The organism is Pseudoxanthomonas japonensis (assembly GCF_010093445.1).
GTDB lineage: Bacteria > Pseudomonadota > Gammaproteobacteria > Xanthomonadales > Xanthomonadaceae > Pseudoxanthomonas_A > Pseudoxanthomonas_A japonensis.
On record NZ_PDWW01000011.1, the window covers coordinates 57045 to 108688 of the forward strand.

Below are 51644 nucleotides of genomic sequence, written 5' to 3' on the forward strand. Positions count from 1 at the left end.
TACCTGCTGAAGATGCAGCAGCGCGTGTACCGGCAGCACAAGATCGTCACGCTGATCAAGTTTTCGGTGCTGGGCGCGCTGTACTTCATGATGCTGCTGACGGCGCTGATCTTCCTGACGCTGACGACCTGGGTAAACGCCTAGCGACGTAGCGTGCGCCATGCGCACGCGGTGACTTATGTGGTCCTGCGAATGGCGCACGCCACGGTGGAGCGCGGCTAACGGTCCCGTCGCTGCCGCAGCCACGCGCGGCGCTGGCCCTCGGGCACGGCCAGCAACGCACGACGGAACCCCTCGCGATCCTGCGGCGGAAGACGCTGTGCCAGCGCAGCAAGGTCGTCGCGCTGTTCCGCATCCAGGCGCCGCAGCAATGCGAGCAGTCCATCGCGCTCTTCCGGCGGAACGTACGCGAACAGCGGCTGCAGTCGCGGCCAGTCCGCACCGAGTTCCGGTCCCAGCCGCCAGCCCTGCCGCTGCATGCCGTCCAGCACGCTGAACTGCGTGCGCAGCGCGGCCTGGTGCTCCGGCGGCAGCGCCGCGATCTCGCTGGCGGCGGCACGCAGGCGTGCACGCTGCACCTCGTCCAGGGCACGCCAGGCGGCATAGCGCGCGCGCCGGTCCTCACGCTCGTGCCTCGGCAAGGCATCCCACGCCGACCGGCGCTGCTGCCAGTCGGCCTGCGCGGCCGGCGACATCGCGGCCCAGCGGGTGGCATTCGCGGCATCCTGCGCGGACGACGCGGCAATGCCCACCACGACGGCAAGGCCTGCCATCACGCAGGCTGCGGCACGGCGCCTGCGGTCAACGCGCATCTGCCCCTCCTGCATCCGCATCGGGCGAAGGCGCCGCGGTGGCACCGGCACCCGCGACATACCAGGCCAGGAAATCCGCCTCGCGCGCGCGCGCTTCATCGTCGGCGTCCGTGAGGAGCTGGAAATCCGGGTGCGAGGCAGGCGCGACCGCTTCGGCCGGGGCTGGCAGCGGCGTGTTGTCGGCGGGAAGCGCGGTCGATGTGATCACCGGATCGGGCGGCAGTGGCGATACGCCGTCTTCGTCGGTCGGAATCGCCTGTGGCAACGCGGACGACGTCGACAATCCGGAACCGCGCCACCACCACAGGCCGCCCACCAGCGCAGCCAGCAGGACAAGGGCCGACAGGATCCACGGCCAGCGCCGGGGCGTCCGCGCAACGACCGGCGCGGGCGCCTTGGCCTCGACAGGCGGCAACCGCGTGCCGGCGAGTGCGTCCTCGCGCAGGCGCGTGAGCGTGGCCAGCCGATCATCGGGCAGTTCGCGAAGATGCTGCTGGATGGCGTCGGCCAAGGCGCGCCAGGCACCGGCATCGGGGTGGCCCAGGCTGTCCCGCGGACAGGCGCGGGCCAGCGCGTCGCGGTAGGCCGCGCCATCGAGGCCCAGGGCGTCGGCCGCCTCCGCCTCCTGCAGCCCCCCGGCGAGGCGCAGCAGCAAGGCCGCGCGGTCCGCGGTGGCGGGACGGGCCAGGGCGGCGAACGCGTCGGGCCACTGGGCGGCAGGACCGTCGGCGCGCAATTGCGGCGTCGCCGCCAGCAGCGCCCAGAAGCGCACCGGCCAGTCCGCCATCGGCAGGGCGGCGGCCTTGCCGCGGAACGCACGCAGGGCCGCGGCAAGGGCCACGTCGCCGCGATCGGCATTGCCGCATTGGAGTTCGGCGAACACGGCCCCCCGGCGTTCGCAGCCGCGGAGGAAGGCGGCAAGCGCGGCGGGCGCGGGAGAAGACGAGGCGGGGGAAGAGACCATCTTGGAACCGGTTGCGGACGTGCCGATCATAGTCACCCGGGGCGCCCGTACGGATGCTTGACAGGGCGTCGAAATCTGCTCTCCCCGGCGGCACAAGGGTTTCGGCGAAAAACGTTGTGCACAGCAGTCACCGATCTGTCATCCACTGCCCCCGTGAATCGGACCGATGCCATATGTCAATCGCGTTTCACGCCCAAGTGTCTGATTACATTGAATAAAGCCGTGCTGGCACTTTTTTGGCCAACCCGGTCCGGAGGCTTATGGAAGCGCCGTCGCGCCGTGAAGCATTCCCGCCATGCACAGATTTATCCACAGCAGGTGTGGATAAACCGGAATCTCCTTCAGGGATCAGCACTTGCGTGAATTTCGTCAAGATTCTGACAGGACATGGACGCAACTGCGTGAGATGTGACCCGCGCCCGGACGGGCCGATACACTGCCCGGAATGCCGCCCGTTTCCGTCCTCCAGGTCGCCCTGCCCGTGCCGCTGCCACGGCTGTTCGACTATCTGCCACCGCCCGGTCTCGTCACCTCGCTCGGGGACGTCGGCAAGCGGGTGAAGGTGATGTTCGGCAACCGGTCACTGACCGGTCTCGTCGCCCAGGTCGGCCCGCCAGCCGACCCTACCCTCGAGCTGCGCCCGGCCGATGCCCTGCTGGACGATGCGCCCTTGCTGCGGGGCGAGTTGCTCGACTCGCTGCACTGGCTGGCCCGCTACACCCACGCCCCGCTGGGCGAGGTGGTCGCGACCGCGCTGCCCACCGCGCTGCGCCAGGGCGATCCGTTGCCCGACACCCATGCCTGGCACTGGCGCCTGACCGAAGCCGGCCAGTTGCAGCGCGACCGCCTGCGCACCGGCAGCCGGCCGCGCCGCCTGGCCGACCTGCTGGCGGAGCACTCTTCGCTCGACGAAGACGTGCTGGACCTGCACCTGGACAGCGGCCGCGCCACCGCCCGCGATCTGGGCAAGCGCGGCCTCGCCGAACGCTACCCCGCAGCCGCCGCGCAGATGGCGCCCGCGCCTCGACCCGGGCCAGCGCTCAACGAGGAACAACAGGCCGCCGCCGAGGCGATCGTCGGCACGACCGGTTTCGGCGCCCTGCTGCTCGACGGCGTGACCGGCAGCGGCAAGACCGAGGTCTACCTGCATGCCATCACCGACTGCCTGCGTCGCGGGCGGCAGGCGCTGGTGCTGGTGCCGGAGATCGGCCTGACCCCGCAGACGCTGTCGCGCTTCCGCGAGCGCCTGGGTGTGCCGGTGCACGCGCTGCATTCCGGCCTCAACGACGGCGAGCGCGCCCGCACGTGGGCGGCCTGCCTGCGCGGCGAGGCGCGCGTCATCGTCGGAACACGCTCGGCGGTGTTCACGCCGTTGCCGGAGGCCGGACTGATCGTGATCGACGAAGAGCACGACGGCAGCTACAAGCAGCAGGACGGCATCCGCTACCACGCGCGCGATTTCGCGCTGGTGCGCGGCAAGGCGCTCGACGTGCCCGTGGTGCTGGGCAGTGCGACGCCGTCGCTGGAAACGCTGCACAACGCGCGCACGGGCCGCTACGTGCACCTGCGCCTGTCGCGCCGCGCGGGCGAGGCGCAGCCGCCGACCGTCCGCGTGCTCGACGTCCGCAAGCGCCTGCAACAGGCGGGCCTGCTGGCCGACACGCTGCAGGCGATCCGCCAGGCGCTGGACGCCGGCGGCCAGGTGCTGGTGTTCAAGAACCGCCGCGGCTACGCGCCCGTGCTGCTGTGCCACGACTGCGGCTGGAGCGCGCACTGCAAACGCTGCGACAGCCCGATGACCGTGCATGCCGGTGGCAAGCGTCTGCAATGCCATCACTGCGGCGCGCGCCAGGCGGCGCCGCCCGCGTGTCCCGACTGCGGTGGACTGGCCTTGCAGCCGCAGGGCATCGGCACGGAACGGCTGGAGGAACTGCTGACCGAACAGTTCACCGACGTGCCCGTGCTGCGCGTCGATCGCGGCACCACCCAGAAGCGCGACGGTCTGGCGCAGCAGCTGGCGAAGCTGGGCGATGCGCCCGGCATCCTCGTCGGCACGCAGATCCTGGCCAAGGGCCACGACCTGCCGCACCTGACGCGCGTGGCGGTCGTCGGCGTGGACGAAGGCCTGTTCTCCACCGATTTCCGTGCCGGCGAGAAGCTGGCGCAACAGCTGATCCAGGTGGCCGGTCGCGCAGGGCGCGCGGGCAAGCGCGGCGACGTGTGGCTGCAGACGCACCATCCCGACCATCCGCTTTTGAACACGCTGATCAGCGGCGGCTACCACGCGTTCGCCGAGGCGGAGCTCGAGCAGCGGCGCATGGCCGGCTTCCCGCCGTTCGCGCACCTCGCCCTGTTGCGCGCCGAAGCCCAGCATGTCGACGCCGCGCAGCAGTTCCTGCAGGCAGCGAAGCAGGCGCTGCGCCGGCACGACGAGACGCTCGAAATGCACGGTCCGCTGCTGGCGCCGATGCCACGCCGCGCCGGCCTGCACCGCGTGCAGCTGTTGCTGACCTCGCCCGAGCGCCGCACGCTGCATCGCACGCTCGCTCTCGCCCTGCCGGACATCCACGCCCTGCCGGAAGCGCGCCGCACGCGCTGGTCGCTCGATGTCGATCCCATGGACCTCTATTGATGACGCAGACGCCACGTACCGCCCTGACCCCCACCCAGCGGCTGCGCAGCATCTTCAGCGGTTCGGTCGGCAATCTGGTGGAGTGGTACGACTGGTACGTGTACGCGGCGTTCTCGCTGTACTTCGCCGAGGTGTTCTTCCCCGGCGGGGATCGCACCAGCCAGTTGCTGAAGACGGCGGTGATCTTCGCGGTGGGTTTCCTGATGCGTCCGCTCGGGGGCTGGCTGCTCGGACGCTATGCCGACCGCCACGGCCGCAAGCGCGCCCTGATGCTGTCGGTGGTGATGATGTGCGGCGGCTCGCTGATCATCGCCTGCACGCCGGGCTACGCGAGCATCGGTATCGCCGCGCCGATCCTGCTGGTGCTGGCACGGCTGCTGCAGGGCCTGTCGGTCGGCGGCGAGTACGGCACGTCGGCGACCTATCTCAGCGAGATGGCCACGCGCGAGCACCGCGGCTTCTGGTCGAGCTTCCAGTACGTCACCCTGGTAATGGGCCACCTGATCGCGCTGGGTGTGCTGATCGCCTTGCAGCGCGTGTTCCTCACCGACGACCAGCTGCGCGAGTGGGGCTGGCGCATTCCGTTCGCGATCGGCGCGGTCGCGGCGCTGGTGGCGCTGTGGCTGCGCCGGAACATGGTGGAAACCGAGTCGTTCCAGCGCAACGATGCGGCGACGACGGGACAGCAGCGCACCGAGGGCACGCTGCGTGCACTGATGCGGCACCCGCGCGCCGTGTTCGCGGTGGTCGGCCTGACCATGGGCGGCACGCTGGCGTTCTATACGTACACCACCTACGTGCACAAGTTCCTGGTCAACAGCGCCGGCATGGCGGCCGAGACGGCCAGCCTGATCAATGCGTCCACGCTGTTCTTCTACATGCTGCTGCAACCGGTGGTGGGCGCGCTGTCGGACAAGATCGGGCGGCGGCGCATCCTGATCGCGTTCGGCGTGCTTGGCACGTTGTGCACCGTGCCCATCCTCAGCCAGCTGCAGGACGTGCAGAGCGCCACGCAGGCCTTCTGGCTGGTGATGGCGGCGCTGGTGATCGTCAGCGGCTACACCGCGATCAATGCGGTGGTGAAGGCCGAACTGTTCCCGGTCGAGATCCGCGCGCTCGGCGTCGGCCTGCCGTATGCGCTGACCGTGGCGATCTTCGGCGGCACCGCCGATGCGGTGGCGCTGTGGTTCAAGCGCATCGGTCACGAAACCGGCTTCTACTGGTACGTCACCGCCTGCATCGCCTGCTCGCTGCTGGTGTACCTGTGGATGCCGGACACGCGCGAGACGTCGCTGATCGATCGCGACCCGGCCTGAGCCACGCGCGACGCATGCGACAATCGCATGCGGTGACAGGAGAATGAGCATGCAGGCAGCACGTCCCCACGTCGTCATCATCGGCGGCGGCTTCGGTGGTCTCTGGACGACGCGCGCGCTGGCGAACGCGCCGGTCCGCATAACCCTCATCGACCGGCACAACCACCACCTGTTCCAGCCGCTGCTGTACCAGGTGGCCACCGCCGGCCTGTCCGCCCCCGATATCGCCGCGCCGCTGCGCCACATCCTGCGCAAGCAGAAGAACGTGGAGGTGCGGCTGGCCGAGGTTGCCTCGATCGCACCGCAGGACAAGCAGGTCGTGCTCGCCGACGGCACGACGCTCGCGTTCGACCATCTGCTGCTGGCGACCGGCGCGACGCATGCCTACTTCGGCCACGACGAGTGGGCGCAGCATGCGCCGGGACTGAAGACACTGGACGATGCGCTGCAGCTGCGCCGCCACCTGCTGCTCGCCTTCGAACGCGCCGAGGCCGAAACCGATCCGGCGAAACGCGCCGCATGGCTGAGCTTCGCCATCGTCGGCGGTGGTCCGACCGGCGTGGAGCTGGCGGGCACGCTGGCCGAGATCGCACGGCATACGCTGAAGAACGAGTTCCGCCACATCGACCCCTCGCAGGCGCGCGTGCGCCTGGTGGAAGCCGGACCCCGCGTGCTGGCCTCGTTCCCCGAAGCGCTGTCCGAAAAAGCCCGCCGCCAGTTGGAGAAACTGGGTGTGGAGGTCGTCACCGGCACGCCGGTCAGCGACATCACCGGCGACGGTTATCGGTTGGGCGACACGTTCGTGCCGGCGAAGACGGTGGTGTGGGCCGCCGGCGTCGCGGCGTCGCCGTTGGCGCGCTCGCTGGGCGTGCCGCTGGATCGCGCCGGACGGGTGCTGGTGCAGCCCGACCTCAGCGTGCCGGGGCATCCCGACATCTTCGTCGCTGGCGACCTCGCCGCGGTGACGTCGGACGGTCGAGCGGTTCCCGGCGTTGCGCCGGCGGCCAAGCAGATGGGCCGGCACGTGGCACAGGTGCTCCGTGCACGACTGTCAGGCGGCACGTCGCCCGGTGCATTCCGCTACCAGGACTACGGCAACCTCGCGACCATCGGCCGCATGGCGGCGGTAGTGGACTTCGGCCGGCTGAAGTTCTCCGGCCTGCTGGCGTGGTGGTTCTGGCTGACCGCGCACGTGTTCTTCCTGATCGGCTTCCGCAATCGCCTGGTCGTGCTTCTGAACTGGTGCTGGGCGTACTGGAGCTACCAGCGTGGCGCGCGGATCATCCTGGGCAAGGACGAGGATCAGGCCGGGTCGACGCGGCAGGCGTAGCAGCCGGGACGTGCGTTGTGCACGTGAAGGTACGCGACGCCCGGCTGGTCAAGCAGGCGTTGCAGGTACGGCATCGCTTCAACCCCCTCCACGACCTCGGCGTCGCGCATCAGGCCATCGGCATCGTAGGCGCGCAGCGACAATAGCCGGCGGGGAAACGAGGGCGGCAGTTGATCGTGGAATTCGGCGGTCCCACCCTGCATGGCGGCTTCGCGCACGTAGATCGGACCGCTCGCCCGATACGGCCCCGCGACATCGTGGTGCAGATTGGGCAGCAGCAACAACGTTTCGCCCTGTCGCGCGTCCTGCAGCGTGACGCGGCAGGGAAATCCTCGATCGCTGTCCGCGATGACGCGACGGATGTTGCGTGCCGCCAGCGCGGCATCGTCGAGGGCGAACAGGGGGCGGAACGGTTCGGGCGAGAGCCCGCGGATCACGAACGACATGGCATCACTCCGAAGCAGTGATGCCATGCTCGCGCCGCCTCACCGGCGGCGCTATCCGGATCTTGCGCGACCTACTTGCCGTCCAGCGGGTAACGCTTGCCGTCGGCCATGACCAGCTCGCCGTCGCCGATCCGCTCGCTGTCGGCATCGACGGTGATGAATTCGGCCTCCAGGCGTCCCTGGCCCTTGCTGCCCTTCAAGTCGAAGATGTAGCGCTCGCCGTCCGCCTTCCACGACGCGTCGCGGTCGAAGGCGGCTTCGCGGATATCGCCGATATGGCGCTGCACGACCGGGTGCGCCTGCATGGCCGCGTTGGCCTGCAGCACGAAGATCCCGTCCTGGCGCGCGAACGTGTCGGGGGCCTCGCCACGATCCGAATCGATGCGCGGCGCGGCGAGTTCGCCTTCCATCGGCGCCTCGCCCTCGAAGGCGATCTCGCGGCCATCCGCCAAGGTCAGCACGCCCTTGCCTAGGCGTTCGGTGTCGGCATCGACCGTGATGAACTCGGCGAGGATGCGTCCGCGCCCCTTGTCGCCGGTGAGCGCGAACACGAACTCTTCCGCGCCTTCCGCCTCGCCGGTGGCAGCGAGATCGAGCTCGAACGATGCGAGCGTACCGATGTGCTGTTGCACCAGCGGATAGCGCTGCACCGCCACACGCGCCTGGCGGGTGAAGATGTTGTCGCCGCCGAACAGGTCAGCGGCGCTGACGCCGTCCTCCGGCTCGTCCTCACCGCGGGGCTCACCTTCGAACGGCAGCTTGCGACCGCCTGCCAGCGTCAGCACGCCCTTGCCGAGGCGCTCGGTGTCCGCGCTGACCGTGATGAAGTCGGCTTCGAGCCGCCCACGTCCCTTGTCGCCGGCGACGTCGAACACGAAGGTGTTCATGCCCGGTGCGGCACCGCTGGCATCGGTGTCGATCTCGAAGCTGGCGATCTGGCCGATGTGCTGACGGATCAGGGGATAACGCTGCGCCGCCTCCTGAGCCTGGCGGATGAAGGCATTCGCGCCGGCTTCGACGTCTTCGTCATGCGCGTGGTCGTGCAAAGGAGGGCCATCCTCCGCGGCCAGCGCGTCGGCGTCGCCTTCGATCTCGTGCCGGGTGCCGTCGGCCATGACCAGCATGCCGGGACCCAGGGCCTCCTGCGTGGCGCTGACGGTGATGAAGCGCGCGGTGACACGTCCCTTGCCGCGGCTGCCCTCGACATCGAACACCAGCACGTCGGGACCCGGCTCGTCCATGCTCGCGGCGTCATCAAGCGCAACCGTGCGGATCGCGCCGAGATGCGCAGCGACCACGGGATCCACCTGCATCGCAGCGCGTGCCTGCGCGTCGTACTCTTCGCGATCGATGGAGAACCGGACGCCGCCCTGTGCTTCCGACGATTTCGTGTTGCCATCGTCGGCCGCATGCGGCGCCGCGACACCCGACGCAGCCGCGAGACCGCTCGCCACTGCCAACACCCACACGAACAGCCCCCGTCGCTTGTTGCCCCACCCCATGTCCTGCTCCTTCCGGTTATAGCGCTACCCATGTCGGGCCGCGGCGTAGTGGACCACATCCCCCGATGCGCACGCCACAAAAGAGAAGAGGCCCCGGTGGGGCCTCTTCGATATCACGTCACAACCAGGAAGGTCAGGCGGCGAACAGCGCCTTCATCTTCTTCAGCGCATTGGCCTCGACCTGACGGACACGTTCGGCGGAAATGCCGTATTCGTCCGCCAGCTCCTGCAGCGTGACCTTGCTCTCACCGTCCAGCCAGCGGCGCTTGATGATGTCGCGCGAGCGCTCGTCGAGATTCGCCAGGCCTTCGCGCAGCAGTTCCATCTGGTTGTCTTCGCTGTCGGCACGCTCGTACGCCTGCGACGGATCCTCGTCGCGCGCGACCAGGTAGCTGGCCGGCGAGGGCGGCGCGTGGTCTTCGTCCTCGTCCGAAGGCGCATCGAAGCCGATGTCGCGGCCGGACAGGCGCGACTCCATCTCCATCACTTCCCGCTCGGAGACATTCAGATCCTTCGCGATGGCGCTGACTTCTTCGGCATTCATCCAGCCCAGGCGCGTCTTCGACTTGCGCAGGTTGAAGAACAGCTTGCGCTGCGCCTTGGTCGTGGCGACCTTGACGATGCGCCAGTTCTTCAGGATGAACTCGTGCATTTCCGCGCGGATCCAGTGCACCGCGAAGCTCACCAGGCGCACGCCCATGTCGGGGTCGAAACGCTTCACCGCCTTCATCAGGCCGATGTTGCCTTCCTGGATCAGGTCGCCGAGCGGCAAGCCATAGCCGTTGTAGCCGCGCGCCACGTGCACCACGAAGCGCAGGTGCGAATGCACCAGTTCGCGGGCGGCGTCGAGGTCTTCATCCTCGCGGTAACGGTTGGCGAGCGCGCGCTCATCTTCCACCGTCAGCACCGGAATCTGGTGCACGGCGCTGATGTAGGCGTCGAGCGAACCCAGGGCGGTGGGGATCGGCAGGTTGTTGGTGACCAGGGCGGTAGTGGGGGTGTTCTGGCTCATGGGCATGGATGTTAGCAGTCGGGGAGTTCGACTGCTAACCGTGCCGGAAGTTCCGTATTGTTCCAGTGGTGCAACGAACAGCCGCCGATCCAGTTCGCACCAACCTGCCTTTGTAATCAGAGACTTGCAGGTACTGTCCTCGACCCTCGTCATTCCCTGAGGCGGACGAAAGGCTTTCGTTCAGGTCCGCGGCGGCGGCATCGGCATGACGGAAGGCGGCACGGCAGTCGCCTGCCGCCGCAGCACCGTCGCGGCCATGGCATCGGCGTCCGCCGCCAGCCGGGAAGGATGGAAGCCGGGGCGCAGGTACTCCGTCAGATGCCGCAGCGTCCGGCGGCCCATGCCATGCCCTGCGCCGACGTGGTGCGTCAGTTGGCGCCACGTGGCCAACCGCAACAGCCGGCGATCCTGCACGAGCAGCGACGCAGCCAGCCCCACGAGCAGCAGATAGAAGAGCGAGGTGGTCATCACCGCACCCAGCACCCGTACGGCATAGCGGGGCGAGACCGCCTGCAGCAGGTCGAACGCCACCGCCCGGTGCTCGATCTCCTCGGCGAAGTGCCACTCCATCAGGTCGCGCACGCGCGGATCGGCATCCGCAAGGATGGATTGCGTCAGGAATTCGTAGCCGAGGAAGGCGTTGATGTGTTCGACGCAACTCACCAGCGACACGCGCAACCACAACGGCGCGACACGATCCATCACACGGAAGATGCCCCGATCCACCGCGCGCTCGATGCCCCGGTATGCGTAGCCCTGCGCATCCAGATTGCCCCAGTAGCGCTTGTGCGCAACGCCATGCTGCGCCTCCTGCCGGATGAATGCCTGGCAGCGCTGGCGCAGGGCGTCGTCATACACCTTCGGCAGGCATGCATTGAGCGTGCGGATATAGAACGCCTCATTGGCCGGCACCAGGATGGTGTAAGCGTTGAGCAGCGACGAAACGACTTCATTGTCCGGCAACCAGTGCCGCGGAATGTCACGGGGAAGCGCGGCAGTGAATCGCCTGGCGGTGATCGACTCTTCCATGATGCCTCCCTCTTGGGGCCACGCGTCCGAACCACTTTCCCGCGCGCCGCATTACGCCAAGACGAAACCGGCTTCAGCCCTCTGATGACGCGATCGCCTGCGCCTCCCGGATCACGCGCAGCAGATTGCCACTCCATATCTTCCGCACATCCTGCTCCGTGTAGCCGGCCGCCAGCAGCGCTTCGGTAATCTTCGGCAACGCGCTGACGTCTTCCAGCCCTGCCACGCCGCCGCCACCGTCCCAATCGGCACCGATGCCGACATGATCCACGCCGGCCACCTTCAGGATGTGAAGCACGTGCGCCATGTAGTCGTCGAAGGTCGCCCGCCTGGCGGGGTAGTGCGCTTCGATCGCCCTTCGTTCCGCCAGATAAGCGGGCACGCGATCTACCGCGAGTTCGCTCTCGGGTCCGTACTTCTCACTCAGCGCGCCCATGGCTGTCTCGCGCTCGGGAATCTTCGGGATATCGATCAGATAGCCACCGTATGCATTCACGTGGATGACGCCGCCTTTCACCGCCAACTGGCGGAGCCGGCCGTCATCGATGTTCCGCGGATGGTCATACAGGGCATCCGCACTGGTATGCGACAGGACAATCGGGGCCTGCGACAACGCAAGCAGCTGATCGAAGACCGCGTCGCTGGCATGAGAAGCATCCAGCACGATGCCGAGCCGGTTGGCTTCCTGTACCAATGCCTTGCCGGCAGGACTCAGACCATTCCACTCTGCACCTGCCGGGTCCGTCGACGAATCACCGAAATCGTTGTTCCGTACATGCGTGATGCCGAGCATCCTCAGCCCGAGGCGATGGTAGGCGGTCAGCAGACTGGGATCGCTGGCGAGCGGCGCTGCGTTCTCCATGCTGATGAAGGAGACACGCTTTCCGGCTTTCGCGATGCGTTCCGCATCGTCCGCGGTAAGCGCGAGCTCCATCTCTCCTGCATTCGCCGCCAGCATTTCATGGATGCTCACAAGACGATCCAGACCGTGGTCGCGCGCGGCGCGCTTCCCGGCTTCGTCACGGGCGCCCTGTGCGGTGTAGATGACCCAGAACCCCCCATCCAGGCCACCCGCCTTCATGCGCGGAAGATCCACTTGCGAGAGATCGCCTTCGTGCGCATGGTTGTCGGCGATGCTCCAGCCGGGACGACGGAAGTTGGCCGGCGTATCCAGATGGGTATCCAGCACGATCGCGTCCTCGTGCACGCGGCTCACCTCTGCAGACACGCCTTCGGCCGCCGCCCCATCGATACAGATCATTGTCAGCGCACTGGCCAACGCTATCCGACACAACCTCATGCTTCGCCCCCTCGGATGAGATGAAATCCGATTGTTGGCGAAAGCCGCGCAAGAAAAAACCCCCAGCCTTACGGCTGGGGGTTTTTGGGTAAAGCCCCTGGCGATGACCTACTCTTGCATGGCTTAAGCCACACTACCATCGGCGCGGCTGCGTTTCACTTCCGTGTTCGGGATGGGAACGGGTGGGACCACAGCGCTAATTTCACCAGGGAGAGGGTTGGAGCGTCGCCATCCAGTTAACGGATTAAGGCGCCAATCTCTCATAGGGTCTTGTGACGTAGCGGGCATTGGATTTTCTCTGACGATATCGTCGAGTCCAAGGCCACTTGAGGTTATATGGTCAAGCCGCACGGATCATTAGTATCAGTTAGCTCAATGGGTTGCCCCACTTACACACCTGACCTATCAACCACCTAGTCTTGATGGTTCCTTCAGGGGGCTTGTGCCCCGGGAGATCTCATCTTGAGGCGCGCTTCCCGCTTAGATGCTTTCAGCGGTTATCGCTTCCGAACATAGCTACCCGGCAATGCCACTGGCGTGACAACCGGAACACCAGAGGTTCGTCCACTCCGGTCCTCTCGTACTAGGAGCAGCCCCTCTCAAATCTCCAACGCCCATGGCAGATAGGGACCGAACTGTCTCACGACGTTCTGAACCCAGCTCGCGTACCACTTTAAATGGCGAACAGCCATACCCTTGGGACCGACTACAGCCCCAGGATGTGATGAGCCGACATCGAGGTGCCAAACACCGCCGTCGATATGAACTCTTGGGCGGTATCAGCCTGTTATCCCCGGAGTACCTTTTATCCGTTGAGCGATGGCCCTTCCATACAGAACCACCGGATCACTAAGTCCTACTTTCGTACCTGCTTGATCCGTCGATCTCGCAGTCAAGCACGCTTATGCCTTTGCACACAGTGCGCGATGTCCGACCGCGCTGAGCGTACCTTCGAGCTCCTCCGTTACTCTTTGGGAGGAGACCGCCCCAGTCAAACTACCCACCATACATGGTCCCCGATCCGGATTACGGACCTAGGTTAGAACGTCAAGCACATCAGGGTGGTATTTCAAGGTTGGCTCCACCGAAGCTAGCGCCTCGGTTTCATAGCCTCCCACCTATCCTACACAGACGAACTCAACGTTCAATGTAAAGCTATAGTAAAGGTTCACGGGGTCTTTCCGTCTTGCCACGGGAACGCTGCATCTTCACAGCGATTTCAATTTCACTGAGTCTCGGGTGGAGACAGCGCCGCTGTCGTTACGCCATTCGTGCAGGTCGGAACTTACCCGACAAGGAATTTCGCTACCTTAGGACCGTTATAGTTACGGCCGCCGTTTACTGGGGCTTCGATCAAGAGCTTCGCCTTGCGGCTGACCCCATCAATTAACCTTCCAGCACCGGGCAGGCGTCACACCCTATACGTCCACTTTCGTGTTTGCAGAGTGCTGTGTTTTTGATAAACAGTCGCAGCGGCCTGGTTTCTGCGACCCCCCTCAGCTATAGCCCGCATGGGCCACCAAAGGGGGTGCACCTTCTCCCGAAGTTACGGTGCCATGTTGCCTAGTTCCTTCACCCGAGTTCTCTCAAGCGCCTGAGAATTCTCATCCTACCCACCTGTGTCGGTTTACGGTACGGTCTGCGTGAGCTGAAGCTTAGGAGCTTTTCCTGGAAGCGTGGTATCAGTGACTTCGTCCTAAAGGACTCGTCTCGGTGCTCGGTCTTAAAGGATCCCGGATTTGCCAAAGATCCAAACCTACCGCCTTTCCCCGGGACAACCAACGCCCGGTACACCTAACCTTCTCCGTCCCTCCATCGCACTCACGCGAGGTGCAGGAATATTAACCTGCTTCCCATCGACTACGGCTTTCGCCCTCGCCTTAGGGACCGACTAACCCTGCGTCGATTAACGTTGCGCAAGGAAACCTTGGGCTTTCGGCGTGCGGGCTTTTCACCCGCATTATCGTTACTCATGTCAGCATTCGCACTTCCGATACCTCCAGCAGCCTTCTCAAGCCACCTTCGCAGGCTTACGGAACGCTCCTCTACCGCGCATAACAAAGTTATGCACCCCAAGCTTCGGTTTCGTGCTTAGCCCCGTTAAATCTTCCGCGCAGACCGACTCGACCAGTGAGCTATTACGCTTTCTTTAAAGGGTGGCTGCTTCTAAGCCAACCTCCTGGCTGTCTGTGCCTTTCCACATCGTTTTCCACTTAGCACGAAATTTGGGACCTTAGCTGTGGGTCTGGGTTGTTTCCCTTTTCACGACGGACGTTAGCACCCGCCGTGTGTCTCCCGTACATTCTGTCTTGGTATTCGGAGTTTGCCATGGTTTGCTAAGACGCGATGTCCCGCTAGCCATAACAGTGCTCTACCCCCAAGAAGATTCATACGAGGCGCTACCTAAATAGCTTTCGAGGAGAACCAGCTATCTCCGGGTTCGATTAGCTTTTCACTCCTAATCACACCTCATCCCCTACCTTTGCAACGGGAGTGGGTTCGGGCCTCCAGTACCTGTTACGGCACCTTCACCCTGGGCATGACTAGATCACCCGGTTTCGGGTCTACTGCCCGCGACTATGCGCCCTTATCAGACTCGGTTTCCCTTCGCCTCCCCTATACGGTTAAGCTTGCCACGAACAGTAAGTCGCTGACCCATTATACAAAAGGTACGCAGTCACCCTTGCGGGCTCCTACTGCTTGTACGCACACGGTTTCAGGATCTATTTCACTCCCCTCTCCGGGGTTCTTTTCGCCTTTCCCTCACGGTACTGGTTCACTATCGGTCGGTCAGGAGTATTTAGCCTTGGAGGATGGTCCCCCCATGTTCAGACAGGGTTTCTCGTGCCCCGCCTTACTCGTCTTCACTGAAAAGGTCTTTTCGAATACCGGGCTGTCACCGTCTATGGCCAGTCTTTCCAGACTGTTCTTCTAAAACCAATCCAGCTTAAGGGCTGGTCCCCGTTCGCTCGTCACTACTCAGGGAATCTCGGTTGATTTCTTTTCCTCCGGTTACTTAGATATTTCAGTTCACCGGGTTTGCTTCCAGCAGCTATGTATTCACTGCAGGATACTGCCGAAGCAGTGGGTTTCCCCATTCGGACATTGCGGGATCAATGCTTGTTGCCAGCTCCCCCGCACTTTTCGCAGGCTGCCACGTCCTTCATCGCCTCTGACCGCCAAGGCATCCACCGTGTGCGCTTATTCGCTTGACCATATAACCCCAAGTCGCCTCGGAGTTACATGCCGTGTTGATGGGGTACAAAGCCACCAACGCGAACATACGACTCAATTTATTAGGGACTCGAAGTCCCCGCCTTAGCCTCAACGACACGTCTAGATGAAAATCTAAAACGCTCGCTACGTCACAAGTTGTTAAAGAACACGAAGCCGGCTTCAGCGCCGATCCGTTTCAAAATAATCTTTTAGTGTGCGATTGCAGGTTTCAGAAGTAATAGCCAGCCTGGTTTTGGTGGGTCTGGGAGGACTCGAACCACCGACCTCACCCTTATCAGGGGTGCGCTCTAACCACCTGAGCTACAGACCCAAAAGTCGTTCTCAGTGGTGGAGCCTGTCGGGATCGAACCGACGACCCCCTGCTTGCAAAGCAGGTGCTCTCCCAGCTGAGCTAAGGCCCCGTTGTACGGGCTTACTCTGAAAAATGCAGGTGTCTTGTGTGGGCGCCTGACAAGAAGCGCTTGTCATGCTCAAAAGGAGGTGATCCAGCCGCACCTTCCGATACGGCTACCTTGTTACGACTTCACCCCAGTCATCGGCCACACCGTGGCAAGCGCCCTCCCGAAGGTTAAGCTACCTGCTTCTGGTGCAACAAACTCCCATGGTGTGACGGGCGGTGTGTACAAGGCCCGGGAACGTATTCACCGCAGCAATGCTGATCTGCGATTACTAGCGATTCCGACTTCATGGAGTCGAGTTGCAGACTCCAATCCGGACTGAGATAGGGTTTCTGGGATTGGCTCACCCTCGCGGGTTTGCAGCCCTCTGTCCCTACCATTGTAGTACGTGTGTAGCCCTGGTCGTAAGGGCCATGATGACTTGACGTCATCCCCACCTTCCTCCGGTTTGTCACCGGCGGTCTCCTTAGAGTTCCCACCATTACGTGCTGGCAACTAAGGACAAGGGTTGCGCTCGTTGCGGGACTTAACCCAACATCTCACGACACGAGCTGACGACAGCCATGCAGCACCTGTCTCACGGTTCCCGAAGGCACCAATCCATCTCTGGAAAGTTCCGTGGATGTCAAGACCAGGTAAGGTTCTTCGCGTTGCATCGAATTAAACCACATACTCCACCGCTTGTGCGGGCCCCCGTCAATTCCTTTGAGTTTCAGTCTTGCGACCGTACTCCCCAGGCGGCGAACTTAACGCGTTAGCTTCGATACTGGGTGCCAAGTTGCACCCAACATCCAGTTCGCATCGTTTAGGGCGTGGACTACCAGGGTATCTAATCCTGTTTGCTCCCCACGCTTTCGTGCCTCAGTGTCAGTGTTGGCCCAGGATGCCGCCTTCGCCACGGATGTTCCTTCTGATCTCTACGCATTTCACTGCTACACCAGAAATTCCGCATCCCTCTACCACACTCTAGTGATCCAGTATCCACTGCAATTCCCAGGTTGAGCCCAGGGCTTTCACAGCAGACTTAAACCACCACCTACGCACGCTTTACGCCCAGTAATTCCGAGTAACGCTTGCACCCTTCGTATTACCGCGGCTGCTGGCACGAAGTTAGCCGGTGCTTATTCTTTGGGTACCGTCATCCCCACCGGTTATTAACCGACAGGATTTCTTTCCCAACAAAAGGGCTTTACAACCCGAAGGCCTTCTTCACCCACGCGGTATGGCTGGATCAGGCTTGCGCCCATTGTCCAATATTCCCCACTGCTGCCTCCCGTAGGAGTCTGGACCGTGTCTCAGTTCCAGTGTGGCTGATCATCCTCTCAGACCAGCTACCGATCGTCGCCTTGGTGGGCCATTACCCCGCCAACTAGCTAATCGGACATCGGCTCATCTAATCGCGTGAGGCCTTGCGGTCCCCCACTTTCACCCGTAGGTCGTATGCGGTATTAGCGTAAGTTTCCCTACGTTATCCCCCACGAAAAGGTAGATTCCGATGTATTCCTCACCCGTCCGCCACTCGCCACCCAGAGAGCAAGCTCTCCTGTGCTGCCGTTCGACTTGCATGTGTTAGGCCTACCGCCAGCGTTCACTCTGAGCCAGGATCAAACTCTTCACTTAAAACTACTTAGCCCGAAGGCCAATGCTTTGAATGCAGATCGTCTGATCACAAGCTTTACGTATCGCTTGCATTTCTACAATTGACAAGATGCTCATGAATCGAACGTCTGCAAGATGGACAGCTAGTCCTTCCTGCAGGCGCCCACACAAGTCACCTGCGCACACTGTCAAAGAGCCTCGAAGTCGGCCTCAGCGCCTTCCTTCGTAACCGCAGCGTTTCCGCCGTGGTGAGCCGCCTATTATGGCGTACTTTTTCGTTTCGTCAACATCTTTTTTCGAAGTTGTTGGCGATTCGTTTCCCTTTCTCTTGGCGCCCTGCCGGTCCGGCAAGGCCCCGTGCGTCGGGGGAGGGAAAGTATGGCTGGTTCCATGACCTTTGTGAAGGGGTTCAGGCGAAAATTTTCACGCCCCGTCCACCACCCTTCCGACAACGGCGCGCTGCGGTCAGTTCGTCACAAGGCGGACGCGCGCGAAGTTGCGCTTGCCCACCTGCAGGACCCCCTCGAAACCCGCGGTCAGCTGCAGAGCCGGGTCTTCGACCACCTCGCCTTCGAGCCTGACCGCGCGCTCCTTGAGCTTGCGATTGGCTTCGGAATTGCTCGGCGTGATGCCGGCAGCCGTGAGCAAGGCGGCGATGCGGATGCCTTCGGCGGGCACCACGACATCCTTCAGCTCCAGCAGCGAGGTGTCGCCCTGGCCGGTGACGACGGCGTGCCAGCCTGCGATGGCCTTTTCGGCATCGCCCGCATCATGGAAACGGGTCGCCAGCTCACGCGCCAGACGCAGCTTCACGTCGCGCGGGTTCAGCCCACCACCGGCCACGGAGGCCTTCAGCGCGGCCGCTTCCGCCACGCCGATCTCGAAGCTCAACAGTTCGATCCAGCGCCACATCAGGTCGTCGCCGATCTTCATGGTCTTGGTGACGATATCGATGGCAGGCTCGCTGACCCCGATGTAGTTGCCCAGCGACTTGGACATCTTGTTGACGCCGTCCAGGCCCTCGAGCAGCGGCATGGTCAGCACGATCTGCGGCGCCTGGCCGTGGTGCTCCTGCAGGCCGCGGCCCATCAGCAGGTTGAACTTCTGGTCGGTGCCACCCAGCTCGACGTCCGCCTGCAGCGCCACGGAGTCGTAGCCCTGCACCAGCGGATACAGGAATTCGTGGATGGCGATGGACTGCTGCGCGGCGTAGCGCTTGGCGAAGTCGTCGCGCTCCAGCATGCGGGCGACGGTGTGCTGACCGGCCAGGCGGATCATGTCGGCCGCTCCCATCTTGCCGAACCACTCGGAATTGAAGCGGACCTCGGTCTTCCCCCGGTCCAGCACCTTGAACACCTGGTCCTCGTAGGTGCGCGCATTGGCCAGCACGTCTTCGCGGGTCAGCGGCTTGCGGGTGGCGTTCTTGCCGGAGGGGTCGCCGATCATTCCGGTGAAGTCGCCGATCAGGAAGATCACCTGGTGCCCGAGATCCTGGAACTGCCGCATCTTGTTCAACAGCACCGTATGGCCCAGATGGAGGTCGGGCGCGGTGGGGTCGAATCCCGCCTTCACGCGCAGGGGGCGACCCAGCTTCAGCCGGGCCTCCAGGTCTTCGGGCTTGAGGATTTCGTCGGCGCCACGGCCGATCAGGGCAAGAGCTTCTGCGGAGGACACGGGATAGCGGTTCCAGTAGGGCGGCCAGGTGAAGGCCAAGTCAGTGACGTGAAGTTACCGTTAAAAGAAAGTAAATAGTGATACCAATCAAAAAAGCTATTTGACTCAATGGTTTGACGCGAAGTCTTCGCGTGTCTATGGTACGCCGATTGGGGCTTTGCCTTGGCCCCGGGATGCAACCTTGATGCAAACTCATGGGGGCGGCAACGGCCGCAAGCAACAGTTCCGGGAACGCCTTGGGGTGCTTCGCGATACCGCGGTGAAGCGGCATCTGCCGCAAGGGCGCTGGACCCGCCGCCACTGGATCCACGCCAGCCTGTTCACCACCATCGGCGTGCTGATGGCCACCATCGTGCCGGGCTTTTCCAGCGCGATCCAGGCACCGGTCTCCGAACCCCGAAACACCCTGCTGCTCGACCTGCCCGAACTGTCGGCGGCACGCCAGGCCGGCATCGCGGGCGACAGCTGGCAGGTGGTGCGGGTGAAGCCTGGCCAGACCATGGGCGCGATCTTCGAGGAACTGGGCATCCCCGCCGCCACCCTGCACCGCATCCTGGACAACGCCGATGCCAAGAAGGCGCTGACGCGCCTGAAGCCCGGCACCGAGATCGCCTTCGACTTGCCGGTCACCGGCGGCCTGCGCACCCTGCGCTACGACCGCGACCCGAGCCACCGCGTCGAGCTGACGGTGGGCGAGGACAAGGTCACCGAGCGCGTCATCGCGCGCGAGACCACTACCCGCACCGTCGTGCTCAGCGGCAAGGTGGGGCGCTCGCTGAACCGGTCGGCCCGCAAGGCCGGCCTGACGTCCGCCAACATCAACTCGATGACGGACGAGATCTTCAAGTACGACATCGACTTCAACTCCGACCTGGGGCCGGAAGATCGCTTCAGCGTGGTGGTCGAACAGACCTGGCGCGAGGGCGAGCTGATCAGCACCGGCCCGGTGCAGGCCGCCACGTTCACCGTCGACGGCAAGCTGCATTCGGGCTTCCGCTTCACCCGTCCGGGCGGCAAGCCGGAGTACTTCACCGCCGCCGGCCGGCCGCTGAAGAAGAACTTCATCCGCATGCCGATCGCCTATGCGCGCATGAGCTCGAAGTTCGGTGCGCGTCGCCATCCGGTGCTGGGCACGATGCGCATGCACAAGGGCGTGGACTACGCCGCGTCGACCGGCACGCCGATCATGGCCGCCGGCGACGGCCGCGTGCAGTTCGCCGGCTGGCAGGGCGGCTACGGCCGCACGGTGATCCTCGACCATGGCCGCGGCCACACCACGCTGTACGCGCACATGTCGCGCATGGGCAACATCAAGCAGGGCCAGCGCGTCGCGCAGGGCACGGTGATCGGCTACGTCGGCACCACCGGCCTGTCGACCGGTCCGCACCTGCATTACGAATTCCGCATCAACGGCGTGCACCGCAACCCGCTGTCGGTGACGATGCCGCCGCCGGAGCCGCTGGCCGGCGCGCAACTCGCCGCATACCGCACGTATACGGCCAACGCGCTGGCGCGCATCCGCACGGTGGAAGACATCATCTACGCCGACGTCGGTCCCGCGGAAGAAGCTCCCAGGAAGCCGACCGCTGTCGCGGCCAAGGCCACGGCGACCAAGAAGGGCTAGCCGCCGGCGCTTGCGTAGCGGCGAGACATAAAAGGCGGGACACTGTCCCGCCTTTTTCTTTGCCCGACGATCCCGCATGACCCACGCCGCCGACGCCCTCGCTTCCGAGCTCTACCTGGGCCTGATGTCCGGCACCAGCGCCGACGGCATCGATGCCGCGCTGGTGCGGTTCGAAGGCGAGGGCCGCACGCTGCGTTGCGAACTACTGCACGGCCGCACGTTCGGCTGGGACGCGGCGCTGCGTGCGCAACTGGTGGCGCTGGGCCAGGGCGCGGACATGGTGTCGCTGGATGCGCTGGGCATGCTGGACGGACGCATCGCGCTCGCCTTCGCCGAAGCAGCGCTGTCGCTGTTGCAGGAGGCTGGCGTGCCGCGCGGCCGCGTGCGCGCGATCGGTTCGCACGGGCAGACGATCCGCCACCGTCCGCACGCGGACCCACCCTTCACCTGGCAACTCGGCGACGGCAACGTCGTCGCGGAACGCTGCGGCATCGCCACCGTCGCCGACTTCCGCCGCCGCGACGTGGCCGCGGGTGGCCAGGGCGCGCCGCTGATGCCGGCCTTCCATGCGGCGGTGCTCGGTTCCGCGCAGGAAGACCGTGCGGCGCTCAACCTGGGTGGCATCGCCAATTTCACCCTGCTGCCGATGGCCGGTGACGTCCGCGGCTTCGATACCGGCCCGGCGAACGCGTTGATGGACGCCTGGTGCGAACGCCACACCGGCCGCGCCTACGACGCCGGCGGCGCCTTCGCGGCCAGCGGGCAGGTCAACGCGACGCTGCTGGCCCGCCTGCTGGCCGATCCTTGGTTCGCGCTGCCGCCGCCGAAGAGCACGGGGCGCGAGCATTTCCACCTGGACTGGCTGCAGGCGCGCATGGACGACGCCGTGGTCGCGCCTGCCGACGTGCAAGCCACGCTGCTGGAGCTCACCGCACGCACCGTGGCGGACGCCCTGCAGATGACGCAGCCGGACACGCGCCGCGTGCTGGTCTGCGGCGGCGGCGTGCGCAATCACATGCTGATGGCGCGCCTGGCCGCGTACCTGCCGCAGGCCGTCGTGGAATCGACGGCCTCGCACGGCCTGGACCCGGACTATGTGGAGGCGATGGGCTTCGCGTGGCTGGCCCGCGAAACGCTCGCGGGTCGTCCCGGCAACCTGCCCGCCGTCACCGGCGCGACCGGGCGGCGCGTGCTGGGCACGGTGTATCCGGCCTAGAACCCTTTGCCGGGGGGAACATCCTTCAGCGCGCTGATCGCCTCGGCGAGCGCGTTGACCTCGCGGTCGTCGAAGCCGCCGCGCACTTCCGACTCGCAGACGAACAGCCCCTGCTCCAGCAGGTTGAAGATGGTGTCGTGGATCGGCCAGCCGCGTGCATGCGAGACGCGCCGGATGCGCTCGGCGAGGATGGGATCCACGTCCTTCAGCACGATGTCGGTCATTCCGCCTTCCCCCACCAACCCCTTCCGGAAACTGTAGCGCAGCCGGTCAAGCCTGCGTATCCGGCGCGTCGACGCCGGTCGCCGCCTCGTGCCCCCCGCCGAAGCGGATGCGCGGCGCCAGCCAGAAGAACAGCACGACCGCGGGCACCGCCACCAGCGCGGTGATCCAGAAGTACACGCCGTAGCCGGTCTGTTCGACGATGCCGCCGGAGACGGCGCTGAGCAGCTTGCCCGGCAGCATCACCAGCGACGAGAACAGGGCGTACTGCGTCGCGGTGAAGCGCTGGTTGACCAGCGCCGACAGGAACGCCACCAGCGTGGTCCCCTGGAAACCCTGCGCCAGGTTCTCGCCGGAGATCACCAGCGTCAGCTTCCAGATATCGCCATCCGCGCCGATCAGCCAGACATACAACAGGTTGCTGACCGCACCCAGCACGATACCCGCCAGCAGCGGCCACTTCACGCCCCAGCGCGCGATCGCGATGCCGGCCAGGAACACACCGCCCAGGCCCACCCAGATGCCGTAGAACTTGGTGACCGTCGCGATCTCGGTCTTGGTGAAGCCCTGGCCGAGATAGAACGGCGCCATGATGCCGCCGCCCAGCGACTGGTCGGATATCTTCGCCAGCAGGATGAACGCGAGCAGCGCCAGCGCCAGCGCCGCGCCGAAGCGGCGGAAGAAATCCAGGAACGGCTCCACGACGCCTTCCTGCAGGCCCTGCGCCCACGTCGTCATGCGCACGCGCACCACGTCGGGTTCGGACGCGATCAGGACCGCGACGACCGGGATCAGCATGAAGACCGCCATGGCGACATACACCTGCGGCCACGGCACATGGTCGGCCAGTACCAGCGCCAGCATGCCGGTGATGATCAGCGCGATGCGGTAGCCCAGCGAGTAGGTGGCCAGCAGCGCGCCCTGGGATTCCTGCGGCGCGATCTCGATGCGGTAGGCGTCCACCGCGATGTCCAGCGTGGCGCCGGCAAAGGCCGTCAGCAGCGTCACCCAGATGAAGGGCGCCAGCCGACCTGGCGTCAGGTGCGCCATCAGCAGCAAGCCTATGATGACCACGCCCAGCGCCAGCAGCAGCCAGCCCCGGCGCTGGCCGAACCGCCCCAGCAGCGGCAGGCGCCAGCGATCCACCAGCGGCGCCCACAGGAACTTAAGCGTGTAGGTCAGGCCGGCGCTGGCGATTAGGGTGATGTTCTTCAACTCCAGCCCGTTCTCGGTCAGCCAGTACGCCAGCGTGCCGGCCACCAGCAGGAACGGCATGCCCGAGGCGAAGCCGAAGAAGAACATCGTCCACGCCGACGGTTGCGCGAACGCGCGCCAGACCGAGGGCTTGGCCGGGCGATCGGCGGCCGTCGTCATCAGGTGTAGTCCACGATGAAGGGCGCATGGTCGGAGAAACGCTGCTCTCGGTAGATCGAGCACGCCTTCAGCCGGTCGCGCAGCGAGGGCGTGACGAACTGGTAGTCGATCCGCCACCCCACGTTGTTGGCGCGCGCGGCGCCGCGGTTGCTCCACCACGTGTAGTCCTGGCCTTCCGGATGCAGCGCGCGGTAGGCGTCGACCCAGCCGCCGTCGTCCACGCACATGCCGTTCAACCAGTCGCGTTCGGGTGGCAGGCAGCCGGAATTCTTCTGGTTGCTGGTCCAGTTCCTGATGTCCAGCCGGCTGCGCACGATGTTCCAGTCGCCGCACAGCACGTAATGGCGACCGCTGCGGCGCCATTCGTCCAGCACCGGCGCCAGCCAATCCATGACCTTGAACTTGAAGCCCTGGCGCTCGTCGCCCGACGAACCCGACGGGATATAGAACGACACCACGCTCAGGTCGCCGAAGCGCGCTTCGATGTAGCGCCCTTCCTCGTCGAAATCGGGCCAGCCCAGCGCGGTGCGGACCTCGTCCGGCTCCCGCTTCGCGTAGATCGCCACGCCGCTGTAGCCCTTCTTGGTGCTGGCGTCGCGGAACCAGGCCTTGTAGCCCGGCGGCAGGAATTCCGGACCGGCCAGTTGGTGCTCCTGGGCCTTGGTCTCCTGCACGCACAGCACATCGGCATTCTGCGTGGTGAACCAGTCGAAGAAGCCCTTCGTGGCGGCCGAGCGCAGGCCGTTGGCGTTGAAGCTGATGATGCGCATGTGCACGTCGTTCGTCGGAGACCGGGCAAGCGTACCCGAACCGGCGCATCCGTCGCGCGGCCGCGGCCGGCGCGGGGTTATCCTGTCACCTCACCTGTTCAGCCCAGTCCTGCCGATGACCGATCACCGCGCCCGCTTCCTCCAGCTCGCCCTGCATGCCCAGGCCCTGCGCTTCGGCCAGTTCACGCTGAAGTCCGGGCGGCAGAGCCCGTACTTCTTCAACGCCGGGCGCTTCGACAGCGGTGCGCGGCTGGCCGGGCTGGCGGCCTGCTACGCGGATGCGGTGGAAGAAGCAGGCCTGTCGTTCGACCTGCTGTTCGGTCCGGCCTACAAGGGCATCCCGCTGGCGACCGCGGTGGCCTGCGAGTTTGCGCGCCGCGGACGCGACCTGCCGGTGGCGTTCAACCGCAAGGAAGCGAAGGACCACGGCGAAGGCGGCCTGCTGATCGGCGCGCCGCTGGAGGACCGCCGCGTGCTGATCGTCGACGACGTGATCACGGCGGGCACCGCGATCCGCGAGGCGCTGGGCCTGATCCGCGCCGGCGGCGGCACGCCGGCCGGGATCGTGGTCGCGCTCGATCGCCAGGAAGTGCTGGGCGAACCGGGCACCGACGGAGCGCGCCGTTCGGCCGCGCAATCGGTGGCGGACGAGACCGGCGTCCCTGTCGTCGCCGTGGCCAACCTGCACGACCTGCTTGCATTTGCCGGCGAAAGCGCCGACCTTGTCCGCCATCGCGACGACCTGCTGGCCTACCGGGCCCGCTACGGCAGCGCGACCCAGGACTGACCGCAGTTGGGGACTGCCATGACCGTCCGTACCTCCACTTTCTACCTGCTGGCCGCCGTGCTCGTGGCTGCGCCCCTGGTGCACGCCCAAAGCAAGAAGGGTGCGGCGCCGGCCAACAAGAAACTCTTCTGCTGGGAAGAGAAGGGCCAGCGTGTCTGCAGCGATGCGCTGCCGGCCGATGCCGTGAACGTGGCGCGCGAAGAGATCAGCGCCGCCAGCGGCCTGCGCACCGGCGGCGTGGGCCGCGCCATGACCGACGAGGAGCGGGCACAGGCCGCCATCGAGGCGCAGCAGCAGCTGATCGATGCCGCGGCGGCCGACATGCGTCGCCGGACCGATGCCGCCATGCTGCTGTCGTACCGCAACGAGGACGAGCTGCGGCGCGTGTTCAACGAGCGCACCGCCATCGTGGACAACAACGTCCGCACCGCCCGCTACAACGCCATCAGCCTGCGCGACGGCCTGATCAGCCTGCTGCAGACCGCCGGCGACCGCGAACTGGCCGGCCAGCCCGTGCAGAAGGAAATGGCGGCCTCCATCCACCAGCGCCACGCCGAACTGGTCCGTACGCGCCGCCTGCAGCAGAGTTTCGAGAAGCAGCGCGCCGACCTCGATACCGAGATCGCCGGCATCCTGGAGCGCTTCCGCGCCATGAAGGGCATCACGCCGGAGCAGGCCGAGGACGCCGCCCTGAAATCGGCGGCACCGGAAGCGTCCACGCCGGTCCGCAGGTAAGGCACCGCGGCACGCGCCAGGCGCCGCCCTGGAAACGACAACGCCGGGCAATGCCCGGCGTTGTCATGAAGGCGTACCGCGTTCCGGCACTCAGAACGTCATCTTCAACTCCGGCGCCAGCGCCTGCAGGCGCGTGCGGAACTCGGTCTTGATGCGTTCGAGCGCGGCGGTGTTGTCGGCCTCGAAGCGCAACACCAGGATCGGCGTCGTGTTCGAAGCACGCACCAGGCCCCAGCCGTCGTCCCAGTCCGCGCGCAGGCCATCGATGGTGGACAGGCGCGCACCTTCGAACTCGGCACCGTCCACGAACCGCTCGACGATGGCATGCGGCGTACCGTCCGCCACGTCGACCTTGATCTCCGGCGTGGACACGCCATCGGGAAGCTCGGCCAGCACCTCGGACGGCGTCTCCGAGCGGTTGGCCAGGATCTCCAGCAGGCGCGCGGCGGAGTACAGGCCATCATCGAACCCGTACCAGCGCTCCTGGAAGAAGAAGTGGCCGCTCATCTCGCCGGCCAGCTCCGCGCCGCTCTCGCGCATCTTGGCCTTGATCAGCGAATGGCCGGTCTTCCACATCATCGGCGTGCCGCCATGCCGCAGCACCCAGCCCTGCAGCTTTCCGGTGCACTTCACGTCGTAGATGATCAGCGCGCCGGGGTTGCGCTCCAGCACGTCGGCGGCGAACAGCATCAGCAGGCGGTCCGGGAAGATCACCGCGCCTTCCTTCGTCACCACACCGAGACGGTCGCCATCGCCGTCGAAGGCCAGGCCGATGTCGGCGTCGAAGCGCTTCACCGTCTGGATCAGGTCTTCCAGGTTGTGCGGCTCGCTGGGGTCCGGATGGTGGTTCGGGAAGGTGCCGTCGACCTCGCAGTACAGCGGGATCACGTCGGCGCCGATGGCCTCGAGCAGCTGGGGCGCGATGTCGCCCGCCACGCCGTTGCCGGCATCCACCACGATCTTCAACGGACGCTCCAGCTGCACATCGTCGGCGATGCGCTGGATGTAGTCGGCGGCGATGTCGCGCTGCTGCAGGTCGCCGGGCATGCCGGCCACGTACAGGCGGTTGTCGCGGATGCGCTCGTACAGGTCGGTGATGGCGTCGCCCGACAGCGTCTGCCCGCCGACCACGATCTTGAAGCCGTTGTAGTCCGGCGGATTGTGGCTGCCGGTGACCGCCACGCAGCTGCCCGCGCGCAGGTGGTAGGCGCCGAAGTAGGCCACCGGCGTCGGCGCCAGGCCGATGTCGATGACGTTGCGGCCGGCCTTGCGCAGGCCTTCGATCAGTCCGCCGGCCAGGTCCGGGCCGGACAGGCGGCCATCGCGACCCACCACGATGTCGGTCAGGTCCTCGTCGCGCATCACCGAGCCGATGGCCAGGCCGATCAGTTCGGCGACTTCGACGCTCAGCGACGTTCCGACGATGCCGCGGATGTCGTAGGCGCGGAAGATGCCGGGATCCACCTCGACCGTCTTGCCGTCGGCTTGCCGGTAGGCATCGTCGCCGCCTTCTTCGGAAGCCGCGACGGCTCGCCCCGCGGACGCGGGTGGCGGATCGCGCAGCAGCGCTTCGCCCAGCGTGGGCTCGTCCGTGTCATGCATGTCAGTTCCTTTCTTTCCAATGTTCCCCAGGCGCAGGCCGCCACGCGCGACGAGCACGGCGGCGATGGCCAGGCCCGCCAGCAGGGCCGCCACCACCAGTGCCGGGATCGCGCCCAGGCCCAGCGGACCGGACTCGCTGTCGGGGGCCGCCGTCGCCACGCGCAGGCCGGTCTTGCCGACCGCATGCGCCATGCGCTCGGCCCCGTCCGCCAGCCGGCTGTTGCCACGCTGCGCGATCGAGTAACCGCCCTGGCGCAACGCCAGGTAGCCATCGGCCGGCATCGCCACGCGCTCGAACCCGTCGGTCAGTCGCGCCAGCGGCAGCCGCACGTACACCGCGCCCTGCGGCACCGCCGCCGCCAGGCCGAACGAGGTCTGCTTGCCATCCTTCACCACGCGCGTCGCCACGGCGTCGCCCTGCATGCCGGCTTCCAGCAGGGCCAGCTTGCTGTAACCGAAGGTCGGCGCATCGTCATAGGCCGGTATCAACGCACCGTCGAGAATCTCGACCTGCTCGGCTCCACTCCAGCCGTCCCGGATCGCCTCGGCGGCGGCGGCGGTGTCGTTCGCGGCCAGGGCTGCCTTAACTGGCGCCGAGGCCAGCCGTTGTTCCAGTTGCTTGACCTGCGCCGCATGACTGGCCAGCACGGCCTCGACCGCCTGGTCGCGCGCGCGTTCGGTGTCTTCCAGCAGGCCGGCGTCGCGCCACTGGCGGATACCGCTCCACGCCATCAGCGCTGCCAGCAAGGCGAGCAGCACCGCCAGCTTCGGCAATGCGCTGCGCAGGTCGCCCACCGGCATGCGCGCGCGGGTTCCGTTCGTCGTGTCCATCGTCTTGTCCCCTGTCATCGCACGCCGGTGTGGCCGAAACCACCCGTCCCCCGTGCGCTGTCGGCGAAAGTATCCACCACCTGCAGGCTCACGCGCACGACGGGCAGCACCATCACCTGGGCGATTCGGTCGCCCGGCTGGATGGTGAAGGCCTCGTGGCCGCGGTTCCACACGCTGATCAGCAGCGGCCCCTGGTAGTCGGCATCGATCAGCCCGGTACCGTTGCCCAGCACGATGCCGTGGCGATGGCCCAGCCCGGAACGCGGCAGCACCACCGCGCAGAGCTGCGGGTCGCCCAGGTGCAGCGCGATGCCGCTGGGTACCAGCGCCGCGTCGCCGGGCTCGAGCACGAGCGGCGCTTCCAGCGCCGCGCGCAGGTCCATGCCGGCACTGGCCTCGGTGGCGTAGGCCGGCAGCGGCCATTCATCGCCGAAGCGGGGGTCCAGCAGCTTCACTTCCACCGCGCGCGCTACGCTCATGCGTCCAGTCGCTCCACGATCAGGTCGATCAGTTCATCGGCAAGCTGTGTCTTGGGTGCGGAGGCGAAGTTGCGCTCGCCGTCCTTCCAGTAGGCGGTCATGGCGTTGCTGTCGCTTTCGAAGCCGCCGTCGGCGATGCCGACCCGATTGGCGACGATCATGTCCAGCCGCTTGGCGTCCAGCTTCTTGCGCGCGTACTCGGCCACGTTGTTGGTCTCGGCGGCGAAACCGACCACCAGCTTGAGCGCCTGCGTCTGCGCGGCGACCTCGGCCAGGATGTCGGGCGTGCGCACCAGGTCCAGCGCCAGCGATTCGCTGGACTTCTTGATCTTGTTGGCGGCCGGTTCGCGCGGCGTGTAGTCCGCCACGGCGGCGGCGCCGATGTAGATATCGGCCGGCAGCGCGGCGAACACGGCCTCGTGCATCTGCGCCGCCGAGCGCACGTCCACCCGGGTCACGCCCGCCGGCGTCGCCAGATGGACGGGGCCGGCCACCAGCGTCACGGCTGCGCCGCGCCGCGCCGCACTGGCGGCGACGGCGAAGCCCATTTTCCCGCTGCTGCGGTTGCCGAGGTAGCGGACCGGATCCAGGTCTTCATACGTGGGGCCGGCGCTGACCACGACGTTCAACCCGGCGAGATCCTGCGGCCCCTGCGGCACGGCCGTGGCCTGCCCCGCCAGCGCCGCGACGATCTCGTCGGGCTCGGCCAGCCGGCCGGGCCCGGATTCGCCCTCGGCGAGCGGACCGTCGTTCGGGCCGACCACGTGCACGTCACGGCCGCGCAGCGTGGCCAGGTTGGCCTGCGTGGCCGGGTGCTGCCACATGCGGTGGTTCATGGCCGGTGCGATCGTGAGCGGCGCGGTGGTCGCCAGGCACAGCGTGGTCACCAGGTCATCCGCCAGTCCGTGCGCCAGCCGCGCCATCAGGTCCGCGGTCGCCGGCGCGACGATCACCCGGTCCGCCCAGCGTGCCAGTTCGATATGGCCCATCGCCTGTTCGGCGGCGCTGTCCCACAGCGTGGTGCGGGTGGGGTGGCCGGACAGGGCCTGGAAGCTGAGCGGGGTCACGAACTGCTGCGCACCCGCCGTCATGGCGACCTGCACCTCCGCGCCCGCGTCGCGCAGCCGGCGCACCAGTTCCAATGCCTTGTACGCAGCAATCCCGCCGCCCACGCACAGCAGCAGGCGTTGCCCCGCCAGACCCTGCGTCTTGTCCGATCCGCTCACGTCGGCCCATTCCTACGTCGATACCGGCGATTAGCTTACCCGAACGCCCCGCGAGGCCCGATGCACGCGCGGGCGATCCAGGCCGACGATGGGGCCATGCATATCCGCGACTGGCCCCTGGACGAACGCCCCCGCGAGAAGCTGCTGGCCCGGGGACCCGGCAGCCTCAGCGACGCCGAACTGCTCGCCATCTTCCTCGGCTCCGGCCTGCGCGGGCGGGACGCAGTCGCCACGGCCCGGGACCTGCTGAGCCGGCATGGCCCGCTGCGCTCGCTGCTGGAGCGTCCACCGGCCGAACTCACCGACCTGCCGGGCCTGGGTCCGGCGCGCGCCTGTGCGCTGGCCGCGGCCCTGGAGCTCGGGACCCGCATGCTGCACGCCTCACTGGCGCGTGGCGACGCCATCGGCGACCCGGAGGCCGCCGGCCGCTACTTCACCCAGCGCCTGCGCGGTCGTCCCCATGAAGTCTTCGCCGCCCTGTTCCTCGACACCCGCCATCGCGTGCTGGCGTTCGAGGAACTGTTCCAGGGCTCGGTGGACAGCGCGGAAGTGCATCCCCGCGAAGTGGCGCGGCGCGCGCTGGCCCTGAACGCCACGGCGCTGATCGTGGGCCACAACCACCCGTCCGGATGTCCGGAACCGTCGGCCGCCGACCGGGCCGTGACCCAGCGGCTGAAGCAGGCGCTGGCGCTGGTGGACGTGCGCCTGCTCGACCATTTCGTCATCGGCGACGGGCCGGCGCAATCGATGGCCGCACGCGGCTGGGTCTGAGCGCCAGGCCTGGAACGTGTCTCGCTGAACCGCACCGATCCCACGCGGGGACCGGGAAAACCTAGAATAGGCGGCTCCCACGCAACACGACGGACCTCCGTGAAAGCTTCCCTCCGCGCCTTGATCGCCCAGGGCATCGACGCCCTGCGCTCCGCCGGCACCCTGCCGGCCGACGTCGCCACGCCGGATTTCGTGGTCGAGCGACCCAAGACGCGCGAACACGGCGACTTCGCCACCAATGCCGCCATGCAGCTGGCCAAGGCCGCACGCACCAATCCGCGCGCGATCGCGACGGCGCTGGTCGCCGCCCTGCCCGCCAGCGACGACGTGGCCAAGGTCGAGATCGCCGGCCCCGGCTTCATCAACTTCCACCTGAGCCCAGGCGCCTACCAGCGCGAAGTCGCCGCGGCGCTGGCGCAGGGCGACGCATACGGCCGCAACGGCAGCGGCCAGGGCCGTACCGTCGGCGTCGAATACGTGTCGGCCAACCCGACCGGTCCGCTGCACGTCGGCCATGGTCGCGCCGGCGCCATCGGCGACTGCATCGCCCGCGTGCTGGCCGCCAACGGCTGGGACGCCAAGCGCGAGTTCTACTACAACGACGCCGGCGTGCAGATCGACAACCTGGCCAGGTCCACCCAGGCGCGCGCGCTGGGCAAGGTGCCGGACGGCGAAGGCTGGCCGGAAGACGGCTACCGCGGCGACTACATCGCCGACGTGGCCCAGGCCTATCTCAACGGCGACTCGGTCGAGGTCGAAGGCCACGTGGTTACTGGCGAGAAGGATCCGCAGAACCTCGACGCCATCCGCCGCTTCGCCGTGGCCTACCTGCGCCGCGAGCAGAACCTCGACCTGGCCGCGTTCGGCGTGTCGTTCGACCGCTACTTCCTGGAGAGCTCGCTCTACGCCGACCAGAAGGTCGAGGAAACCGTGCGCAAGCTGGTCGCCTCCGGCCACACCTACGAGGAAGGCGGCGCGCTGTGGCTGAAGTCCACCGACTTCGGCGACGACAAGGACCGCGTGATGCGCAAGTCCGACGGCACGTACACCTATTTCGTGCCGGACGTGGCCTATCACCTCAGCAAGTGGCAACGCGGCTACGAACGCGCCATCACCGAACTGGGCGCCGACCACCACGGCTCGCTGGCGCGCGTGAAGGCCGGCCTGCAGGCGCTGGGCGAAGGCATTCCTCCGGGCTATCCGGAGTACGTGCTGCACCAGATGGTCACCGTGATGCGTGGCGGCGAGGAAGTGAAGCTCTCCAAGCGTGCCGGCAGCTACTTCACCCTGCGCGACCTGATCGAGGAAACCAGCGCCGACGCGACGCGCTGGTTCCTGATCGCGCGCAAGCCGGATTCGCAGCTGACGTTCGACATCGACCTGGCCCGCCAGCAGAGCAACGACAACCCGGTGTTCTACGTGCAGTACGCGCATGCCCGCGTGTGCAGCCTGCTGCGCCAGGCCGGTGAGAAGGGCTACGCCTACGACCAGGCCAACGGCCTCACGAACCTGGCGAAACTCGACGACGACACCTCGCTGCAGCTGATGGTGGAACTGTCGCGCTACCCGGAAGTGGTGGAAGCCGCCGGCGAATCGCTGGAGCCGCACCTGGTGGCGCAATACCTGCGCGAGTTGGCCTATGCTTTCCACACGTGGTACGCCGGCACGCCGGTGCTGATCGACGATGCCGCCGCACGCGATGCGCGACTGGCGCTGGCGCTGGCGGTCCGCCAGGCGCTGGCGAATGGACTGGACCTGTTGGGCGTCAGCGCGCCCGAGAAGATGTGAGCGGAGAGCAGTAGATGGCAGCAAGGCGCGGCAAGAACCAGGCCACCCGCAATTCCGGCCATGCCACCCCGCCCTGGGTGTGGCTGATCCTCGGCCTGCTGATCGGGCTGGCGGTGTATTTCATCGTGCCCGGCCTCGGCAAGAAGGACGGCGACGGCTTCTTCCGCCCGCAGCCGAACCCCGACGCCCAGCCTGCGCCGATCGACAGCGCCGACGTCGATGCCGTGGTGCCCGACGCGCCAGCCGATGCGCCGGCTGCCGCAACGACCGATGCCGCCACGCCGAAGGAAACGCAGTACGACTTCTATACGCTGCTGCCCGGCAAGGAAGTGCAGATGTCGGATGCGGAGCTCGCCGCCAGCGCCCGCGAGGAGGATGCCCGCAAGGCCCGCGCTGCACTGAGCGGCCAGTCGCCGATCGCGGCCACGCCGACGGCGACCGACGCCACCCAACCCTCGCCCATCGATGAAACCCCCGCGCCGCGCGCGCAGGAAACACCGCGTGCCGCGGAGGCGTCCCCCGCGCCCAGGCCCGCCACCACCGTGGCCAGCGCCGACACCGGCGCGCGCTACATCCTGCAGGCTGGCGCGTTCGGCGCGTCCGGCGATGCCGAAGCCACCAAGGCCAAGATCGCCATGCTCGGCCTCAGCGCGCGCGTGGAATCGGCGCAGATCAACGGCAAGACCGTGTACCGCGTCCGCATGGGGCCCTACGGCACCGCCAGCGAACTGGCCGAAGCGAAGCAGAAGCTCGCCAGCGGCGGTCTGCCTGCGATGGCGGTGAAAGCGCAGTGAGCCACGCGCGACCGCCCTGGCAGCGCCTGGTGATGGCGACGGCCGCGGCGATGGTGTCGCTGCTCATCGCATCATGGCTGGTCGGGCGCATTCTGCCTACAGCCTGGCAGGACGTGGTGCAGACCCGCTGGGGATTCCTGACGCCGGTCAGCTACTTCGTCACTGCGGCCTGCATGGGCCTGGGCGGCGCACTGGCCGGCCATCGCTTCCTGATCGTCGCCGTCGGCCTGACGCTGGCCGTGTGGATCGCGACGCTGTCGGTACTCGCCGGCATCGCCGGCTCGGCCTCGGACATCGCCTACCCGCTCGATTACCTGCTGCGCACGAATGCGCTCAGCGCCACGCTCTCGGTGGTGGCAGCCGCACTCGGCACCTGGCTCGGCGCGCTCTGGTACGCGCGCCGCGCCGCGCGGCGCTGACCGCATTCCGTTGTCCTCCCCCAAGGAACTCCCATGACCCGCACCGCCCTCATCACCGGCGCTACCTCCGGCTTCGGCGCCGCCGCCGTCCGTCGTTTCGCGGCCGCCGGCTGGCGCGTGATCGCGACCGGGCGCCGCGCCGACCGCCTGCAGGCGCTCATGGACGAGGTCGGTGCGGACAAGGTGCACGCGGCCGCGTTCGACATCCGCGACGAGGCCGCGATGGACGCCGCCCTCGCCGCGCTGCCGGAAGGCTTCCGCGACATCGACCTGCTGGTGAACAACGCCGGCCTCGCACAAGGCACGTTGCCTGCGCAAACCGCACTGCTGTCGGACTGGCGCACGATGATCGACACCAACGTCACCGCGCTGGTCGTGCTGACGCACCGCCTGCTGCCGCAACTGGTCGAGCGGAAGGGCGCGATCATCAACATCAGTTCGGTCGCCGGCGTGTATCCGTACCCCGGCGGCAACGCCTACGGCGGCAGCAAGGCCTTCGTCAGCCAGTTCTCGCTCGGCCTGCGCAGCGACCTGCACGGCACCGGTGTGCGCGTGACGACGATCGAGCCGGGCATGGCCGAAACCGAATTCACCCTGGTGCGCACGCACGGCGACCAGGCCGCGTCCGACAAGCTCTACACCGGCGCGAACCCGATGACCGCCGAGGATATCGCCGAGTCCATCTTCTACGTCGCCAACCTGCCGCCGCACCTCAACATCAACCGGCTGGAGATCATGCCGGTGACGCAGTCGTTTGCGGGGTTCCAGGTCGCGCGCGACGCGACCTGACGCTGCCCTACTTGCAGGGCAGCAGCTTCGCCGCCAACCGGCCACCCCGGGTCAGCGCGGTCTTCACCGTCGTGTCGCCCGCCTTGATCTCGACGTCCTTGATCATCTCGTCGCTGCGCGCCACGGTGTAGTCCTGACGCTGGTAGTGGTTCACCGCGCCGTATCCGGTGTTGCTGGTGCCCGCATAGACATCGCGCGACATCGCCTGGTTGAACTCGAACTGCATGAACAGGTAGTAGCGCCCCGGCCGCATGTCCTGGAACCGGAAATTGCCCTTCTCATCGGTTTCCGTCTCGACCCGCGTGGCGTACGCATCGTCCGACATCGTGGCTACGCGGTTCCGCTGATCCTTCTTGCGGAGCCTGACCCACTCCTCGAAATACGGCGTCGCCGGGAACAGCATCACCTGTCGGTTCTCCGCCAGGTAGAAACGACCGTCATGGTAGGAGCACGCGACACCCGTGATGTTGGCGCTGCCCTTGTCCAGCGCCGCGACGGCCTGCGCCTTGTCGAAGGCGACCTGCGGCTGCACGTGCTCCACCTGTGGCCGCGTATCCACCTTGGGAGACGTCCTGAGCTGGGCCACGGCGGGCCACGCCACCATCGAGAAAGCCACGACACTCCACCACGACACGCGCCTGATCGTTCTGCTCATCCCTGACTCCCTGGTTGCTTCATGCATGTAGTCACGCATCGCCATTCCGCAGGCGATGCCGCTCGCTGTCTGTTTACCATCGGCGCCGACGCCATGACAAGCCGGCGGAGGCTGCAGCCAACGCCGTCAAGGCAACGTGCAGGCGTCAGCCCAGCGGCTCATCCGACAGGTAGGTATAGCCGGTCAGGCCCGCTTCCAGCGCATCCGCCAGCCGTTGCGATTCCGCCGCCGGCAATCCGGCTGCTTCCACGCGCTGGCGATACACCGCGCGCAGATCGTCCAGCCTGTAGCCCACGTAGTCGAGCATCACGTCGGTGGTGTCGCCGCGCCGCTGCTGGGTAATCAGGTAACCGTTGCCGGCATCGGCACTGACTTCCACCGCATCGGTATCGCCGAACAGGTTGTGGATGTCGCCGAGGATTTCCTGGTACGCGCCCACCAGGAAGATGCCGAGGCGATAGCTCTCGCCGGGCTTCATCGCATGCAGCGGCAGCGAGGAATCCAGACCTTCGTTCTCGACGTAGGTCTTGACCATGCCGTCGGAGTCGCAGGTCATGTCGGCGATGATGCCGCGGCGCGCCGGCGCCTCATCCAACCGCTCGATCGGCACGATCGGGAACACCTGGTCGATGGCCCACACGTCGGGGATCGATTCGAACACACTGAAGTTGACGAAGTACTTGTCGACCAGGCGCTCGTTGAGCTCGTCCAGCAGGTCGCGGTGGCTGCGCTCGTCGCTGCTCAGGCGCGCACGCACGGCATGCGCGATGGCATAGAACAGGTCGTCGATGCGCGCGCGGTGGACCAGGTCGATCTGGCCCAGCGCGTACAGCGACAGGCCTTCGCTGTGGTGGTGCTGCGCCTCGTGGAAGAGTTCGACGGCCGGGCGTGTATCGAGTTCGCTGTGGATCTCGCGCAGGTGGCGGATCACCGCCGGCTCGTCGTCGTGCGACGGCGGCACGCGTCCTTCCGGAGCCTGCTCGACTTCGGACACGTTGACCACCAATACCGCATGGTGCGCGGTCATCGCGCGTCCGCACTCGGTGACGATGCGCGGCGGCGTCAGTCCGTGCTGCTCGCAGGCTTCGGCCAGCGGCTGCACGATGTTGCTCGCGTACTGGCCGATGCCGTAATTGATCGAGCAATAGCTGCGCGAGCGCGTGCCTTCGTAGTCGATGCCCAGGCCGCCGCCGACGTCGACATGGCTGATGGTCGCGCCGAGCTTCGACAGCTCGACGAAATAGCGCGTCGCCTCGCGCATGCCGTTGGCGATGTCGCGCACGTTGCTGATCTGCGACCCCATATGGAAATGCAGCAGGCCCAGCGTGTCCTGCAGGCCGGCCTCACGCAGCTGCTTCCACAGGTCGAGCACCTGGCGCGGGGACAGGCCGAACTTGGCCTTGTCGCCACCGCTGTTCTGCCACTTGCCGGCGCCCAGCGTCGCCAGGCGCATGCGCACGCCCAGGCCGGGCTTCACGCCCAGCGCGCGCGACTCTTCGATGACCAGCGCCAGCTCGGACGGCTTCTCGATGACGATGAAGGTCTGCAGGCCCAGCTTGCGGCCGATCAGCGCCAGGCGAATGTACTCGCGGTCCTTGTAGCCGTTGCAGACGATCAGGCCGCCGGGGCGCGACAACGCCAGCACGGCCATCAGCTCGGGCTTGCTGCCGGCTTCCAGGCCGAAGCCTTCACCGGCGTGCGAGGCCAGCGTGCCCGCGACGCCGCGATGCTGGTTGACCTTGATCGGATACACCGCGGTGTAACCGCCCTGGTAGTCCCAGTCGGCCTGCGCCTGCGCGAACGCGGCCTGCAACTTACCGAGGCGGTCGCCCAGGATGTCGGGGAAGCGCACCAGCAGCGGCAGCTGCGCGCCCTGCGCGCGTGCGGCGTCGACCACCTCCGGCAACGGGATCAGCGGGCCCTGCGGGCCCTTGGGCGACACCACGATGCGGCCGGCGGCGTCCACGTCGAAATACCCTTCGGCCCAGTGCGGGACGGAGTAGGTTTTGCGGGCGTGGTCGGTGGACCAGGTGGGGCTGGAAGTCATGGCTATTCGCTGGGCTGGCGCGTGGCGACGCGTTCTTCATTGCCGGGGCGGAACGTCCACCGCGGCGCGGACGCGCATTCTACAGGCTGCGGTCACACGGGTCCGTTACAATGCGCCGCCTCGCTGACGCCCCTCTCCCGCCGGGAGAGGGGTTGGGGGCGCCTCCGTAGCTCGTCCGACACACTGATGATGGACGAGCCGCAGCGAGCCATGAAGGCGAACCATCGGCTGTTCACCTCATTCACTCGCTGTGGCTCGTTCTTCAGCAAAGAGGCGGACAGGCGACCGGGGCACACCCTCGTCCGGCGCTTCGCGCCATCTTCTCCCGGAGGGAGAAGAGAGCTACCTCACTCCTTCACCCGCAGGACACCACCCCATGACCGCCAACGACACCTGGTTCATCGAACACTTCTCGCACACCGGCTCGGCCATCGGCTTCCGCACGACCGGCAAGCTGGACGAGGTGCAGTCGCCGTTCCAGAAGATCGAGATCTACGACAGCACCGACTGGGGCAAGTTGATGGTGATCGACGGCGCGATGATGCTGACCACGCGCGACAACTTCTTCTACCACGAAATGATCAGCCACCCGGTGCTGTTCACCCACGCCGCGCCCAAGCGCGTGGTGATCATCGGCGGCGGCGATTGCGGCACGCTGCGCGAGGTGCTGAAGCACCCGGGCGTGGAGAAGGCGACGCAGTGCGATATCGACGAGCAAGTCACGCGCATGGCGGAGAAGTATTTCCCCGAGCTGTGCGAATCCAACAACGACCCGCGCGCCGAGCTGCTGTTCGACGATGGCGTGGCCTACATGGCGAACTGCGAACCCGGCAGCGTCGATGTGGTCATCGTCGACTCGACCGATCCGGTCGGCCCGGCGGAAGGCCTGTTCAACAAGGCGTTCTTCGAGAGCTGCTACCGCGCACTGAAGCCGGACGGCCTGCTGGTGCAGCAGTCGGAGTCGCCGCTGGCGCTGCTGGACCTGATCAAGGACATGCGCGCCGAGATGGGCAAGGCCGGCTTCCAGTCGTTCAAGACGCTGCCGTTCCCACAGCCGTGCTATCCGACCGGCTGGTGGAGCGTGACCATCGCCAGCAAGGCAGCCGGCGCCGACTTCGCGTTCCGCCAGGCGGACGCGGCAGCCAAGCCGTTCGATACGTTGTATTACACCGCGCACCTGCATACCGGTGTGCTGGTGGCGCCGCCGTTCGTGGCGAAGGCGCTGGGGGAGTAAGGCCCCTTTCGTTTTCGTTAAAAAGCCCCGCTACGCGGGGCTTTTTTCTTGGCGACTTCCTGTCAGCTCTGGCAACCCTCTACCCCTGCGATCTGAACTGCTCGAAGAATGCGTAGTCGATCTCGATGATCTGTTTTGGCCGCACACCCAGTCCGACGTCTTCAAAGAGAGTTACCAGACGGTCTCCGTCCACCAGTTCTATCGGGATTACACCGTCGCGGGCGGCCTCCATTTCCGCATCAGACGTGAAGCGTCCGGTGGTTATGAAAACGCCCTTCTCCGCTCTCCCGAGCAAGGCATTCCTGAATTCGCCTACCGCCGCCCTACCGACCACGTCCTTGTAGCGCTTCGCCTGAAAAGCGACTTTAAGACTGACGAAAGGGCTCAGCCTCAGAACACCATACCCGTCAATACCCCCGTCTCTGGACTTTTGAGTGACGGATACGGATTCGAATCCGTGTTCACGCAATAGGCGCTCGCATACCAGTTCAAATCCGTAGGGCGGCAACGACTGAAGCACCTCAAGCAATGACTGCTCTTGTTGCTCATCGAGAGGCAGATCGTCCACAGGCACTGCCGTCGCAATCTCTGCCTCTACGGGAGTTCGGCGAGTCTCTTGATACTGCTTTACTGTCGAGAGAAAGATCGCCCGGCTGGCAACATCATCAAGATGGGTTTTCCACCCCAGTGGAGTCAATGTCCAGACTCCCCTTCGGGAGTCATCAATCATCCCCTGCCAAACCAGGTACTGTCGGGCCCATTGAACCTGGTTATGGAATCTATTTGCTCCAGACTTGATCGTTGGATCCGTCACTTCTGGCGGAAGATCGAGTGCTCTCGCGATCCAGCTCGACACTTCTTTAGGCTTCGCGGAGCCACCTACCGAACGCAGACAATCAAGCAGCGGTCCCATCCAGCGGACGAATTCCGTTGTCCCCTTGGTTCGCTTGCTCACAGCGCATCCGCGTCGAGCTCGCCGGTGCGAATTCGCACCACCCGCTCCAGGTCGTAGACGAAGACCTTGCCGTCGCCGATCTTGCCGGTGCCCGCCGCCTTCACGATGGCCTCGACGACCTGTTCGACCTGGTCGTTGGTCACCGCGACCTCCAGCTTCACCTTCGGCAGGAAGTCGACCACGTACTCGGCGCCGCGATAGAGCTCGGTGTGGCCCTTCTGCCGGCCGAAGCCCTTCACTTCGGTGACGGTGATGCCGGCCACGCCGGATTCTGCCAGCGCTTCGCGCACGTCGTCCAGCTTGAACGGCTTGATGATCGCCATGACCATTTTCATGCAGAGTGCTCCCGTCGATGCTGCCCGCAGGATAGCGCGACGAGACGGCGTGCGGTTGCGGCTGCGGGCCGTCTCGCGGTTCAATGGCCACCTCGCCGCCGGATTTTCCCGACAGCGCTGCGCAGCGAATCCCGATGGCCGGTATCGGCGTCGGCCTCGCAAGCTCGATGCACTGCCGGAGAACAGACATGATCGACCTCAACCACATCGACGACCTCGCCCGCCGCCTCAGCCAGCTGGTGCCGCCCGGCCTGCGCGACTCGCAGGAGGAACTGCAGCTGACCTTCAAGTCCGCGCTGCAGGCAGGCTTGGCGAAGCTGGACCTGGTGACCCGCGAGGAGTTCGACGTGCAGCAGGCCGTGCTGCTGCGCACCCGCGAGAAGCTCGAAACGCTGGAACGCACCGTCGCCACGCTGGAAGCCCAGCTGGCCGACAAGCCCGCCCAGTCCTGACCCCGCCGCCATGAGTCTGGCCCTGGTGAACAGCCGGGCACGGGCGGGCGTGTCCGCGCCGCCGGTGCGGGTGGAAGTGCATCTGTCCGGCGGACTGCCGTCCACCCAGATCGTCGGCCTGCCCGAAGCCGCCGTGCGCGAAGCGCGCGATCGCGTCCGTGCGGCGATCCTTTGCGCGCAGTTCGAGTTCCCTACCCGTCGCATCACCGTCAACCTGGCGCCCGCGGACTTGCCGAAGGATGGGGGCCGTTTCGACCTGCCCATCGCCCTCGGCATCCTGGCAGCAAGCGGGCAGATCCGTCGCGAAGCGCTGGCCGAGTACGAGTTCCTCGGCGAGCTCAGCCTGACCGGCGAACTGCGTGCCGTGGATGGCGTGTTGCCGGCGGCACTGGCCGTGGCCGCGGCCGGCCGTACCCTCGTGGTGCCCGAGCCCAGCGGTGCGGAAGCGGCGCTCGCGCGACAGGGACAGGCCCGCACCGGCCGCACATTGCTGGAAGTGTGCGCGCTGCTGGAGGGTCGCAAGATCCTGCCGCCCGCCGTTGCGCCGCCGCCGTTGCCGCCCTCCATTCCCGACATGGCCGACGTCCGGGGGCAGGCGCACGCACGCCGGGCACTCGAGGTCGCTGCGGCAGGCGGACACCACCTGCTTCTCATCGGCTCTCCCGGCTGCGGCAAGACCCTGCTGGCGTCGCGGCTTCCCGGCCTGCTGCCGGATGCCAGCGACGCGGAAGCCATGGAGAGCGCCGCCATCGCCTCCGTCAGCGGCCGCGGGCTGGATCCTGCGCGCTGGCGGCAGCGTCCTTACCGGGCTCCCCACCACACGGCGAGCGCGGTGGCGCTGGTCGGAGGCGGCGCGCAGCCGCGACCCGGCGAAATCTCCCTCGCGCACAACGGCGTGCTGTTCATGGACGAATTGCCCGAATGGAGCCGCGCAGCGCTGGAGGTGCTGCGCGAGCCGCTGGAATCCGGCACGGTCACCGTCTCGCGTGCCGCGAGGACCGCCGAATTCCCCGCACGCTTCCAGCTGGTAGCCGCCATGAACCCATGCCCCTGCGGCTGGGCCGGCGACCCCAGCGGACGCTGTCGCTGCGGCGCCGATGTAGTGCGTCGCTACCGGAGCCGACTGTCGGGGCCTTTGCTGGACCGCATCGACCTGCATGTGCACGTCCCGCGCCTGCCGCCGCACGAACTGCGGCCCGATGCGCCGGACGGCGAAGGCACGGCGGCGGTGCAGGCACGCGTGGTCGCGGCACGCGAACGGCAGCAGGCGAGGTGCGGCCGGCCGAATGCACGCATGGGACAGGCCGAGACGATGGCGCATTGCCGGCTTCAACCGCGCGACCAGGCCCTGCTGGAGCGCGCCGTCGAACGCCTGCAACTCTCCGCGCGCAGCCTGCACCGCATCCTGCGTGTGGCGCGGAGCATCGCCGACCTGGCGGACAGCGAATCCATCGGAACCGCACACCTGACCGAAGCCCTGGGCTACCGGGGACTGGACCGCGGCAGCGCAGCATGACCTCCGGCTACGGCGGTTGAAGGTGGGGTGTGATCTACTCGGGTCACACATCGCACCGGCAGGCGTCCTGCCTGCTGCCACCTTCTCGCCACCCAGGAGCCCGCCCATGCGCCACACCGCATTCCGCCTCACGTTGCTGGCCTCGACCGTCGCCGTCGCGCTCGCCGCGCAGGCCGCGCACGCCGCCCCGTCCGCCGCCGATCGCATCGCCGGTACCGAGCTGATCGCGCGCGACGCGCTGTTCGGCAATCCCGAACGTGCCAACGTGCAGCTCAGCCCCGACGGCAAGTACCTCAGCTGGGTCGCCGCCGTCGATGGCGTACTCAACGTCTGGGTCGCTCCCGCGGACAACCCCGCACAGGCGAAGGCGGTCACGCAGGACAAGGCGCGCGGCATCCGCAGCTATTTCTGGTCGTACAACCCCGACACCCTGCTGTACCTGCGCGACAGCGGCGGCGACGAGGATTTCCACCTGTACGCGGTGGACCTGAAGACAGGGCAGGCCAAGGACCTGACGCCGTTCCCGAAGACCACCGCGCAGGTGGCCGGCGTCAGCCCGAAACATCCCGGCACGATCCTGGTCGGCATGAACGACCGCGACACCAAATGGCACGACATCTACAAGGTCGACCTGGCCAGCGGGCAGCGCACGCTGCTGGAAAAGAACGAATCCGAGATCGGTGGCTACATCGCCGATGCCGACTACCAGCTGCGTTACGCCACGCGCTCGCGCCCGGATGGCGGCGCCGACGTGTTGAAGCACAGCGCGTCCGGCAGCTGGGAGAAGGTCGAGGACATTCCGTTCGAGGACGGGCTGACCACCAGTCCCGGCGGCCTGACACTGGACGGCCAGACGCTGTACTTCACCGATTCGCGCGGCCGCAACACCTCCGCCCTGTTCGCGGTGGACGTGGCCAGCGGCAAGCGCACGCTGGTGCTGGAAGATGCCCGCGCGGACGTCGGCGGCACGTTGGCCGATCCGAAGACGGGCAAGGTGCAGGCCGTGTCCGTGGACTACCTGCGCGACGAGTGGAAGGTGGTCGATCCGTCGATCCGGGCCGACCTGGAGAAGCTCGAGGCGATCGGCCCGGGCGACGTGTCGGTCAACACGCGCACGCTGGACGACAAGACCTGGATCGTCGCGTACTCGGCCGCCGAAGCGCCGCTGGTGTATTACCGCTACGACCGTCCGGCAGGCACGCTGACCAAGCTGTTCTCAGCGCGCCCGAAGCTGGAAGGCAAGCCGCTGGTGCCGCAATGGCCGGTGGAGATTACCTCGCGCGACAACAAGACGCTGGTGAGCTACCTGACCCTGCCGCGCAGCGCCGACGCGGACAACGACGGCAAGGCCAATGCGCCGGTGCCGCTGGTGCTGCTGGTGCATGGCGGCCCGTGGGCGCGCGACTCCTACGGTTACGGCGGCTACAACCAGTGGCTGGCCAACCGCGGCTATGCGGTGCTGTCGGTCAACTTCCGCGGCTCCACCGGCTTCGGCAAGGACTTCACCAATGCCGGCAACGGCGAGTGGGCCGGCAAGATGCACGACGACCTGATCGACGCCGTGCAGTGGGCGGTCAAGCAGGGCGTCACAACGGAGGACAAGGTCGCCATCATGGGCGGCAGCTACGGCGGCTACGCCACGCTGGCCGGCCTGACCTTCACGCCGGATACGTTCGCCTGCGGCGTGGACATCGTCGGTCCGTCCAACCTCAACACGCTGCTCAGCACGGTGCCGCCTTACTGGGCGAGTTTCTTCGAGCAACTGGCCAAGCGCATGGGCGACCCGCGTACCGAGGCGGGCAAGGCCTGGTTGACCGAGCGCTCGCCACTGACCCGCGCCGACCAGATCAAGAAGCCGCTGCTGATCGGCCAGGGCGCGAACGACCCGCGCGTGAAACAGGACGAGAGCGACCAGATCGTCAAGGCGATGACAGCGAAGAAGATCCCGGTGACCTACGTGCTGTTCCCCGACGAAGGCCACGGCTTCGCGCGTCCGGAAAACAGCAAGGCGTTCAACGCGGTGGCCGAGGGCTTCCTCGCCCAGTGCCTCGGTGGCCGTGCCGAGCCGATCGGCAACGATCTCAAGGGCTCCAGCATCAGCGTGCCGACCGGCGCCGATGGCGTCCTCGGCCTGTCGGAGGCGTTGAAGCGCCACACGCAGGAAGTGAAGAAGTAAGCCTTCAGCTTCCCTGCAACGAAGAAACGCCGGCGCAAGCCGGCGTTTCTTTTTCCTGCATCCCTGCAACAGCGGTCAGGCCGCCTTTTCCTTCTCGTAGAACTGCTCCTCCTCGGTGGAGCCCTTCAACGCGGTGACGCTGGAACTGCCGCCCTGGATGACGGTGGTGACGTCGTCGAAGTAGCCGGCGCCCACTTCCTGCTGGTGCGAGACGAAGGTGTAGCCCTTCTCGCGCGCGGCGAACTCGGCTTCCTGCACCTGCTCGACGTAGTGCTTCATGCCTTCGCCGCGGGCGTAGTCGTGGGCGAACTTGAAGGTGTTGAACCAGTTGATGTGGATGCCGGCCAGGGTGATGAACTGGTACTTGTAGCCCAGCGCCGACAGCTCGTCCTGGAAGCGGGCAATCTGCGCGTCGTCCAGGTTCTTCTTCCAGTTGAAGCTGGGCGAGCAGTTGTACGACAGCAGCTTGCCCGGGTGCTTGGCGTGCACGGCCTGGGCGAACTCGCGCGCGAAGCCGATGTCCGGCGTGCCGGTCTCGCACCACACCAGGTCGGCGTACGGCGCATACGCGACGCCGCGGCTGATCGCCTGCTCCAGGCCGTTCTTCACCCGGTAGAAGCCTTCCGCCGTGCGCTGGCCGGTGACGAAGGGCTGGTCGTTGGCATCGAAGTCCGAGGTCAGCAGGTTGGCGGCTTCGGCGTCGGTGCGCGCCAGCACGATGGTCGGCACGCCCAGCACGTCGGCGGCCAGGCGCGCGGCCTGCAGCTTCTGCACGGCTTCCTGCGTCGGCACCAGCACCTTGCCGCCCATGTGGCCGCACTTCTTCACGGCGGCCAGCTGGTCTTCGAAGTGCACGCCCGCGGCGCCGGCGATGATCATGTTCTTCATCAGCTCGTAGGCGTTCAGCACGCCGCCGAAACCGGCCTCGCCGTCGGCGACGATGGGCAGGAAGAAGTCGATCGCGTCCTTCTCGTCGGCCTTGCCGTCGCAGATGTTCTTCCACTGGATCTCGTCGGCGCGCTGGAAGGTGTTGTTGATGCGGCGGACCATGGTCGGCACCGAGTCGTAGGCGTACAGCGACTGGTCGGGATACATGGTCTCGGAGGTGTTGCCGTCGGCGGCGACCTGCCAGCCGGACAGGTAGACGGCTTCCAGGCCGGCCTTCGCCTGCTGCATCGCCTGGCCCGCGCTGATCGCGCCGAAGGCGTTGACGTAGCCCTTCTTCGCTTCGCCGTTGACGAGCTTCCACAGCTTCTCCGCGCCGCGCTTGGCCAGGGTGTGCTCCGGCTGCAGGCTGCCGCGCAGGCGGACGACATCGGCGGCGGCGTAGTCGCGCTTGATACCGCTCCATCGCGGGTTGTTGTCCCAGTCGTTCTGGATGGCGTCGATCTGCTGTTGCTTGGTGCTCATGGCGGGCTCTCTTTCGTCGTGGGGCGTCGTGGTGGGGGTGATCGGTCGATGGGTCAGTCGATGCGGTCGTACGCGGGCAGGGTCAGGAAGTCGGCCAGCTCGTCGGCGCGGCTCAGGTGGTCGAGCAGGGCGATGGCTTCGGAGATGCGCTCGCCGCCCGGCAGGCGCGAGTGGTCGCCCAGCTTCGCGGGCAACGCGGCCAGCGTGCGTTGCAGCAGCGCGTAGTCGATCTGGGTGCCGTCGCACAGGTGCACGTCCGGCGTGTGCAGCCATTGCCAGATTTGCGTGCGCGAGATCTCGGCGGTCGCGGCGTCTTCCATCAGCCAGTGGATCGGCACGCAGCCGTTGCCGTCCAGCCACGCGGCCAGGTAGCGCACGCAGACTTCGACGTTGCCTTCGAAGCCGGCGCGCGTGATGGTGCCGGTGGACGGGCGGATCAGGTCATCACGCGTGACCGCCACGTCCTCGCGCAGCACGCCGCGCTGGTTGGTCTGCGGCATGTGCTCGTCGAAGAGCGCCTTCGCCACCGGGATCAGCGCCGGATGCGCGACCCAGGTGCCGTCGTGGCCGGCGGTGACTTCGCGCAGCTTGTCGGCGCGCACACGGGCCAGCGCCTGCTCGTTCGCCGCTTCGTCGTTGTTGATCGGGATCTGCGCCGCCATGCCGCCCATCGCATGCGCGCCGCGGCGGTGGCAGGTCTGGATCAGCAGTTCCGAATAGGCCTTCAGGAACGGCTGCGTCATCGTCACCTGGCCGCGCTCCGGCAGCACCTTGTCGGCATGGCGACGGAAGGTCTTCAGGTAGGAAAAGATGTAGTCCCAGCGACCGCAGTTCAGGCCGACGATGCGCTCGCGCAGCGCATGCAGGATTTCATGCATCTCGAACACGGCGGGCAGCGTCTCGATCAGCACGGTGACCTTCATCTGACCGTGCGGCAGGCCCAGCGCGGCCTCGATGTGCGACAGCGCGGTCTCCCACAGTGCCGCCTCTTCCATGCTCTGCAGCTTGGGCAGGTAGAAGTACGGGCCGCGGTCCTTCGTCTGCAGCGCGCGGGCGTTGTGCCAGGCGAACACGGCGACGTCGAACAGGCCGCCGGCGATCGGTGCGCCATCGATCAGCACGTGCTTCTCGTCCAGGTGCCAGCCGCGCGGGCGCACCAGCAGCACGGCCTGCTCGTCCTGCGGCTTCAGCGCGTAATGCTTGCCGTTGTCGCCCGTGAAGGTCAGTTCGCCGGCCACCGCGCCGATCAGCGCGCGCTGGCCGGTCAGCAGGTTCTGCCAGGTCGGCGAGGTGGAATCCTCGAAGTCGGCCATGAACACCTTCGCGCCGGAATTCAGCGCGTTGATGACCATCTTCGGATCGACCGGGCCGGTGATCTCGACGCGGCGGTCCTGCAGCGCGTTCGGGACCGGGGCCACGGTCCAGTCGCCGTCGCGGATCGCACGGGTGTCGTCGCGGAAGTCCGGCAGTCCGCCGGCGTCGAAGAACGCCTGGCGCTCGCGGCGGGCCCGCAGCCGGGCCTGGCGCTCCGGTTCGATCGCACGGTGCAGCGAGACCAGCAACGCCAGCGCACCGGGCGGCAGCAGTGCGTCCTGGTCCGCCAGGCGGGCGGTCAGGGCGATGCCGGGGGTGGGACGGTCGGCGCGTGCATCGCGCGGCGGCAGGGCGAAAGCGGGAGCGGACATGGGGGTCTCCTGGCGACTTGCTGGAGATGCACAGTGCTCCCCGCTCGAATTATTTGACAAAACAGTTTTGTCAATGCACTAAATAAGCTCTGCTTATAGTTGACTAGATCGTGAGCTATAAAGAAGCGCCAACCCCGCGATTTCCCTACAAATCCGACCGCCTGAAGCCGCTGCGCGCCTTCTGCCAGACGGTGCGGCTGGGGTCGGTATCGCGGGCGGCCGAGGCACTTTTTGTCAGCCAACCAGCCATCACGCTGCAGCTGCAGGCGCTGGAACGGGACCTGGGCGTCACCCTGTTCGAGCGCAGCGGGCGCCGGCTCACGCCGAGCCGGGAGGGGCAGGTGCTGTACGAGCTGGCGCAGCCGCTGGTGGCGGGCCTGGACGGGCTGGACGCGACCTTCCGCGAGAAGGTCAGCGGGCTGGAAGCCGGCGAGCTGAACGTGGCCGCCAACAGTTCGACCATCCTCTACCTGCTGCCGAAGATCGTGGAGCACTTCCGCCAGCAGCACCCGGACGTGAAGCTGACCCTGCACAACGCCGCCACCGCCGACGGCACCGACCTGCTGCGCTCGGACGCGGTGGACCTCGCCGTGGGCTCAGTGCTCGACGTGCCGGCCGACCTCAGCTACGCACCGGTGTACCGCTTCGAGCCGATGCTGATCACGCCGCCGGAGCATCCGCTCGCGAAGAAGCGCGACTTGCGCCTGGAGGACCTCTCACCTTACGGCCTGATCCTGCCGCCGAAGCGCCTGATCACCTACCGCCTGGTCGACCTGGTGTTCCAGCAGGCGCGCGTGCCGTACACGGTCGCGCTGGAAGTCGGCGGCTGGGAGGTCATCAAGCAGTACGTCAGCATGGGCATGGGCATCTCGATCATCGCCTCGATCTGCCTGACCGACAGCGATCGCGACCGGCTGGCGGCACGCTCGCTGGCGCAGTGGTTCCCGTCGCGCAGCTACGGCGTGGTGGTGCGCAAGGGCAAGTTCCTGTCGCCACAGGCACGTGCGTTCATCGAACTGATCCAGCCGCACCTGTTCGAGCGTCGCGATTACGATGAGAGCGGACACTCCGAGCGCTGACGCCCCTTCATGAGCGGCCGTTACCGACAACACGATTTCGCGGCTGGCCAAGCCCTGCTGTGTCGCTGGGACTATCTGTAGGGCGCGCAGGCGATGCCTGCGCTGGTGCTGCCGGATGCCTGCGTCGACCTGCTGTGGGACGGCACGCGGCTGAGCATCGCGGGGCCGGACACGCGCGCGCAGTACGCCCGCATCTGCCCCGGCCAGCGCGTGCAGGGGCTGCGCTTTGCGCCCGCGGTGGCCGCACACTGGCTGGGCGTGCCACTGCATGTGCTCGCCGACCAGCGCGTGGAGCTGCGGGATCTCGGCGTTTCCCGCCTTGCGACGCTGGCCGACCGGATGGCGGCCCGCACCGATGCGATGGGCTGGCTCGCCGACCGGATCCTGGCCGACACGCCGTCAGGCACGGACACGATGCAGGTCGTGCATGCACGACTGGCACGAGCGCAGCCCGATTCGGTCGCGCACCTCGCGCGCGACCTCGGCCTCACCGAACGCACCCTGTTGCGCCGATGCGACGACGCGTTCGGCTACGGACCAAAGCTGCTGGCGCGCATCCTGCGACTGCAACGCTTCCTGCGCTTGCAGCACGACGATGCGACGCTGGTGGACATGGCGCTGGACGCCGGCTACTACGACGCCGCCCAGCTCGCCGGCGATGCGCGACGCCTCACCGGCCTGACGCCGACACAGCTGCTGGCGCAGGTCGCACGCTGACGGTCCGATTTCGCCAAGACAGGGACGATGAGGTCGCGCAGACTGTCGGCCTCTTCCACGGACACCTGCCATGAGCGCCGCCGAACACCATCACCGCATCGACTACCTCGAGTTGAACGTCGCCTCGATCGCCGCCTCGAAGGCCTTCTATGGCACCGCATTCGGCTGGACGTTCCAGGATTACGGCCCGGACTACTGCGAGTTCCGCGACGGCCGCCTGACGGGTGGCTTCGCGCACGGCACGCCGCAGCCAGGCGGCGCGCTGGTGGTGCTGTATTCGACCGCGCTGGAAGACAGCCTGGCGCAGGTCGAGAAGGCCGGCGGCCGCATCACCAGGCCGATCTTCACCTTCCCCGGTGGCCGCCGCTTCCAGTTCACCGATCCCGACGGTTACGAACTCGCCGTCTGGTCGACGACCTGAGTCAGCGCGCGTCGTAGCGGGCCAGCAACGCGCGGTGGCCCGAGCGCCATTGCGCGAGCTCCGCGGATGAACCGCCGTACGCCGTGTCGATGAAGGCCAGCGACAACGACGCTGTCGCCTGCTTCACCTGCTCGCTGACCTCGCGCGAATCGAAGTAGCGGTGGTCGGTGAACACGTTGTGGGTGCCGTGGCGATACACCGCCAGCACCTTGTGCGCGCCGCCGATGGCATCGAACACCTTCAGCCGGTCCTCCACGCCCGAGCCGAAACCGGGGATGCGGATGATGTCGTCGGCCGTGGTGACGTGCAGCGTGGGCATGGTGATGCCGGCGAGGATCGGGCGGAAGTCGTCGTCGCCGTAGAACGGCGGCGCTGAGATGACGATGGCGGCGCTGAAGCGCGGATCGCGCAGTTGGATCGCCTTGCCGTCGCGCACCACGCGCGCACCGGCCGACATCAGCGTGGTGTTGGCGCCATAGGAATGGCCGGCGGCGACGATGCGCGCACGATCGACGTGCTGGCCCCACCCGCCGGCCAGCACCCGGTCGAGCGCGAAGCGCTGGTCGCGCACGCGGGCGACGGCTTCTTCCTCGCTGGCGGCGTGCTGGAAGCGCGACACCAGCCCGAACGGATTGCCCTGCCACAACGCACGGTCGCTGCCGACATGCTGCACATGGAGGCTGGCGATGCCGTGCTTGGCCCAGTAGTGGCCCAGGTAGGTGTAGCCATCGCGCGCGCTGCCGATGCCGTGCGAGAACACCACCAGCGGCACCTTGCCCGTGCGCGCCGCGTCCGGCCAGAACAGTTTTACCGGCACGGCGCGGCCGCGCGCGGGATCCACCCAGTCCAGGTCCTGCACGCGGTAACCCGCGTGCATCTCGAAGCCGGCATCGCCGCCCATACGCACATGCGACGACGCCACCAGCATCGGCGCCAGCAGCAACAGGGACAGCAGGACCGCCACACGATGGCGGCGGAAGAAGGCGGCAACGTTCATCGACACCACATCCGGAACTGGGGAATCCCACGCACCCGACAGCGCATGGACGGGACAACACGGCCGTCGCGCGGGCGCGGCCTCTACTTCTTCTTCGGACGACCGGCCTTGACCGGCGCCAGCGCATCCAGCGCCTTCGCCAGCGCCTGCGGCGACAGGCCGGACAGGGCATGCAGGCCGGCGCGCAACAGCTCGCTCTTCTTCACCGGCCGCTGCACCTGCAGCCCGCGCGCCTTCAGCACATCGACAAGGGCGAAATCCTCGGCCGGCATGGTGAAACTGTCGCGGACCAGCCGGGCCGGCGCCGCGGCCTTGGCCTCGTCCATATCTGCGGCACCACGCGTCTTGCGGGACTTGGCCACGGCGCACCTTGAAATTGTATAAACGATTTATACCTTTTCCCGCACGCACCGCCAAGGGCGTCGCGAGCCGACGGGCGGCACGCATTCAGCCAGTGGAGGTGCCGGCCGCGGCGGCGCCCGGACGTAGACTGTCGACTCTCCCGCCCGTGGAGCCTGCCCATGTGCCCCCGCGCCGACGCCTCCTGTACCGGCGAACGCGCCGCCGCGCTCGCGGCCGGCGATGCCGGAGCGCTGGCCGCGGCACTGGCGATCGCCCCCGTCGACCCGACGGGCGTGCACGAGGCCCGCAAGAGCGTCCGCCGGCTGCGCTCCCTGCTCGCGATGGGCCGGCGCGTGCTCGGCAGGGACGCGGTCGATGCGATCGACGATGAACTGCGTGCACTGGCACGGGACCTGTCCGCCCTGCGCGACGGGCAGGTCGTGATGGAGACGGCCCGGCAGGTGGCAGACGAGGCGGACGATGCCGGCGAACGCGCCACGTGGGACGCCTTGCGGCCGTTGCTGGCCGAACGCCAGCGGCAGCGGCTCGCCGACGCCCTGCGCGAGGATCCCGGCTTCGTGCGTCGGCAGGCACAGGCGCACCGGCAGGCCGAACGGCTGCAACAGCTGCCCTGGCATCGGCTCCGCGGCAGCGACCTGCGCGAGGCGCTCGAGCGCTCGGTACGCCGGCAGGCGCGGGCCCAGGCCACGGCGCTCGCATCGGGCGCCGTCGACGACCTGCATGAGTGGCGCCGGCGTTCGCGACGGCTGCGCATGCAGCTGAGTGCGTTGCGCAAGCTCCACGTGCGTCCCGGCCTGGCCGGTCGGGGCGGCGTGAGCCTTCGCCATGTCTCCCGGCTGGTCGACCAGCTCGGCGTCCTGCAGGACCTGGCGCTGCTGTCGCAGGCACTGGAAGCCCTCGAGCAGGCCCGGCCACCCTCCCGGT

The 51644-nt window shown here is 66.8% G+C and carries 42 protein-coding genes, 2 tRNA genes, 3 rRNA genes and 1 pseudogene (1 of these 48 only partly in view); 21 read left to right on the forward strand and 27 right to left on the reverse strand.

Features of this window, described 5'->3' with window-relative positions:
• On the forward strand, positions 1-144 hold the 3' end of the coding sequence (locus CSC78_RS09575; protein ID WP_162337685.1) for a DUF3667 domain-containing protein. 1074 nt of this gene lie to the left of the window's left edge; 144 of the gene's 1218 nt are visible here — the last part of the coding sequence; the start codon falls outside the window, past its left edge; its stop codon occupies positions 142-144.
• 74 nt (positions 145-218) lie between these two features.
• Here the strand turns inward: CSC78_RS09575 and CSC78_RS09580 are convergent, their stop codons facing one another.
• Both CSC78_RS09580 and CSC78_RS09585 read right to left on the reverse strand, forming a co-directional pair.
• Positions 219-812 carry a DUF3106 domain-containing protein gene (locus CSC78_RS09580; RefSeq protein ID WP_162337686.1) on the reverse strand — a complete coding sequence of 198 codons (594 nt, stop codon included), beginning with the start codon at positions 810-812 and terminating at the stop codon, positions 219-221.
• A complete protein-coding gene (locus CSC78_RS09585) occupies positions 802-1776 on the reverse strand; it encodes a hypothetical protein (protein WP_162337687.1) in 975 nt (324 codons plus the stop codon). The genes CSC78_RS09580 and CSC78_RS09585 overlap by 11 nt, the downstream gene beginning before the upstream one ends.
• Before the next feature lie 445 nt (positions 1777-2221).
• On the opposite strand from CSC78_RS09585, the gene CSC78_RS09590 reads away from it, so the two are divergent.
• The 3 genes from CSC78_RS09590 to CSC78_RS09600 are packed head-to-tail and all read left to right on the forward strand — an operon-like array spanning position 2222 to position 7054.
• Complete coding sequence (locus CSC78_RS09590) at positions 2222-4408, forward strand: primosomal protein N' (protein ID WP_162337688.1); 2187 nt, start codon at positions 2222-2224, stop codon at positions 4406-4408.
• Positions 4408-5724 (forward strand): MFS transporter, encoded by a 1317-nt coding sequence (locus CSC78_RS09595; RefSeq protein WP_162337689.1) that lies wholly within the window; start codon positions 4408-4410, stop codon positions 5722-5724. Before CSC78_RS09590 ends, CSC78_RS09595 begins: the two co-directional genes overlap by 1 nt.
• Positions 5725-5773: 49 nt before the next feature.
• On the forward strand, positions 5774-7054 hold the full coding sequence (locus tag CSC78_RS09600; RefSeq protein ID WP_162337690.1) for an NAD(P)/FAD-dependent oxidoreductase: 1281 nt from the start codon (positions 5774-5776) through the stop codon (positions 7052-7054).
• Here the strand turns inward: CSC78_RS09600 and CSC78_RS09605 are convergent.
• The 11 genes from CSC78_RS09605 to tyrS form a co-directional block, all read right to left on the reverse strand.
• Complete coding sequence (locus CSC78_RS09605) at positions 7027-7500, reverse strand: DUF1203 domain-containing protein (protein WP_162337691.1); 474 nt, start codon at positions 7498-7500, stop codon at positions 7027-7029. The two genes, CSC78_RS09600 and CSC78_RS09605, sit on opposite strands and share 28 nt — an antisense overlap.
• A 71-nt stretch (positions 7501-7571) precedes the next feature.
• Positions 7572-9002, reverse strand: a complete 1431-nt coding sequence (locus CSC78_RS09610) for a hypothetical protein (RefSeq protein WP_162337692.1) — start codon at positions 9000-9002, stop codon at positions 7572-7574.
• 133 nt (positions 9003-9135) lie between these two features.
• Positions 9136-10014, reverse strand: coding sequence for an RNA polymerase sigma factor RpoH (gene rpoH, locus CSC78_RS09615; RefSeq protein WP_162337693.1), 879 nt, complete (start codon positions 10012-10014; stop codon positions 9136-9138).
• A 180-nt stretch (positions 10015-10194) separates the two neighbouring features.
• A complete protein-coding gene (locus CSC78_RS09620; protein ID WP_162337694.1) occupies positions 10195-11043 on the reverse strand; it encodes a metal-dependent hydrolase in 849 nt (282 codons plus the stop codon).
• Positions 11044-11116: 73 nt separating this feature from the next.
• Positions 11117-12343 (reverse strand): dipeptidase, encoded by a 1227-nt coding sequence (locus tag CSC78_RS09625; RefSeq protein WP_162337695.1) that lies wholly within the window; start codon positions 12341-12343, stop codon positions 11117-11119.
• 95 nt (positions 12344-12438) lie between these two features.
• A 5S ribosomal RNA gene (rrf, locus tag CSC78_RS09630) occupies positions 12439-12553 on the reverse strand.
• 126 nt (positions 12554-12679) lie between these two features.
• Positions 12680-15558 (reverse strand): 23S ribosomal RNA (locus CSC78_RS09635).
• Between the two features lie 255 nt (positions 15559-15813).
• Positions 15814-15890: transfer RNA gene (locus tag CSC78_RS09640), tRNA-Ile, on the reverse strand.
• 15 nt (positions 15891-15905) lie between these two features.
• Positions 15906-15981, reverse strand: a tRNA-Ala gene (locus CSC78_RS09645).
• Between the two features lie 72 nt (positions 15982-16053).
• Positions 16054-17598: ribosomal RNA gene (locus tag CSC78_RS09650) — 16S ribosomal RNA — on the reverse strand.
• Together the 16S, 23S and 5S rRNA genes with 2 tRNA genes alongside form the textbook arrangement of a ribosomal RNA operon.
• Before the next feature lie 444 nt (positions 17599-18042).
• Positions 18043-19251 (reverse strand): tyrosine--tRNA ligase, encoded by a 1209-nt coding sequence (gene tyrS / locus CSC78_RS09655; protein ID WP_162337729.1) that lies wholly within the window; start codon positions 19249-19251, stop codon positions 18043-18045.
• Between the two features lie 184 nt (positions 19252-19435).
• On the opposite strand from tyrS, the gene CSC78_RS09660 reads away from it, so the two are divergent.
• Together CSC78_RS09660 and CSC78_RS09665 are read left to right on the forward strand one after the other, a co-directional pair.
• The gene (locus CSC78_RS09660; RefSeq protein WP_162337696.1) at positions 19436-20875 is read left to right on the forward strand and encodes a M23 family metallopeptidase; all 1440 of its coding nucleotides are present in this window, start codon (positions 19436-19438) and stop codon (positions 20873-20875) included.
• Positions 20876-20951: 76 nt separating this feature from the next.
• A complete protein-coding gene (locus tag CSC78_RS09665) occupies positions 20952-22091 on the forward strand; it encodes an anhydro-N-acetylmuramic acid kinase (protein ID WP_162337697.1) in 1140 nt (379 codons plus the stop codon).
• Here the strand turns inward: CSC78_RS09665 and CSC78_RS09670 are convergent.
• From CSC78_RS09670 to CSC78_RS09680, 3 genes are read right to left on the reverse strand one after another with little or no spacing between them, the layout of a single operon-like run.
• A complete protein-coding gene (locus CSC78_RS09670; RefSeq protein ID WP_162337698.1) occupies positions 22088-22315 on the reverse strand; it encodes a hypothetical protein in 228 nt (75 codons plus the stop codon). The genes CSC78_RS09665 and CSC78_RS09670 overlap by 4 nt on opposite strands.
• 46 nt (positions 22316-22361) lie before the next feature.
• The gene (locus tag CSC78_RS09675) at positions 22362-23687 is read right to left on the reverse strand and encodes an AmpG family muropeptide MFS transporter (RefSeq protein WP_338015134.1); all 1326 of its coding nucleotides are present in this window, start codon (positions 23685-23687) and stop codon (positions 22362-22364) included.
• Entirely contained in the window at positions 23687-24457 is a 771-nt protein-coding gene (locus CSC78_RS09680) for an exodeoxyribonuclease III (protein WP_162337699.1), read from the reverse strand. The genes CSC78_RS09675 and CSC78_RS09680 overlap by 1 nt, the downstream gene beginning before the upstream one ends.
• 115 nt (positions 24458-24572) lie before the next feature.
• Between CSC78_RS09680 and pyrE the strand changes: the two genes are divergently transcribed.
• Both pyrE and CSC78_RS09690 read left to right on the forward strand, forming a co-directional pair.
• Positions 24573-25244, forward strand: a complete 672-nt coding sequence (pyrE, locus tag CSC78_RS09685; protein WP_162337700.1) for an orotate phosphoribosyltransferase — start codon at positions 24573-24575, stop codon at positions 25242-25244.
• A gap of 18 nt (positions 25245-25262) precedes the next feature.
• Positions 25263-25979, forward strand: a complete 717-nt coding sequence (locus CSC78_RS09690; RefSeq protein ID WP_238391224.1) for a hypothetical protein — start codon at positions 25263-25265, stop codon at positions 25977-25979.
• A gap of 90 nt (positions 25980-26069) precedes the next feature.
• Here the strand turns inward: CSC78_RS09690 and CSC78_RS09695 are convergent, their stop codons facing one another.
• From CSC78_RS09695 to coaBC, 3 genes are read right to left on the reverse strand one after another with little or no spacing between them, the layout of a single operon-like run.
• Positions 26070-28412 carry a phosphomannomutase/phosphoglucomutase gene (locus CSC78_RS09695; RefSeq protein WP_238391225.1) on the reverse strand — a complete coding sequence of 781 codons (2343 nt, stop codon included), beginning with the start codon at positions 28410-28412 and terminating at the stop codon, positions 26070-26072.
• Positions 28413-28426: 14 nt separating this feature from the next.
• Positions 28427-28891 (reverse strand): dUTP diphosphatase, encoded by a 465-nt coding sequence (gene dut, locus CSC78_RS09700; RefSeq protein ID WP_162337701.1) that lies wholly within the window; start codon positions 28889-28891, stop codon positions 28427-28429.
• Complete coding sequence (gene coaBC / locus CSC78_RS09705) at positions 28888-30117, reverse strand: bifunctional phosphopantothenoylcysteine decarboxylase/phosphopantothenate--cysteine ligase CoaBC (RefSeq protein ID WP_162337702.1); 1230 nt, start codon at positions 30115-30117, stop codon at positions 28888-28890. Before coaBC ends, dut begins: the two co-directional genes overlap by 4 nt.
• Positions 30118-30213: 96 nt before the next feature.
• Here coaBC and radC point away from each other — a divergent pair, with 96 nt between their 5' ends.
• The 5 genes from radC (at position 30214) to CSC78_RS09730 (ending at position 34678) form a co-directional block, all read left to right on the forward strand.
• Entirely contained in the window at positions 30214-30888 is a 675-nt protein-coding gene (radC, locus tag CSC78_RS09710) for a RadC family protein (RefSeq protein ID WP_162337703.1), read from the forward strand.
• Positions 30889-30987: 99 nt separating this feature from the next.
• Positions 30988-32676, forward strand: a complete 1689-nt coding sequence (argS, locus tag CSC78_RS09715) for an arginine--tRNA ligase (RefSeq protein ID WP_162337704.1) — start codon at positions 30988-30990, stop codon at positions 32674-32676.
• Between the two features lie 14 nt (positions 32677-32690).
• Positions 32691-33470: an SPOR domain-containing protein gene (locus tag CSC78_RS09720; protein ID WP_162337705.1), complete on the forward strand. Its 780-nt coding sequence runs from the start codon at positions 32691-32693 to the stop codon at positions 33468-33470.
• Positions 33467-33889, forward strand: coding sequence for a hypothetical protein (locus CSC78_RS09725; protein WP_162337706.1), 423 nt, complete (start codon positions 33467-33469; stop codon positions 33887-33889). The genes CSC78_RS09720 and CSC78_RS09725 overlap by 4 nt, the downstream gene beginning before the upstream one ends.
• A gap of 33 nt (positions 33890-33922) precedes the next feature.
• Positions 33923-34678 carry an SDR family NAD(P)-dependent oxidoreductase gene (locus CSC78_RS09730; RefSeq protein ID WP_162337707.1) on the forward strand — a complete coding sequence of 252 codons (756 nt, stop codon included), beginning with the start codon at positions 33923-33925 and terminating at the stop codon, positions 34676-34678.
• A 7-nt stretch (positions 34679-34685) separates the two neighbouring features.
• Here the strand turns inward: CSC78_RS09730 and CSC78_RS09735 are convergent, their stop codons facing one another.
• Together CSC78_RS09735 and speA are read right to left on the reverse strand one after the other, a co-directional pair.
• Entirely contained in the window at positions 34686-35333 is a 648-nt protein-coding gene (locus tag CSC78_RS09735) for a hypothetical protein (RefSeq protein WP_162337708.1), read from the reverse strand.
• Between the two features lie 145 nt (positions 35334-35478).
• The gene (gene speA / locus CSC78_RS09740; protein WP_162337709.1) at positions 35479-37380 is read right to left on the reverse strand and encodes an arginine decarboxylase; all 1902 of its coding nucleotides are present in this window, start codon (positions 37378-37380) and stop codon (positions 35479-35481) included.
• Positions 37381-37756: 376 nt separating this feature from the next.
• On the opposite strand from speA, the gene speE reads away from it, so the two are divergent.
• Positions 37757-38614 carry a polyamine aminopropyltransferase gene (gene speE, locus CSC78_RS09745; RefSeq protein ID WP_162337710.1) on the forward strand — a complete coding sequence of 286 codons (858 nt, stop codon included), beginning with the start codon at positions 37757-37759 and terminating at the stop codon, positions 38612-38614.
• A 79-nt stretch (positions 38615-38693) separates the two neighbouring features.
• Here speE and CSC78_RS09750 read toward each other — a convergent pair whose 3' ends face one another.
• The gene (locus CSC78_RS09750) at positions 38694-39569 is read right to left on the reverse strand and encodes a restriction endonuclease (RefSeq protein ID WP_238391226.1); all 876 of its coding nucleotides are present in this window, start codon (positions 39567-39569) and stop codon (positions 38694-38696) included.
• Positions 39566-39904, reverse strand: a complete 339-nt coding sequence (locus CSC78_RS09755; protein WP_162337711.1) for a P-II family nitrogen regulator — start codon at positions 39902-39904, stop codon at positions 39566-39568. Before CSC78_RS09755 ends, CSC78_RS09750 begins: the two co-directional genes overlap by 4 nt.
• 188 nt (positions 39905-40092) lie before the next feature.
• On the opposite strand from CSC78_RS09755, the pseudogene ubiK reads away from it, so the two are divergent.
• The 3 genes and pseudogenes from ubiK to CSC78_RS09770 all read left to right on the forward strand — a co-directional run.
• A pseudogene (gene ubiK / locus CSC78_RS09760) lies at positions 40093-40369 on the forward strand (ubiquinone biosynthesis accessory factor UbiK); the annotation flags it as partial.
• Positions 40367-41872, forward strand: coding sequence for a YifB family Mg chelatase-like AAA ATPase (locus tag CSC78_RS09765; RefSeq protein ID WP_162337713.1), 1506 nt, complete (start codon positions 40367-40369; stop codon positions 41870-41872). The pseudogene ubiK and the gene CSC78_RS09765, both read left to right, overlap by 3 nt.
• Before the next feature lie 106 nt (positions 41873-41978).
• Positions 41979-44048: an alpha/beta hydrolase family protein gene (locus tag CSC78_RS09770; RefSeq protein WP_162337714.1), complete on the forward strand. Its 2070-nt coding sequence runs from the start codon at positions 41979-41981 to the stop codon at positions 44046-44048.
• A 75-nt stretch (positions 44049-44123) separates the two neighbouring features.
• Here CSC78_RS09770 and aceA read toward each other — a convergent pair whose 3' ends face one another.
• Both aceA and aceB read right to left on the reverse strand, forming a co-directional pair.
• On the reverse strand, positions 44124-45458 hold the full coding sequence (gene aceA, locus CSC78_RS09775) for an isocitrate lyase (protein WP_162337715.1): 1335 nt from the start codon (positions 45456-45458) through the stop codon (positions 44124-44126).
• Positions 45459-45511: 53 nt separating this feature from the next.
• Complete coding sequence (gene aceB / locus CSC78_RS09780) at positions 45512-47143, reverse strand: malate synthase A (RefSeq protein ID WP_162337716.1); 1632 nt, start codon at positions 47141-47143, stop codon at positions 45512-45514.
• 110 nt (positions 47144-47253) lie between these two features.
• Here aceB and CSC78_RS09785 point away from each other — a divergent pair, with 110 nt between their 5' ends.
• From CSC78_RS09785 to CSC78_RS09795, 3 genes are all read left to right on the forward strand, one after another.
• Complete coding sequence (locus CSC78_RS09785; protein WP_162337717.1) at positions 47254-48222, forward strand: LysR family transcriptional regulator; 969 nt, start codon at positions 47254-47256, stop codon at positions 48220-48222.
• A 93-nt stretch (positions 48223-48315) separates the two neighbouring features.
• Positions 48316-48939 carry an AraC family transcriptional regulator gene (locus tag CSC78_RS09790; RefSeq protein WP_162337718.1) on the forward strand — a complete coding sequence of 208 codons (624 nt, stop codon included), beginning with the start codon at positions 48316-48318 and terminating at the stop codon, positions 48937-48939.
• 70 nt (positions 48940-49009) lie between these two features.
• Positions 49010-49360 (forward strand): VOC family protein, encoded by a 351-nt coding sequence (locus CSC78_RS09795; RefSeq protein WP_162337719.1) that lies wholly within the window; start codon positions 49010-49012, stop codon positions 49358-49360.
• Between the two features lies 1 nt (position 49361).
• Here CSC78_RS09795 and CSC78_RS09800 read toward each other — a convergent pair whose 3' ends face one another.
• Entirely contained in the window at positions 49362-50357 is a 996-nt protein-coding gene (locus CSC78_RS09800; RefSeq protein ID WP_162337720.1) for an alpha/beta hydrolase family protein, read from the reverse strand.
• An 83-nt stretch (positions 50358-50440) separates the two neighbouring features.
• On the reverse strand, positions 50441-50719 hold the full coding sequence (locus CSC78_RS09805; RefSeq protein WP_162337721.1) for a hypothetical protein: 279 nt from the start codon (positions 50717-50719) through the stop codon (positions 50441-50443).
• A gap of 159 nt (positions 50720-50878) precedes the next feature.
• On the opposite strand from CSC78_RS09805, the gene CSC78_RS09810 reads away from it, so the two are divergent.
• The coding region (locus CSC78_RS09810; RefSeq protein WP_162337722.1) for a CHAD domain-containing protein at positions 50879-51644 on the forward strand (766 nt) is incomplete at its 3' end.

What these genes read in the sequence shown, in the direction of transcription:
- CSC78_RS09680 (WP_162337699.1), bottom strand. Translation starts at nt 24,457, where the DNA reads ATGCGCATCATCAGCTTCAACGCCAACGGCCTGCGCTCGGCCGCCACG.
- CSC78_RS09660 (WP_162337696.1), top strand. Translation starts at nt 19,436, where the DNA reads ATGCAAACTCATGGGGGCGGCAACGGCCGCAAGCAACAGTTCCGGGAA.
- radC (WP_162337703.1), top strand. Translation starts at nt 30,214, where the DNA reads ATGCATATCCGCGACTGGCCCCTGGACGAACGCCCCCGCGAGAAGCTG.
- CSC78_RS09610 (WP_162337692.1), bottom strand. Translation starts at nt 9,002, where the DNA reads ATGGGGTGGGGCAACAAGCGACGGGGGCTGTTCGTGTGGGTGTTGGCA.
- speE (WP_162337710.1), top strand. Translation starts at nt 37,757, where the DNA reads ATGACCGCCAACGACACCTGGTTCATCGAACACTTCTCGCACACCGGC.
- CSC78_RS09800 (WP_162337720.1), bottom strand. Translation starts at nt 50,357, where the DNA reads ATGAACGTTGCCGCCTTCTTCCGCCGCCATCGTGTGGCGGTCCTGCTG.
- aceB (WP_162337716.1), bottom strand. Translation starts at nt 47,143, where the DNA reads ATGTCCGCTCCCGCTTTCGCCCTGCCGCCGCGCGATGCACGCGCCGAC.
- CSC78_RS09755 (WP_162337711.1), bottom strand. Translation starts at nt 39,904, where the DNA reads ATGAAAATGGTCATGGCGATCATCAAGCCGTTCAAGCTGGACGACGTG.
- CSC78_RS09605 (WP_162337691.1), bottom strand. Translation starts at nt 7,500, where the DNA reads ATGTCGTTCGTGATCCGCGGGCTCTCGCCCGAACCGTTCCGCCCCCTG.
- CSC78_RS09735 (WP_162337708.1), bottom strand. Translation starts at nt 35,333, where the DNA reads ATGAGCAGAACGATCAGGCGCGTGTCGTGGTGGAGTGTCGTGGCTTTC.
- CSC78_RS09730 (WP_162337707.1), top strand. Translation starts at nt 33,923, where the DNA reads ATGACCCGCACCGCCCTCATCACCGGCGCTACCTCCGGCTTCGGCGCC.
- speA (WP_162337709.1), bottom strand. Translation starts at nt 37,380, where the DNA reads ATGACTTCCAGCCCCACCTGGTCCACCGACCACGCCCGCAAAACCTAC.
- CSC78_RS09765 (WP_162337713.1), top strand. Translation starts at nt 40,367, where the DNA reads ATGAGTCTGGCCCTGGTGAACAGCCGGGCACGGGCGGGCGTGTCCGCG.
- CSC78_RS09675 (WP_338015134.1), bottom strand. Translation starts at nt 23,687, where the DNA reads ATGACGACGGCCGCCGATCGCCCGGCCAAGCCCTCGGTCTGGCGCGCG.
- CSC78_RS09720 (WP_162337705.1), top strand. Translation starts at nt 32,691, where the DNA reads ATGGCAGCAAGGCGCGGCAAGAACCAGGCCACCCGCAATTCCGGCCAT.
- CSC78_RS09795 (WP_162337719.1), top strand. Translation starts at nt 49,010, where the DNA reads ATGAGCGCCGCCGAACACCATCACCGCATCGACTACCTCGAGTTGAAC.
- CSC78_RS09670 (WP_162337698.1), bottom strand. Translation starts at nt 22,315, where the DNA reads ATGACCGACATCGTGCTGAAGGACGTGGATCCCATCCTCGCCGAGCGC.
- CSC78_RS09620 (WP_162337694.1), bottom strand. Translation starts at nt 11,043, where the DNA reads ATGGAAGAGTCGATCACCGCCAGGCGATTCACTGCCGCGCTTCCCCGT.
- CSC78_RS09590 (WP_162337688.1), top strand. Translation starts at nt 2,222, where the DNA reads ATGCCGCCCGTTTCCGTCCTCCAGGTCGCCCTGCCCGTGCCGCTGCCA.
- CSC78_RS09695 (WP_238391225.1), bottom strand. Translation starts at nt 28,412, where the DNA reads ATGGACACGACGAACGGAACCCGCGCGCGCATGCCGGTGGGCGACCTG.
- CSC78_RS09585 (WP_162337687.1), bottom strand. Translation starts at nt 1,776, where the DNA reads ATGGTCTCTTCCCCCGCCTCGTCTTCTCCCGCGCCCGCCGCGCTTGCC.
- CSC78_RS09600 (WP_162337690.1), top strand. Translation starts at nt 5,774, where the DNA reads ATGCAGGCAGCACGTCCCCACGTCGTCATCATCGGCGGCGGCTTCGGT.
- CSC78_RS09580 (WP_162337686.1), bottom strand. Translation starts at nt 812, where the DNA reads ATGCGCGTTGACCGCAGGCGCCGTGCCGCAGCCTGCGTGATGGCAGGC.
- pyrE (WP_162337700.1), top strand. Translation starts at nt 24,573, where the DNA reads ATGACCGATCACCGCGCCCGCTTCCTCCAGCTCGCCCTGCATGCCCAG.
- aceA (WP_162337715.1), bottom strand. Translation starts at nt 45,458, where the DNA reads ATGAGCACCAAGCAACAGCAGATCGACGCCATCCAGAACGACTGGGAC.
- CSC78_RS09625 (WP_162337695.1), bottom strand. Translation starts at nt 12,343, where the DNA reads ATGAGGTTGTGTCGGATAGCGTTGGCCAGTGCGCTGACAATGATCTGT.
- CSC78_RS09595 (WP_162337689.1), top strand. Translation starts at nt 4,408, where the DNA reads ATGACGCAGACGCCACGTACCGCCCTGACCCCCACCCAGCGGCTGCGC.
- rpoH (WP_162337693.1), bottom strand. Translation starts at nt 10,014, where the DNA reads ATGAGCCAGAACACCCCCACTACCGCCCTGGTCACCAACAACCTGCCG.
- CSC78_RS09790 (WP_162337718.1), top strand. Translation starts at nt 48,316, where the DNA reads ATGCCTGCGCTGGTGCTGCCGGATGCCTGCGTCGACCTGCTGTGGGAC.
- CSC78_RS09665 (WP_162337697.1), top strand. Translation starts at nt 20,952, where the DNA reads ATGACCCACGCCGCCGACGCCCTCGCTTCCGAGCTCTACCTGGGCCTG.
- dut (WP_162337701.1), bottom strand. Translation starts at nt 28,891, where the DNA reads ATGAGCGTAGCGCGCGCGGTGGAAGTGAAGCTGCTGGACCCCCGCTTC.
- CSC78_RS09690 (WP_238391224.1), top strand. Translation starts at nt 25,263, where the DNA reads ATGACCGTCCGTACCTCCACTTTCTACCTGCTGGCCGCCGTGCTCGTG.
- CSC78_RS09770 (WP_162337714.1), top strand. Translation starts at nt 41,979, where the DNA reads ATGCGCCACACCGCATTCCGCCTCACGTTGCTGGCCTCGACCGTCGCC.